The organism is Nocardia sp. NPDC050408, from assembly GCF_044458905.1.
Lineage (GTDB): Bacteria > Actinomycetota > Actinomycetes > Mycobacteriales > Mycobacteriaceae > Nocardia.
In genome coordinates this window covers 1-56,939 of sequence record NZ_JBITIL010000020.1, presented here as the reverse complement: position 1 = coordinate 56,939, position 56,939 = coordinate 1, and the positions used below count along the sequence as shown (strand labels likewise).

53 protein-coding genes and 1 pseudogene (1 of these 54 running past the window's edge) are annotated in these 56,939 nt (G+C 64.7%); 32 read left to right on the top strand and 22 right to left on the bottom strand.

From position 1 onward, the window contains the following. On the top strand, positions 1 to 11 hold the 3' end of the coding sequence (locus tag ACIBJI_RS35840) for a DUF488 domain-containing protein (RefSeq protein ID WP_364341986.1). The gene continues 475 nt to the left of window position 1, outside the view; 11 of the gene's 486 nt are visible here — the last part of the coding sequence; its start codon lies off the left edge, out of view; the stop codon is at positions 9 to 11. A gap of 182 nt (positions 12 to 193) precedes the next feature. Here ACIBJI_RS35840 and ACIBJI_RS35835 read toward each other — a convergent pair whose 3' ends face one another. Next, a complete protein-coding gene (locus ACIBJI_RS35835) occupies positions 194 to 1,117 on the bottom strand; it encodes an NADP-dependent oxidoreductase (RefSeq protein ID WP_397087742.1) in 924 nt (307 codons plus the stop codon). After that, positions 1,089 to 1,748, bottom strand: coding sequence for a TetR/AcrR family transcriptional regulator (locus ACIBJI_RS35830; protein WP_364341984.1), 660 nt, complete (start codon positions 1,746 to 1,748; stop codon positions 1,089 to 1,091). The genes ACIBJI_RS35835 and ACIBJI_RS35830 overlap by 29 nt, the downstream gene beginning before the upstream one ends. Positions 1,749 to 1,823: 75 nt before the next feature. Between ACIBJI_RS35830 and ACIBJI_RS35825 the strand changes: the two genes are divergently transcribed. Beyond that, positions 1,824 to 2,768 carry an aldo/keto reductase gene (locus tag ACIBJI_RS35825; protein WP_364341982.1) on the top strand — a complete coding sequence of 315 codons (945 nt, stop codon included), beginning with the start codon at positions 1,824 to 1,826 and terminating at the stop codon, positions 2,766 to 2,768. Positions 2,769 to 2,837: 69 nt separating this feature from the next. On the opposite strand, the gene ACIBJI_RS35820 is transcribed toward ACIBJI_RS35825, so the two are convergent. Next, positions 2,838 to 3,743, bottom strand: coding sequence for an aromatic prenyltransferase (locus ACIBJI_RS35820; protein ID WP_364341980.1), 906 nt, complete (start codon positions 3,741 to 3,743; stop codon positions 2,838 to 2,840). Between the two features lie 530 nt (positions 3,744 to 4,273). Here ACIBJI_RS35820 and ACIBJI_RS35815 point away from each other — a divergent pair. Then, a complete protein-coding gene (locus ACIBJI_RS35815) occupies positions 4,274 to 4,930 on the top strand; it encodes a hypothetical protein (RefSeq protein WP_364341978.1) in 657 nt (218 codons plus the stop codon). Between the two features lie 304 nt (positions 4,931 to 5,234). On the opposite strand, the gene ACIBJI_RS35810 is transcribed toward ACIBJI_RS35815, so the two are convergent. The 3 genes from ACIBJI_RS35810 to ACIBJI_RS35800 all read right to left on the bottom strand — a co-directional run bounded on the left by ACIBJI_RS35810 (position 5,235) and on the right by ACIBJI_RS35800 (position 8,161). After that, complete coding sequence (locus tag ACIBJI_RS35810; RefSeq protein WP_364341976.1) at positions 5,235 to 5,489, bottom strand: hypothetical protein; 255 nt, start codon at positions 5,487 to 5,489, stop codon at positions 5,235 to 5,237. Between the two features lie 197 nt (positions 5,490 to 5,686). Continuing rightward, positions 5,687 to 7,114 (bottom strand): rifampin monooxygenase, encoded by a 1,428-nt coding sequence (gene rox, locus ACIBJI_RS35805; protein ID WP_364341974.1) that lies wholly within the window; start codon positions 7,112 to 7,114, stop codon positions 5,687 to 5,689. A 177-nt stretch (positions 7,115 to 7,291) separates the two neighbouring features. Further along, positions 7,292 to 8,161 carry a hypothetical protein gene (locus tag ACIBJI_RS35800; RefSeq protein ID WP_364341972.1) on the bottom strand — a complete coding sequence of 290 codons (870 nt, stop codon included), beginning with the start codon at positions 8,159 to 8,161 and terminating at the stop codon, positions 7,292 to 7,294. Positions 8,162 to 8,308: 147 nt separating this feature from the next. On the opposite strand from ACIBJI_RS35800, the gene sigI reads away from it, so the two are divergent. Next, positions 8,309 to 9,178: an RNA polymerase sigma factor SigI gene (sigI, locus tag ACIBJI_RS35795; protein WP_364341970.1), complete on the top strand. Its 870-nt coding sequence runs from the start codon at positions 8,309 to 8,311 to the stop codon at positions 9,176 to 9,178. Positions 9,179 to 9,308: 130 nt separating this feature from the next. Here the strand turns inward: sigI and ACIBJI_RS35790 are convergent, their stop codons facing one another. Continuing rightward, positions 9,309 to 9,800: a YybH family protein gene (locus ACIBJI_RS35790; protein ID WP_396956241.1), complete on the bottom strand. Its 492-nt coding sequence runs from the start codon at positions 9,798 to 9,800 to the stop codon at positions 9,309 to 9,311. Further along, positions 9,766 to 10,401: an NAD(P)H-dependent oxidoreductase gene (locus ACIBJI_RS35785; protein ID WP_364341967.1), complete on the bottom strand. Its 636-nt coding sequence runs from the start codon at positions 10,399 to 10,401 to the stop codon at positions 9,766 to 9,768. The genes ACIBJI_RS35790 and ACIBJI_RS35785 overlap by 35 nt, the downstream gene beginning before the upstream one ends. 138 nt (positions 10,402 to 10,539) lie before the next feature. Here ACIBJI_RS35785 and sigJ point away from each other — a divergent pair, with 138 nt between their 5' ends. Then, a complete protein-coding gene (sigJ, locus tag ACIBJI_RS35780) occupies positions 10,540 to 11,430 on the top strand; it encodes an RNA polymerase sigma factor SigJ (protein ID WP_364341965.1) in 891 nt (296 codons plus the stop codon). 158 nt (positions 11,431 to 11,588) lie between these two features. Here the strand turns inward: sigJ and ACIBJI_RS35775 are convergent, their stop codons facing one another. Then, a complete protein-coding gene (locus ACIBJI_RS35775; RefSeq protein ID WP_364341963.1) occupies positions 11,589 to 11,804 on the bottom strand; it encodes an MFS transporter in 216 nt (71 codons plus the stop codon). Between the two features lie 689 nt (positions 11,805 to 12,493). Here ACIBJI_RS35775 and ACIBJI_RS35770 point away from each other — a divergent pair. Beyond that, a pseudogene (locus ACIBJI_RS35770) lies at positions 12,494 to 12,832 on the top strand (transglycosylase family protein); the annotation flags it as partial. 138 nt (positions 12,833 to 12,970) lie between these two features. On the opposite strand, the gene ACIBJI_RS35765 reads toward ACIBJI_RS35770, so the two are convergent. Continuing rightward, the gene (locus ACIBJI_RS35765) at positions 12,971 to 13,540 is read right to left on the bottom strand and encodes a hemerythrin domain-containing protein (RefSeq protein WP_364341961.1); all 570 of its coding nucleotides are present in this window, start codon (positions 13,538 to 13,540) and stop codon (positions 12,971 to 12,973) included. A 300-nt stretch (positions 13,541 to 13,840) separates the two neighbouring features. On the opposite strand from ACIBJI_RS35765, the gene ACIBJI_RS35760 reads away from it, so the two are divergent. Both ACIBJI_RS35760 and ACIBJI_RS35755 read left to right on the top strand, forming a co-directional pair. After that, on the top strand, positions 13,841 to 14,488 hold the full coding sequence (locus ACIBJI_RS35760) for a HEAT repeat domain-containing protein (protein ID WP_364341959.1): 648 nt from the start codon (positions 13,841 to 13,843) through the stop codon (positions 14,486 to 14,488). Beyond that, the gene (locus ACIBJI_RS35755; protein WP_364341957.1) at positions 14,482 to 15,507 is read left to right on the top strand and encodes a MerR family transcriptional regulator; all 1,026 of its coding nucleotides are present in this window, start codon (positions 14,482 to 14,484) and stop codon (positions 15,505 to 15,507) included. Before ACIBJI_RS35760 ends, ACIBJI_RS35755 begins: the two co-directional genes overlap by 7 nt. 237 nt (positions 15,508 to 15,744) lie before the next feature. Here ACIBJI_RS35755 and ACIBJI_RS35750 read toward each other — a convergent pair whose 3' ends face one another. After that, a complete protein-coding gene (locus ACIBJI_RS35750; protein ID WP_364341955.1) occupies positions 15,745 to 16,491 on the bottom strand; it encodes a Mut7-C RNAse domain-containing protein in 747 nt (248 codons plus the stop codon). Next, positions 16,488 to 17,642: an FIST N-terminal domain-containing protein gene (locus tag ACIBJI_RS35745; RefSeq protein ID WP_396956234.1), complete on the bottom strand. Its 1,155-nt coding sequence runs from the start codon at positions 17,640 to 17,642 to the stop codon at positions 16,488 to 16,490. Before ACIBJI_RS35745 ends, ACIBJI_RS35750 begins: the two co-directional genes overlap by 4 nt. Positions 17,643 to 17,999: 357 nt before the next feature. On the opposite strand from ACIBJI_RS35745, the gene hrpB reads away from it, so the two are divergent. The 3 genes from hrpB (at position 18,000) to ACIBJI_RS35730 (ending at position 22,314) form a co-directional block, all read left to right on the top strand. Continuing rightward, on the top strand, positions 18,000 to 20,417 hold the full coding sequence (hrpB, locus tag ACIBJI_RS35740; protein ID WP_397087737.1) for an ATP-dependent helicase HrpB: 2,418 nt from the start codon (positions 18,000 to 18,002) through the stop codon (positions 20,415 to 20,417). A 137-nt stretch (positions 20,418 to 20,554) separates the two neighbouring features. Beyond that, positions 20,555 to 21,157, top strand: a complete 603-nt coding sequence (locus ACIBJI_RS35735; protein ID WP_397087735.1) for a TetR family transcriptional regulator — start codon at positions 20,555 to 20,557, stop codon at positions 21,155 to 21,157. Next, positions 21,154 to 22,314: an NADH:flavin oxidoreductase gene (locus ACIBJI_RS35730; protein ID WP_364341946.1), complete on the top strand. Its 1,161-nt coding sequence runs from the start codon at positions 21,154 to 21,156 to the stop codon at positions 22,312 to 22,314. Before ACIBJI_RS35735 ends, ACIBJI_RS35730 begins: the two co-directional genes overlap by 4 nt. A 116-nt stretch (positions 22,315 to 22,430) precedes the next feature. Here the strand turns inward: ACIBJI_RS35730 and ACIBJI_RS35725 are convergent, their stop codons facing one another. Then, positions 22,431 to 22,913 carry an adenosine-specific kinase gene (locus ACIBJI_RS35725; RefSeq protein WP_397087733.1) on the bottom strand — a complete coding sequence of 161 codons (483 nt, stop codon included), beginning with the start codon at positions 22,911 to 22,913 and terminating at the stop codon, positions 22,431 to 22,433. Positions 22,914 to 23,280: 367 nt separating this feature from the next. Between ACIBJI_RS35725 and ACIBJI_RS35720 the strand changes: the two genes are divergently transcribed. The 6 genes from ACIBJI_RS35720 (at position 23,281) to gatB (ending at position 31,393) form a co-directional block, all read left to right on the top strand. Then, positions 23,281 to 24,162: a hypothetical protein gene (locus ACIBJI_RS35720; RefSeq protein WP_364341942.1), complete on the top strand. Its 882-nt coding sequence runs from the start codon at positions 23,281 to 23,283 to the stop codon at positions 24,160 to 24,162. A gap of 149 nt (positions 24,163 to 24,311) precedes the next feature. After that, on the top strand, positions 24,312 to 26,384 hold the full coding sequence (locus ACIBJI_RS35715; RefSeq protein WP_397087731.1) for a protein kinase: 2,073 nt from the start codon (positions 24,312 to 24,314) through the stop codon (positions 26,382 to 26,384). A 71-nt stretch (positions 26,385 to 26,455) separates the two neighbouring features. Further along, a complete protein-coding gene (locus ACIBJI_RS35710; protein ID WP_364341939.1) occupies positions 26,456 to 27,490 on the top strand; it encodes an ATP-dependent 6-phosphofructokinase in 1,035 nt (344 codons plus the stop codon). Positions 27,491 to 27,554: 64 nt separating this feature from the next. Then, positions 27,555 to 27,998, top strand: a complete 444-nt coding sequence (locus ACIBJI_RS35705) for a hypothetical protein (protein ID WP_364341937.1) — start codon at positions 27,555 to 27,557, stop codon at positions 27,996 to 27,998. A 326-nt stretch (positions 27,999 to 28,324) separates the two neighbouring features. Next, positions 28,325 to 29,704, top strand: coding sequence for an alpha/beta fold hydrolase (locus tag ACIBJI_RS35700; protein WP_364341935.1), 1,380 nt, complete (start codon positions 28,325 to 28,327; stop codon positions 29,702 to 29,704). 183 nt (positions 29,705 to 29,887) lie between these two features. Then, positions 29,888 to 31,393 carry an Asp-tRNA(Asn)/Glu-tRNA(Gln) amidotransferase subunit GatB gene (gene gatB / locus ACIBJI_RS35695; protein WP_364341933.1) on the top strand — a complete coding sequence of 502 codons (1,506 nt, stop codon included), beginning with the start codon at positions 29,888 to 29,890 and terminating at the stop codon, positions 31,391 to 31,393. Positions 31,394 to 31,476: 83 nt separating this feature from the next. Here the strand turns inward: gatB and ACIBJI_RS35690 are convergent, their stop codons facing one another. Next, on the bottom strand, positions 31,477 to 32,583 hold the full coding sequence (locus tag ACIBJI_RS35690; protein ID WP_364341931.1) for a PQQ-dependent sugar dehydrogenase: 1,107 nt from the start codon (positions 32,581 to 32,583) through the stop codon (positions 31,477 to 31,479). 111 nt (positions 32,584 to 32,694) lie between these two features. On the opposite strand from ACIBJI_RS35690, the gene ACIBJI_RS35685 reads away from it, so the two are divergent. Beyond that, on the top strand, positions 32,695 to 33,582 hold the full coding sequence (locus tag ACIBJI_RS35685) for a DoxX family protein (protein ID WP_364341929.1): 888 nt from the start codon (positions 32,695 to 32,697) through the stop codon (positions 33,580 to 33,582). A 211-nt stretch (positions 33,583 to 33,793) separates the two neighbouring features. On the opposite strand, the gene ilvD is transcribed toward ACIBJI_RS35685, so the two are convergent. Continuing rightward, positions 33,794 to 35,635 (bottom strand): dihydroxy-acid dehydratase, encoded by a 1,842-nt coding sequence (gene ilvD / locus ACIBJI_RS35680; RefSeq protein ID WP_364341927.1) that lies wholly within the window; start codon positions 35,633 to 35,635, stop codon positions 33,794 to 33,796. Between the two features lie 334 nt (positions 35,636 to 35,969). Continuing rightward, a complete protein-coding gene (locus ACIBJI_RS35675; protein WP_396956227.1) occupies positions 35,970 to 36,683 on the bottom strand; it encodes a PH domain-containing protein in 714 nt (237 codons plus the stop codon). Between the two features lie 331 nt (positions 36,684 to 37,014). Between ACIBJI_RS35675 and ACIBJI_RS35670 the strand changes: the two genes are divergently transcribed. From ACIBJI_RS35670 to ACIBJI_RS35645, 6 genes are all read left to right on the top strand, one after another. Beyond that, complete coding sequence (locus ACIBJI_RS35670) at positions 37,015 to 38,943, top strand: acetolactate synthase large subunit (RefSeq protein ID WP_397087730.1); 1,929 nt, start codon at positions 37,015 to 37,017, stop codon at positions 38,941 to 38,943. Beyond that, positions 38,940 to 39,443 (top strand): acetolactate synthase small subunit, encoded by a 504-nt coding sequence (gene ilvN, locus ACIBJI_RS35665; protein ID WP_062984804.1) that lies wholly within the window; start codon positions 38,940 to 38,942, stop codon positions 39,441 to 39,443. Before ACIBJI_RS35670 ends, ilvN begins: the two co-directional genes overlap by 4 nt. A gap of 183 nt (positions 39,444 to 39,626) precedes the next feature. After that, complete coding sequence (ilvC, locus tag ACIBJI_RS35660) at positions 39,627 to 40,628, top strand: ketol-acid reductoisomerase (protein WP_174566238.1); 1,002 nt, start codon at positions 39,627 to 39,629, stop codon at positions 40,626 to 40,628. A gap of 308 nt (positions 40,629 to 40,936) precedes the next feature. Beyond that, entirely contained in the window at positions 40,937 to 42,262 is a 1,326-nt protein-coding gene (locus ACIBJI_RS35655) for a lipase family protein (RefSeq protein WP_364341920.1), read from the top strand. A 267-nt stretch (positions 42,263 to 42,529) separates the two neighbouring features. Continuing rightward, positions 42,530 to 43,735 carry an alkane 1-monooxygenase gene (locus ACIBJI_RS35650; protein WP_397087728.1) on the top strand — a complete coding sequence of 402 codons (1,206 nt, stop codon included), beginning with the start codon at positions 42,530 to 42,532 and terminating at the stop codon, positions 43,733 to 43,735. Between the two features lie 142 nt (positions 43,736 to 43,877). Then, complete coding sequence (locus ACIBJI_RS35645; protein WP_396956491.1) at positions 43,878 to 44,849, top strand: acyl-CoA thioesterase; 972 nt, start codon at positions 43,878 to 43,880, stop codon at positions 44,847 to 44,849. A gap of 123 nt (positions 44,850 to 44,972) precedes the next feature. Here ACIBJI_RS35645 and ACIBJI_RS35640 read toward each other — a convergent pair whose 3' ends face one another. Together ACIBJI_RS35640 and ACIBJI_RS35635 are read right to left on the bottom strand one after the other, a co-directional pair. Continuing rightward, positions 44,973 to 45,404: a hypothetical protein gene (locus ACIBJI_RS35640; protein ID WP_397087726.1), complete on the bottom strand. Its 432-nt coding sequence runs from the start codon at positions 45,402 to 45,404 to the stop codon at positions 44,973 to 44,975. A 196-nt stretch (positions 45,405 to 45,600) separates the two neighbouring features. Then, complete coding sequence (locus ACIBJI_RS35635; protein WP_364341912.1) at positions 45,601 to 45,900, bottom strand: hypothetical protein; 300 nt, start codon at positions 45,898 to 45,900, stop codon at positions 45,601 to 45,603. Between the two features lie 224 nt (positions 45,901 to 46,124). Between ACIBJI_RS35635 and ACIBJI_RS35630 the strand changes: the two genes are divergently transcribed. Both ACIBJI_RS35630 and ACIBJI_RS35625 read left to right on the top strand, forming a co-directional pair. Further along, the gene (locus ACIBJI_RS35630; protein WP_397087724.1) at positions 46,125 to 47,015 is read left to right on the top strand and encodes an AAA family ATPase; all 891 of its coding nucleotides are present in this window, start codon (positions 46,125 to 46,127) and stop codon (positions 47,013 to 47,015) included. A gap of 364 nt (positions 47,016 to 47,379) precedes the next feature. Continuing rightward, positions 47,380 to 48,783: a VWA domain-containing protein gene (locus tag ACIBJI_RS35625; RefSeq protein ID WP_397087722.1), complete on the top strand. Its 1,404-nt coding sequence runs from the start codon at positions 47,380 to 47,382 to the stop codon at positions 48,781 to 48,783. A 143-nt stretch (positions 48,784 to 48,926) separates the two neighbouring features. On the opposite strand, the gene ACIBJI_RS35620 is transcribed toward ACIBJI_RS35625, so the two are convergent. Further along, a complete protein-coding gene (locus ACIBJI_RS35620) occupies positions 48,927 to 49,547 on the bottom strand; it encodes a TetR/AcrR family transcriptional regulator (protein WP_364341906.1) in 621 nt (206 codons plus the stop codon). Between the two features lie 103 nt (positions 49,548 to 49,650). Between ACIBJI_RS35620 and ACIBJI_RS35615 the strand changes: the two genes are divergently transcribed. The 3 genes from ACIBJI_RS35615 (at position 49,651) to ACIBJI_RS35605 (ending at position 52,890) form a co-directional block, all read left to right on the top strand. Beyond that, entirely contained in the window at positions 49,651 to 50,112 is a 462-nt protein-coding gene (locus ACIBJI_RS35615; RefSeq protein ID WP_364341904.1) for a nitroreductase/quinone reductase family protein, read from the top strand. Between the two features lie 412 nt (positions 50,113 to 50,524). Then, a complete protein-coding gene (locus ACIBJI_RS35610; RefSeq protein WP_364341902.1) occupies positions 50,525 to 51,715 on the top strand; it encodes an AAA family ATPase in 1,191 nt (396 codons plus the stop codon). After that, the gene (locus ACIBJI_RS35605) at positions 51,712 to 52,890 is read left to right on the top strand and encodes an McrC family protein (RefSeq protein WP_397087719.1); all 1,179 of its coding nucleotides are present in this window, start codon (positions 51,712 to 51,714) and stop codon (positions 52,888 to 52,890) included. The genes ACIBJI_RS35610 and ACIBJI_RS35605 overlap by 4 nt, the downstream gene beginning before the upstream one ends. Positions 52,891 to 53,036: 146 nt before the next feature. On the opposite strand, the gene ACIBJI_RS35600 is transcribed toward ACIBJI_RS35605, so the two are convergent. Both ACIBJI_RS35600 and ACIBJI_RS35595 read right to left on the bottom strand, forming a co-directional pair. Then, positions 53,037 to 53,369 carry a hypothetical protein gene (locus ACIBJI_RS35600; protein ID WP_364341898.1) on the bottom strand — a complete coding sequence of 111 codons (333 nt, stop codon included), beginning with the start codon at positions 53,367 to 53,369 and terminating at the stop codon, positions 53,037 to 53,039. Positions 53,370 to 53,664: 295 nt separating this feature from the next. Next, positions 53,665 to 53,979, bottom strand: coding sequence for a hypothetical protein (locus ACIBJI_RS35595; protein WP_364341896.1), 315 nt, complete (start codon positions 53,977 to 53,979; stop codon positions 53,665 to 53,667). Positions 53,980 to 54,374: 395 nt separating this feature from the next. Between ACIBJI_RS35595 and ACIBJI_RS35590 the strand changes: the two genes are divergently transcribed. Together ACIBJI_RS35590 and ACIBJI_RS35585 are read left to right on the top strand one after the other, a co-directional pair. Further along, positions 54,375 to 55,136 (top strand): DUF5919 domain-containing protein, encoded by a 762-nt coding sequence (locus tag ACIBJI_RS35590; protein ID WP_397087716.1) that lies wholly within the window; start codon positions 54,375 to 54,377, stop codon positions 55,134 to 55,136. Then, positions 55,123 to 55,590, top strand: a complete 468-nt coding sequence (locus tag ACIBJI_RS35585; RefSeq protein ID WP_364341892.1) for an NUDIX domain-containing protein — start codon at positions 55,123 to 55,125, stop codon at positions 55,588 to 55,590. Before ACIBJI_RS35590 ends, ACIBJI_RS35585 begins: the two co-directional genes overlap by 14 nt. Before the next feature lie 433 nt (positions 55,591 to 56,023). Here the strand turns inward: ACIBJI_RS35585 and ACIBJI_RS35580 are convergent, their stop codons facing one another. Then, entirely contained in the window at positions 56,024 to 56,314 is a 291-nt protein-coding gene (locus ACIBJI_RS35580; protein ID WP_364341890.1) for a hypothetical protein, read from the bottom strand. Positions 56,315 to 56,434: 120 nt separating this feature from the next. On the opposite strand from ACIBJI_RS35580, the gene ACIBJI_RS35575 reads away from it, so the two are divergent. Then, positions 56,435 to 56,836 (top strand): hypothetical protein, encoded by a 402-nt coding sequence (locus ACIBJI_RS35575; protein WP_396956202.1) that lies wholly within the window; start codon positions 56,435 to 56,437, stop codon positions 56,834 to 56,836. Positions 56,837 to 56,939 lie beyond the last annotated feature (103 nt).

Genomic DNA, 56,939 nt, shown 5'->3' with positions numbered 1-56,939 from the left:
GCCCGTGCTGAGCCATGCCTATCACCGGCGGTGTTCGTGGAGTGGCTAATGGTCGCGCAAGAGGCGAGGAGGCCTCTGGAGGGAAACGGAGTGGTGTTGTGGTTCAACGCCGTGTTTTTTGCGGTCGGTGGGATTCGAGCCCAGGCGTCCGACTCGGCGACCGACCGCAGTCAGGGGGAACGGCGGTGTGTGTTCATTCGTCGCTGACGCGGATGATCGTCTTGCCGGGGCTGTGCCTCCCGGGATTGAAGGCGTGGGGTGCTTCGGCGAGAGGGTGGACGGCACCGACGGCCGGCTTGATGCGGCCGTCGCGCAGGCGCGTGGCGAGCTCGGTGAGTTGGGTCCGGTCGGGTTCGACGACGAAGAAGACGGCGCGTCCGTTGTCGGGCTGGATCGTAGGTGGCGTGGCGATGGTGACAAGTGTTCCGCCGGCGCGTACCAGGCTGGTCGAGCGATCCAGGATGTCTCCGCCGATCACGTCGAATACCACATCGACTTCGCCCACCTGTTCCAGCGGCTCGGTGTCCAGGGCCAGGAAGGTGTGCACGCCGAAGGTGAGCGCGCGGTCGCGGTCGCGGGCTCGGCCGGTGCCGATGACTCGGGCCCCGGCCTCGCGGGCGAGTTGCACCGCGATCGAGCCGACACCGCCGGCGGCGCCGTGGATCAGGACGGTCTGACCGCTGGTGACGCGGGCGTGGTCGAATAGACCCTGCCAGGCGGTCAATCCCGAGATCGGCAGCGCGGCGGCCACGATGTGGTCTATATCCGCGGGCAGGGGAGCGAGATTGCGGGCTTCCACCGCGGTGTATTCGGCGAGTGTGCCGTTGCGGGTCCAGTCGGTCAGACCGAAGACCCGCTGGCCGACGGTCAGACCCGTGGTGCCGTACCCCAGCTCGACGATCACTCCCGACAACTCGTGGCCAGGCACGCTCGGGGTCCGGTCCCGGCCGGCGCGGTCGGTCCAGGTGCTTGGCCAGTCCAGCTCGCCGGTGGTGAACCCCGCGGCGTGTACTTTCACGATCACGTCGTTCTCGGCGGCGTGGGGGTAAGGCAGGTCGTGCGTCAGGGTCATCCCGGCGACGCCGGCGTCACGATTCCCAACGATGATGGCTTGCATGCTTGCTCCTTCGTTGTCGTGCATTGCCGCTGGTTGTTTTCAGCCGTAGGGCATCGAGCATGAGGTCGAGTAGTCGCTCCGTTTGCTGGGAGGAACCGCCTGTTGTGGTGAGAAGAATTCCGAGGAGCATCACCGTGATGTCCTCCGGTTCGACATCGCCACGCAGTGAGCCGGTTTCGGCTCCGTGGGCCAGCATTGTGGCTATGGCAGCGGTGATGCGTTCCCGGGTTGCCGGTACCGCGATGCGGCCCGAGGCCCAACCGGCACGAAGCGTGTCGGCCATGCCGCGCTTGGTCGCGACGAAGGCGGCGTATTTCCCCATCCACGCACGCAGCGCCGCATCCGGGGGGTGCTGCTGCAGCAGGACCGCGACGCTGTCGGTGACATCGTCGAGTTCCGCGGCGTACACGGCTTCGGCCAGAGCTTCACGGGTCGGGAAATGGCGATACAGGGTGCCGATGCCGACACCGGCGTCGGCAGCGATGCCCTCCAATGTCGCGGTGTCGCCGGCATCGGCGAACGCGGCTCTGGCGACCTCGACGAGTTTGTTGCGATTGCGCTGTGCGTCGGCACGGGGGGCGCGAGCACCGCGGGGCTTGTTCTCGGGGGACGTCGGATCGACAGCACTCAATTCGGAGGCACCTCCGGTATAGTTGGTGAAGCGGAGCATCCTCCGCTTCACCTATCGTCTCATGTGGGAGAACCCATGACCGCGAAGATCACGTCCCTCACCAAGCTCGCTCCCTCGGGCGTGCCGCGCCCCGGCGGGGCCGGGACGCTGGGCGACCACACGGTGTCGCGCATCGGATACGGCGCGATGCAACTCGAACGCCTGCATGCCGACCGCGCCGCCGCGATCGCGCTGCTGCGCCGGGCGTGGGAACTCGGGGTCGACCACGTCGATACCGCCCAGTTCTACGGTGACGGCTTCGTCAACGGGCTCATCCGGGACGCATTCGGCCCCGAGGACGGCGTCGTGGTCGTCAGTAAGGTCGGCGCCGACCCCGCGCCGGGTGCCGACATCCCGCTGCGGCCGGCTCAGCGACCCGAGCAACTGCGGGCCAGCGTCGAGGACAATCTCGCCTCCCTCGGCCTCGATCGGATCCCGGTGGTGAACCTGCGCCGCCTCGACGCCGGGCCGGGCCTGCGGGCCTCCGGCGACCAAATCGTCGAACTCGACGATCAACTCGCGACCCTGATCACGCTGCGCGAGGAGGGCAAGATCGGCGCGATCGGGCTCAGCGGCATCACCCTCGACGGCCTGCGCCGGGCCCTTCCCGCAAGGATCGCGTGCGTCCAGAACGCCTACAGTCTCGTCTCCCGCGCCGACGAGGGCATGTTGGAACTCTGCGCGGCCGAACAGATCGCCTGGGTCCCGTTCTTCCCGCTCGGCAGCGCCTTCCCGACCATGCCGAAGGTCACCGACGATCCGGTCGTCGCCGCCGCGGCGCAATCCCTCGACTGCACCCCCGCCCAGGTCGGCCTCGCGTGGCTGCTGCACCACGCACCGAACATCATGCTTATCCCCGGCACCGCCCGCATCCGCCATCTCGAAGCCAATATCGCCGCCGCGACGATCGCCCTGCAAGACACCGTCATGGCCGCACTCGACGCGATCCCGTCGACCTCCGCCGATATTCCGCTCGGTTGAGCACACCTGTTGGGATGTAACCGGCCCGGCCGCACAGGTACTTCTACGGAGAACGCCCTATTGACAGTTCTATGAATCGGACGTCTTCATCTTGTCCAGTATTCGGGGTTGCCATTGGTAAAACCAACTGAATTTGTAGGACTCTCCACGGGGCGACGAGGTCGCGGCATAGGTGAATCGACGGTCGGTCGTGCTGAACGGAACTTTGTCGACGAGTTGCTCGAAGTGCGGGTCGATCGGGACTGGGAGCGTTGTCGGGTCCGGGGTTATCACAGGGAAACAGAGGCGCTCGATCCGAGGAGATTCCCAGCTGATGGTTGCGTATATATCGAATGCTTTCTCGGTGAGTGCGAGGAATTGATCGCTCGGATCCGGAAGTCCGGCTTCTCGGTGCAGCGCCACGATCGCGCGGGGTCCGAAGTAGTCGGCCGGCAGTCCGGGGAAATACACGTTCATCGTCTTGTCGTGGTAGTCGATGCCGAGCAAGCCGACTCTGTCCTCCAAGCCGTGACGTGCGAACATGCGGGCGTGGTCGGCGAGACTGGGCGGCATGGAGGGAAGCGCGGCAAGCTCCGATACCTTTTGCACGCCATCGGCAGGAAAGAACGGCCAGATTTTTTTGAAGCCGCCGGCTACGCCGATATCGATTCCGTAGCTGTCGATGGGGCACTGTTTCTGGACCTGGTCCAGCAGAGCGCCAATCGGATGCTCGGTCTCGGGAAGCAGTTTGTTGGAAAGGGCGATGTTGTAAGGGTCGACGTCTCTCGGCAACGTCAAGAAACGGTAGTCGAGGTCTCCCGAGCGGCGGGCGTCGGTGACCACTCTGAAAGAGATCACGGACTGCGTGAGCATCGTGCCGTATGCGGTCAGGGTGGGCCAGACAGTGTCTCGCGCGCAGGGGACGTTCACTAGCCGCGCGGATTTCTCAATGGCCGCATAGAGATCGTCCAGCTCGGATTCGGTTGTGGTGAACATGCGTCCTTCCAGAGAGGGGTGCTACGAACAACATCGCGGTCTCGCCAATCCCGGTCGACCAGACAGCAAGTCATGTCCGGCTGAGCGAATGGGGTACGCAGACAACACTTTACGCTGCGACGTAGTCGTTGGCTTTCAGTCGACGGTCTTGCAGCGTGGGAGTCGAATCTCCATGTCGTGCCGATAGATCGCGCCGATCGGGCGGCTGCCTCAGCGTGTCTGGAATGCCAACCCGGCGTTCCGGTAGCACCCGTTTCTATTGCTCCCGAAGCACGAAGATGCCACCTCATGGACTGTTTGCTCTCGGCCGGTGGGGATACGGGGCATCGCATTCCGCCGAGCGCGCCGGAATTACGTGAGCGAATATTCTGTGCTACAGCGCATCTCGCACGCTCACCGCGCCGTAAGCGGCAGGCGCGAATATGCCCGCCAAGAGACCCGAGCAGTCGGCCGGTCCGGCTACGCGGGCGCAGGCACCGCGTGTGACGCGAACTGCGATGTGCCCCTTCGATTGTGGGTATGGTTCGGTGATGTCCCGATCAGCTGAGAGTGGCGCTCCCCGGCCCCGGGTCACTGCCGAGGACCTCCACCTTGCCGTTCAGTTGGCCGTGGCGGCGCTTCGCGAGGCGCCTGCAGCGGCGTGGGACGGTAAGGCCGGTTCGCTCGAATGGGACTGCTGGGAGACCGTCGAGCATCTCAGCGACGATCTGTTCGCGTACGCCGTTCAACTGGCCCCCGCAACGCCGCCCTTGGAAAGCGAGGTGCCGTTTCTCTGGGAGAGTCGACGACCCGGCGGCCCAGCGAACGCAGTGCACGCGGATCGTGCGGCTGGACCCAACGGCCTGCTGCAAGTGCTGGAGGCGAGCGGGACGCTGCTGGTTTCTATGGTGCGCACGACGCCGCCGCAGACCCGCGCCTACCACGTCTTCGGTATCTCGGATCCCGAGGGCTTCGCGGCGATGGGAGTTGTAGAGACCCTGGTGCATACCCACGACCTTGCGCAGGGGCTCGGATTCGCCTGGCACCCACCCGCGGTTTTGTGCACGCGGGTGCTTGCCCGACTGTTTCCGGACGCACCGGAATCCACCGATCCGTGGACCACTCTGTTGTGGGCCACCGGACGCGCGGAACTACCCGCGCACCGTCGGCTCGCGACATGGCGTTGGGACGGGACACCCCGTGAGTGAGCAGTCAACTCGGACAACATCTTTGAATCGCCGGGTCTGCCTGCGCCGCTGCACATGTCGTGGAATCTGCCGACAGTACCCAGGTCGGCCGGGCCGGCACCTACAGCTGGCACGTCCTGGCCGGCCCAGAGGGCAACGAATTCTGCCTCCTGCACGCCCGGCTCCAGCCCCTCTGACCACGTGCGTCCTGGCGCCGATCTACTCACCAGGCTCGACCGCCACGAACTCGAACAGGACCAGCCGAGCGAGACGACCGCTCGAGCCCGCGCCGCTTGACCTCCAAGGGAATTACGGGCGCGATCACTTAGCTGTTGGGCGTGCGACTGGTGAAATCGAAGGAGCCGCCGTCGATGCCCCACGAGATGATCCGTTCGGGATGGATCCGAATGATCGAGCGTTCCTGGGGAGGGAACGGCGGCTCCTGGTCGTCGAGCGCCTCGGCCGTGCCGCGCACTTCGATGCCGCGAATAACGTACGGCTCCAACGAGACCTGTTGGTCGACGACGAACGACACCCGACTGCCCGCCTCGACGTTGCGGTACTTACGGCTGGCGTGCATGCGCACACCTGGCCGCCGGGGCCGACCACGTCACCCTGCTGCTCCCGATCGGCACCGAATTCGCTCCTGGCATCGACCATCTCGTCCACCTCGCTCCGGCCCTGACAGCCCTCGGCTGACGACCCGGCACGCCCACGGTCGAAATATCCAGCGTGGCCGCCCCGCTGGGACTCCGTAGCGCACCAGTACGAATGCACTTAGGTTGCCGGGCGGCCGAACCACCTAGCCAGATGGGTATTCAACTCCGACTGCGCGTCCCCGACCCATGCCACATGGCCGTCTGGACGAAGCAGCACGGCGGGAGCGTCGAATTCGGTACTGGTGTCGACGATGTGGTCGACGCGATCGTTCCATCGATCGACCGACAGTTGTCCGGTCTGGTCGAGCAGCATTCCGCGGCCGGCGTGCATCAGGTCGTAGAGGTTGCCGCGGGTCAATGTGATGTTCCGCAGCCGCCGGCCCAGTAGGTCATGGCCGTCGCCGAAGTCGTAGCGGACCGAGATCGCGGTGATCTTCTCGATCAGGTAGCGGGTGACATCGTCGAAGTCCATCAGCTCAGAGATCAAGCGCCGCACCGCTTGCGGCCCCGCTTCGGTGGAAATCAACTCCGCCTGTGCACGCGTGTTGTCCAGCACGTCGGCGGCCACCGGACGCCGCTCGGATTCGTAGCTGTCGAGCAGGTTGTGCGGTGCCCAGCCGTTGATCGCGGCGGCGAGCTTCCAGCCGAGGTTGAACGCGTCCTGGACGCCGAGGTTGAGACCCTGCCCTCCCATCGGCGGGTGGATGTGTGCGGCGTCGCCGGCGAGCAGCACCCGGCCGCGACGGTAATGCTCGGCCAAACGGGTGGCGTCACCGAAGCGCGATAGCCAACGCGGTGAGTGCACGCCGAAGTCGGTGCCGGCGATGACCCGCAGCTGTTGCTTGATGTCGTCGAGGGTGGGCGCGACGGTGCTACCGTCGGCGACATCGGCTGCGGGCACCACGACGCGGTGCGCGCCATTTCCGGATGGTCCGATTCCGAATCGCTTCTGCGTTTCGCGGATTTCGGTGACTTTGGCGGCGAGTTCGTCCGCCGGCATGGTCACCTCCATTTCGCCGATCAGCGTGTCGGCCGTCGACGGCTCGCCGGGGAAGCCGACATCGATCAGCTTGCGCACGGTGCTGCGCCCGCCGTCGCAGCCGACGAGGTAGCGTGCGTGAAGCGTTGTGCCGTCGGACAATTCGGCGGTGACGCCGTCGTCGTCTCGATGGACCGCGACGACGCGCTTGCCGCGCCGAATGTCCGCGCCGACTTCGGTGGCATGTTCGGCGAGAATCCGGTCGATGTCGGGCTGGGGGATGCCCAGCACGTAACCGTGTGCGGTGTCCAGGTAAGGGGGTGCGGGTTTGGCGATGCCCGCGAAGAATCCGCGGAGCGGATACTTTCGGCCGTGCGCGAGAAATCTGCCCAGCAGGCCGCGCTGCTCCATGATCTCGATCGTGCGCACGTGGATGCCGAGGGCACGAACGAACGGAGCCGGCTGCTCGTCCTTGTCCAGCACCACGACCTCGACGCCCTGTAGCCGGAGCTCACCGGCCAGCATCAATCCGGTTGGGCCGGCGCCGACAACGATGACATCACTCATCCGAACCCTCCTCCGGGCAAGGCGTGCGCCTGCTCGCAGCGGACGAGTCTGCAGCATCACCAGGGTCTTGCCGCAAGCCCCGGGGTACGCGATATGGTGAAAGTGGCGGGAGGCGGACGAGCCTGCCCGCCTCTGGCATAGAACCTGTCGAGCCCCCAGAGGCGGGCAGTGGTGGCCTCAGGAGGTCTTGGTGAGCGATCCGATGCTCAGCAGGTAGCCGGTCCCTTGCGCGTCGATGCCGTTCACGACGGCGAATTCATGATGGCCGTCGCTGGCGATCGACCAGAAATTCACTGTCTGGGAGCCACACTGCTGTGGCGTGGAAGCGAGTTCGGCAGTGTTGCCGTCGGCTGCCAACATCCACACACATCCGTCGTCGGTTCGGGCCTCGACCTGGCCGCGATCACCGGGAGTGAAGGTCACCGATCCCGTTTTCGGGGCTCGCTGCGGGTTCAGGAGATTGATCCCCCGCGCAGGATCGGCCGGGTCGAAGGTCCACGTCCCGATGAAGTGTTCGAGTGTTTCGTGGGGCTTCTCGATTCCGGCTCTGGTACGACTGGCGTTGTCGAGTACGAACGGATACTGGCCGCCATTGAAATCGCTTGTCGCATGGACAGTTTCCCTTTCCCGTCTGCCGCGGACGGTGACGTGCCAGGTGTCGACGTTGTAGCCGGAGCCGATCACCTTGTTGAAGCAGTACTGGTCCTTGGAGGTCAGGTCGAGACCGTCGGACCCGAGCGCGAAGTGCCAGGTGCAACCCTGATCGCTACGGCCGACCACACCGCCGGGCTCTCGTTCGAAGACGACCGTTCCGATCTGTGGGATCTTGTATTCCGAGGCCGGCAGCTGCATCACCGCTATGTTGGTTCCGCTGGAGAAGTCGGGCTGATCGTAATTCCAGGTGCCGAGATACTGATCGACATCGTGGTTGTCCGCATCCGCGGTCGCTGCCCCCGGCGAGAGGGCCAAAGCCGTACCGACGGCTGCCGCCATGGCGGCCAGCAGCCGAGTGAACGCGTGTGGACGGTGTGTCGTGATGAGTGTCATTGCCTCTCCTGGTTCCCGAATCGGATCCGCTGATGCGGATCGGTGTACGCGAGCAATAGGACGAGGCGGCGATCGGGAAAGTTACAACAGCTCCAGGGCGCCTGCGCGTAACTTTTATCGAGGTCATTTCGTCCTCGAGGTATGGAAATGACCCCGCACGACCGTGGCACCGCGTTCGATCAGGCCTGGCAGGGCAATCGGGCGTACCTGGTCGATCTGGCGTTCCGGATGCTGGGCGACATCGGTGACGCGGAAGACGTTGTGCAGGAAGCCTTCACGCGGCTCGGTAACATTGATATCGGCGTGCTGGCGGACGTGCGCGGATGGCTCACCGTCGTCACCAGCAGGATATGCCTGGACATGCTGCGGTCGGCGCGAGTCCGCCATGAATGGCCAGGCGACCCGATGCGGATGGAAGCACTCGACTCGCCTTACCGAGCCGCCGCGGCCGATCCGGCCGATCGGATCACTCTCGACGAGGACGTCCAATTTGCACTGCTGGTGGTGCTGCAGCGGTTACGCCCCGCCGAGCGGGTCGCATTCGTCCTGCACGATGTCTTCGCCATGCCGTTCGACACCATCGCCGAGACGCTCGGGCAACCGATCGGAACCTGCCGCCAACTGGCTCGTCGCGCGCGGCTCAAACTAGCCGGCACCCGGCCCGACACCGCCGCGCTCGCCCCCGAATACCGAACAGTCACAGCGAAATTCATCGATGCGTGCGCGAACGGCGACCTCACCACGTTGCTCACCGTTCTGCACCCCGAGGCGTGGGGCATCGCCACATTCCTCGGCGGCTCGATCGGTCCCCAGATCTCCCACGGACGGACCGAGGTCGGCCAGAATCTACTGACCTACTACACCAACCGGGCAGTCCTCGTGTCCCATTCGGTACTCGACCAGCCGGCCATCCTCGCCTTCATCGATCACCGCTTCTTCGCACTGCTCGTACTCACCGTCGAAGACGGCCTCGTCCGCAAGATCGAAGCGACGGTCAACCCCACCACCCGTCGATGAGGCGATACATCGGGGACTCGCGAGTACGGATATTCCTGCCGCCGCCGCGATTGAGTCTGTGGCGCTTGGTCTATGCCGCACGAAAGCCCCCGTCCAGCGGGGGGCTTTCGTCAAACCGTTGGAGACGGCCCTAGATTTTCGTCACCGGCTCGAGGTCGACCACTCCTTTCCCGCTCGGGATGTCGAGCGGCACCGAGACCTGATCGTGCGCGATCAACCAGGTGTCGTCGATTTTCCGCAGACCGTAGGTGACCCTGACCCACATACCGCTCGTCGCCGTCCCGTTTTTCAATGTGCCACTGAGGCGCACGAAGGCGTGCCCGAATGCCACCTCGTCGCCTACGGTGAACGTCAGGTCGCGAACCTCATAGGTCACATTCTCGAAGAACAGGAACACTTTCGCCCAGTTCTCGAGTTTCGCCGTTATCCCGACATGCTGGAGTGGCGGCTCGACATCGAAGGACACGACGTCGGTTGTGTACACCTGCTTCAGTGCCTCGAGGTCCTTGGCTCGCAGTCCTTCGACTACCTTGTCGATTTGCCGGCGAATCTCGGCTTCATCCAACTCGCGTTGCGTTTCGATTCGGTCAGCGTGTGACTGAAAGTCGTTCGGCGTCGTCATGATTGGCCCTACCTTCGGAGTTGATGTGCGGGGTATCGGTGGCGGGCCGCCGTAGCGGCGCCAGGGCGGTGCTCCAGGCGATGAGCTGATCCAGCAAGGTGTTCAGCGCTGTGGTGTGGCGCTCGCGCGGTGTGAAGGTGGTGTAGTTCTCGAAATCGGTGAGCACCGAGATCTCCACCGGACGGCTCACATCGGCCATGCCCAGCGTGCTGCAGACCACCCGCAGCTGCGCCACCGCGCGGGCGCCGCCGCTCACCCCGTAGGAGACGAATCCGACGGCCTTGTCGGTCCATTCCCCGCACAGGTGGTCGATGGCGTTTTTCAGCACCCCGGGAACCCCGCCGTTGTACTCCGGGGTCACCATCACGAAGCCGTCGAACGGGGCGATCCGCTCGGCCCAGGCGCGGGTGTGTTCGTGGACCGACGGGCCGAACATGGGCGCCACGGGCTCGTCCAGATGCGGTAGCGGGTGGTCGCGCAGGTCGATGAGTTCGAACTCGGCGTCGCCGCGCTGCGATGCCGTGTCCAGAACCCACTGGGCGACCTGCGGGCCGTTGCGGTTGGGTCGGGTACTGCCGAGGATGATGCCGATTTTGGTCATTTCCGGAACTCCTGCTTTGCTGAAAGTGTCACGGCCTTCCGACGACACAGCCGTCCGGAATGTCAGGTCGCCTGACAAATCGGGTCGCTGATTCGTCGATTTCGGTGAGGGACGCATCGACCGAAGGAGCCGAACACCATGACCGATCCGCAACTGAGCTCGGTGATCAGTGAACGCCGTCAGCTGATCAATCTCGCCTATCGGCTGCTCGGCTCGCTCGCTGAGGCCGAGGATGTGGTGCAGGAGACCTATGTGCGCTGGTACGCGCTGTCGGAGCGGCAGCGCCGCGATGTGGCGGTGCCCGGTGCTTGGTTGACGACTGTCGCCGGCCGGATCTGTCTCGATCTGCTCGGCTCGGCGCGAGCCAGGCGGGAACGGTATGTGGGCGAATGGATTCCGGAGCCGATTCCCGGCCATTCGGAATGGTTCGGTGGTCCCGCCCCCGCCGATCCGGCCGACCGCGTCACCCTCGACGAGTCGATCAGTATGGCCTTCCTCGTCGTGCTCGATTCCATGACACCGGCCGAGCGGGTGGCGTTCGTCCTGCACGATGTCTTTCGCTACTCCTTCGCCGAGGTCGCCGATGTCGTTGGGCGCACTCCCGCGGCCTGCCGCCAGCTCGCCTCCAGCGCCCGCCGCCGCATCGACACCTCGCGGGGCTCGGCGAGCCCCCAGCGCTCCGAGGTGGTCAGGGACTTCAAACGGGCCTGGGAGACGAGTGATATCGAGGCCCTGATCGGTTTGCTCGATCCGACCGCGACCGCGACCGCCGACAGCGGTGGCCTGGCCCCGGCCTTCCGCCATCCGATCATCGGCGGCGAGCAGATTGCGCGCGCCTGGATCGAAATCGCCGCCCGAGGCCCCGAGGTAATGCTGCTCGAGCGCACGGTAAACGGCCAACCCGGGCTGGTGGCGCAGCTCGCCGACACCATCGTGTCGGTCTACGCCTTCGACATCGTCGACGGCCGGATCACTCGCATCTGGGCGATTCGGAATCCGGAGAAACTGCGGTCCTGGACAGTCGGCTGAACCGCTGGAATGCTCCAACGCTGAGGACAGCGATCATGGCGCTAGATATAGAGCGGCTGCCTCCTCGACCGTAGTCCGGCTCCTGTACCAGCCCAAGCAATCCGAGCGCCGCGTTGCCGCCACCGAATGTACGTTGCGCGTGCGTACGCCGCCCATATCTAGGACCCGGCGAAGAACACCAATCCCGTTACGAGCACTGTGCGGTGACCGAAGCGATCACCCAATGCGCCTGCGGTGAAGATCAAGCTGGCGAAGGCCAGCGTGTAAGAGCCTGTGGCCCACTGAAGTTCGGCCGGGCCGGCGTCCAGTCCACGTACCGGGTCTGCGAGTGTCTCGAAGTTAGTACTCAGGACGGTGTTGTCCAGCCAGATCAACAGCGTTGGCGGACGTGGTAATGAACACCTTCGAATGCGGTCGGTGAGAATTGACCGTTGGACCGTAGTCAATCGTCACACCCCTTTCAGTTTCCGACTTTTTGTCCAACCTATTGCGGCTGAACGGATTTCATGGCCTGCTGTGGGTGTCCGGTAATTCCTGAACTTGTTGTTCGACCACTTGCCATTGCAGGGATTTTATGGCCTATGCGGGTTTCCGACATCGCGAGTTGCGGGGCGAGCCGGTTTCTGGGCTGGTATACATCCGGAGCTGCGGCGTCGGGTTCGATACTTCAGCTGGTAGAAGGGTTCTCGGCAGTCGATCGACCACATGCAGCGCTTCAGCGATACCGGGCGGGCGGAACTCTGGAAACGTGAACAAGGCAGCCATTGGCATGGATTCATGCAGCCTCATGTGATCAAACGCCACCATTCATGGCCTGTAATCGGCATTACCGAGCGTGCGCACCGTCATTCATCTGTTCGGTCGCCGCAGCTTTTCGATCCACCAACGGCTGCCAATAGGTTCGCGCGCGACACAGGTTTTTATTTCGATGTGGACACGATATCGAGAACTGTCACTTGAGCTCTCCGCGTCCAGCACAGACTCGAACGGCTCCAAAGATCCAGTGATCACCTTTCATGCTTGGGCGCCTGTATAGGTTTGCTGACTCGAAAGGAACTGTGATATGAGCGTTCTGGGCACCCCACTCAAGAAGATCGTCGCTACCAGCGCGATCATCGGCGGGGCCGGCATGGCATATGTTGGCCAAGCTTCCGCCGCTACCGATCAGGAATGGGACAGCCTCGCCGCGTGTGAGTCCGGCGGTAATTGGAGTATCAACACTGGCAACGGGTTTCAGGGCGGCCTGCAGTTCGCGCCGGGCACATGGGCTGCATATGGCGGTGCCGCGTATGGGCAGACTGCCGATAAGGCCACCCGTGAGCAGCAGATCGCCGTCGCCGAGCGAGTGCTCGCCGTTCAGGGCTGGGGCCCTTGGGCAGGATGTTCGGCAGCGCTCGGCCTTCGGTGAGACAGTAGGGCTCTGCAGCCCGAGATGGCCTCGGCGCGTTGCGCTTCGGACGTCCCGCGCTCGCCGGTTCGGTCGGCGCGGAATGCGGCACGAGGGGATGTTGCGTGCTGACTGCCGCGGCCGGTCTGCCGGTCAGTTCCGCTTCAGGGTGCCGACACTCAGCGATCCGCTCGCAGCGGTCCGCAGCTTCTTCTCTGCCTCGCGGACGTAGCTGACGGGATCCTTGTCCACGGGCTGGACGCCGGCGTAGTTGCGCGCCTCGTAAGCGGCGAACGCGACAGCCAGCTGATGGCGGCGCGCCAGCCCGGCCAAGCGGCGAAAGTCGGTGAGGCCCTCGCGTTCTTCCTCGGCCATGTGATCGCTGTTGGCCGAGTTCGCTGCCGCGACGGCCGCATACCAGCCATCGGTGCCGACCTGATGACGCGCCACTTCGGCGATCGCGTCCCTGATCTGGTTGTGGTCGTGGATGGCGTCGAGTGTCTCGTCCTCCACCCCGCCCGCGCGCCGGGCCGTGATGCCCGCCTGCAGCAGCGCGGGGTAGAAGATCTCCTCCTCCGCCTGCGCGTGCAGCTCGAGGAAGGCGGCCAGCCTGTCCCAGATCGCGGAAAGCACCCCGGTCTCCGCACGATCAATCTGTTCCAGGATTGCGAACAGCCGCCGCTGCTCATGGTGGTCATCCAGGATCAACTCGGTAATGTCCATAATTCCTCCCTGATACCGCACTTCAGGTCAGCATTGAACGCCAGGGCAGACTGCCCCTGCGGGCATATCCCTTAGGGAGCCGACGATAACGCAACCCCGAGACGCCCCGCTGCCAACGCACCAGCCGCCCACGTCCGCTTCACCGGCCAGGGGATCGAGCGCCAGACGAGTGCAGTCGACGGGTCGGCCACCAATGCGATGGTGGTGTCGCCCGTGCGCTTGACATTGTCACTGTGTGAAGGCCTTCACTGGCTGTCGGAGGTGGTACCCATTAATTCGACACACACGAATCCACAGGACATGCGACTGCTCGACGCATTGGCGGCTGGGAACTCGTCGACGCGACTCGAGGCGGCTCTGGCGATCGGCACGCATCCCGAGCCCGGTTTCGTAGACGCGCTGGTAGGACGGTGCGCGATCGAGCCGGACTTCTTTGTGCGCGACATGCTCACGTGGGCGCTGACCCGTCTCCCGTCGGAGATCACGGTTCCGAAACTCCGCGCGGAACTCCGTTCCGAACGCGCACAAGCCCGCAGCCAAGCGCTGCACACGCTGTCCAAGATCGGGGACAGGGACACATGGCCTGCGATCACGCGGTCATTGCTGCACGACGCCGACGACGAGGTCGCGCGGAGTGCGTGGCGCGCTGCTGTCGTTCTCGTGCCCGACGAGGAGAAGCAAGCGCTGGCCGCGGAGCTGGCCACGCAATTCGGCCGCGGTGACCGGGAGGTACGACTGAGTCTGAGCCGTGCCCTCGTCGCACTCGGCGACGCGGTCGAGCCGGTCCTCCGGAAGGCGATGGCAAGTCACGACCCGACGGTGCGTGCGCACGCGAGCGCTACGGAGCGGCTTCTGCGTGACCCGGATGCCGGATTCGATCTCGCCGTCGGTGAGGCGAGACGGGTGGTCGCGCTCGGTCCAGAACGGGAGGAGACAACTGCGTGCTGATCGGCGAGGTGGCGCGCCGCTCGGGAGTGAGCGCCCGGATGCTCAGGCACTACGACTCCCTCGGGCTGGTACGGCCGACCGGGCGCACCGTGGGTGGCTACCGGGAATACTCTCTCGAAGACCTCCGGCGCATCTTCCATGTGGAGGGGCTGCGGTCCCTGGGACTGTCACTGAGCCAGATCGGACGCGCGCTCGACGGTCCCGGATTCACTCCGTCCGGACTGGTCGGCGACCTCATCCGAACAGCCGAAGAACGACTGAACCGGGAGCGAGAACTCCTCGAGCGGCTGCGTACGGTCGATGCAGCCGAGCCCTCCGACTGGCAGGACGTCTTGCGCCTCGTCGAGCTCCTGCACGGACTCGGTTCGCAAAGTGCCACCCGGCGGCAGCAAGCCGTCCTGGCCTCGGCCGAGGATGTGTCGGTGCCCGCCGAGCTGCTGGCCGAGGCGGTTCTCACCGAATCGGATCCGAACGTTGCCGGGGCCCTGCGGTGGGCCCTCACACGGGCCGGCGGTGACGGTGTGGCGAGCGTGGCAACCGGCATGGTCTCGGAGGATGTGGACGTCCGGCGGCGCGCGGTCCTGGCGCTCGCCGAGCTACCGGGCGGTGAGGCGACCGCAGTGCTCACGGACGCGCTCGGGGACGCGGACGCGACGGTCCGTAGACATGCTGCTCTCGCATTGGGTGCGCGGGGCGTGACCCGGGCCGTGCCGGAACTTGTCGGCACGGTGGTCGAGGGTCCGAGCGACGTCGAGGCGGCCGAGCTCTTGGGAACGTTGGCGCGGGACGCGGAGTGGGCAGGCCGGATCATGAGAGCGCTGGTCGACGAGTTCACCGCCCACACAGCGGACTCGGCGGTGCGGATACGGCTGACCCAGGCTCTCGCCGAGATGCCGGGAACGATCGCGCTGGAAACCCTGCAGCAACTAGCCCACGACGATGATCGAGCCGTGGCCCTCATCGCCTCGGCTCTGGTGGAAACGCTCGAAAAGCGGGACGACGAGCTCGGGCAGCCCTAGAGACGTTCGCTCATCAGCATTTCCGTGCGTTCTTTGCCAGCCGGCCGGTGAGCGCTCCTTCCGCCGATCCGAGCTCGCTCCCGAGGCCGACCTGGCCTCCTGACACGGCGGGTGACGGCGGGTAGTCAGTAGTCGAGCTCGCGCTTGCCGCGTAACAGGGACAACGCCCGCGCGTCGTGAGAACCGGCCAGGTATCCGGGCTATTCGGGGCCGTGCTCGCGTCGGGTCGAGGTGGGGTCAGGACTGCAGGCTGGTGCGGATCGCGTCCACCGTGGCGTTGAGCCGGATCTGGTGCGAGCCCTGCCAGTAGATCCGCCCGCAGCCGCGGCACTGGCGAAACGTGTCGTAATGGCGGCGGGTGAGCGGCTGCAGCCGATCTTCGACCTCGGCTTTGGCGACCGCGACGATGGCGCCACCGCAGCGCAGGCAGCGGGTGAACGGCGCTAAGCGCTCGACGAGGTCCAACCGTCGGATCAGCTCGACGATCTGATCGATCGGCTGGTCCGACCGGATGTATACGCCGTGAGTTACATTGCGCCGCTTCAGCAGTCCACGGTCGCGGGTGAGCAGGATACGGTGCTCGGCCGCCGACAGCTCGGCGAGTGCGGCATCGTTTACGTCCCACCGACAGTGCACGTCCAGGCCTATCAGCCGCATCAGCTTGGCGAGGCCGCCGAGATTGACATCGGCGATGAAGCGCGGCTCGCGCAGTGGGTGTGGGCGCACCCTGGTGACCCGGCCGATGTCGAGAGTCTCGAATACGGGATAGGCGGTGATCCGATCGTCGTTGCGTGGGTGCTGGGCAAAGGTCACCGGTTGCCCGTTGACCAGCACCAGGTCGACCTCGGTGTGCGGGATGCCGGCCGCCTCGATGACGTCCTTCACGGTCTGATGCGGACGGAAAGGTCGACGCAGTACTGTGTACCGCTCGTCGGGCCGTAGGAAATCGTTCAGCTCGGCGTAGACCCGCAGGTCGACGCTCATTCGACGAAGACCGCCATCGATGCAGTGAATCCGTGCAAGGCATTTCGGCCGGCGATGGGGCCGATCTCGCCCGCCGCGAAGATACCCGCCAGTGGTATGCCGTCGAGCAGGTCCTCGATCGCGGCGGCGTCGTGGTTGGCGACCCCGAACATCCGGCGACCCCGCCCGTTGCAGGTGAACAGCAACGCCCCCGCGGGGCGTCCTGGCAGGTCCGAACCCACTCGGACGAGGGCAGCACGCAGATCTTCATCTGCCCCGACCGCGTCGCGGACCTGGAACTGCACGGTCGTGCCGACCTCGATGAGTTCGCCGATCTCGATCGCGCCGCTCGATGGGTCGGCACCGAGGAGGCCGCGGATCAGGAAATCGCCCTGCCCGGGTACTGCCAGATGCTCGTCGACCACGATGCCGATCTGCAAGCCCTGCGTCACCAGCTCCTGCTGGTCGGGCGGCATCACCTCGACGATCTCACGTAACCGCTGGATCGGCGATCGGCCGCCCAACTCGGTGATCAGCGCGCCACGCGCGCCGGTGATGATATACGGATAGCCGATCGGTCGGCAGCCCTGCGACACGATGGGAACACCGTGCAGTCCGGGAATTCGCACGCCGACCGCGCCGGAGGTCAGCACATCGCGGTCGTGGAAAAGCCTGCAGCCGCCCGGCCCCTGCGCGCCGCTCACCAGCCCGCCCATCACGGTGGTGCCGGGTAGATCGGTGTTCAGGTGCTCGAGCAGAATATCGGCGGGGAAGGAGAACGGGTCCGGTAGCAGCAGATGGAAGTCGCGTGCGGCCTGGTCGAAGCGGTAGCCCGCGAGTAGCCCTCCGGTCGCCGTGCGGACGAAGTCGAGCTCGAATGTCTCGGCGGCGGGCAATCCGGATGCCAGCCATACCACCACCGCGGGCTCGTTCTCGATCTCGCGGCGGCCGGCCACGATCGCCTGTGCCACACATCCGACGAGTGCGGGCACCCGCACCGTCTGGTGGACTGCGGCGAGTACGGCCGCGGCATCGTCGGTATGTGCTCGTGATGCCAGCAGCACAGCAAGCGACGGCGTCTCGCCCGCGATCTGATCGCGTGCGTGCGCTGCGGCTTCCGCTCCTGCCTGCCACGCTCCCGGGGCGGTGGAGAGCCCTACTCCTATCCGCACATCTCCATCGTAGCCACCCGGGCCGGGTGTGCGGGTAGTGTTGCTGCACAAGGTATTTCAGCAGAATCGGACCAAAACACGCCGTCGGAGCGTCGGGTATGGGCATCGGTAGGGGATCCAGCTCGGCCTCATGTGTGGTCGTCTGGATGCTGAGGGCGCCGTAATCCCGGCACAACACGCTGTAGGCGCGTACTTGGTCGGCGGGTCCTGGTTAGCGCAGGTGCTCACGTTGAGAATTCCCGGTTCTCGACCGGGGGCGTCCTGCGCCGATATCAGCGCGGCGCCGCTCGCGTGCCGGAGATTGCCATCACGGGGTGAGGTTCAGGTCCTTCGTGCGGGGCTGCAGACTGGTTGGCAATGAAACTGCCCGAGCTTCCTGATCTGCCCGTGCGTGCCGCGCTCGACCGCATTGTCGCGACATTGACCGAGCGTGGCACCGCCGTATTGGTCGCGCCGCCCGGAACCGGGAAGACGACATTGGTGCCGCTGGCGTTGGCGACTCTCGGGCGGGTGGTGGTGGCCGAGCCTCGCCGTTTGGCGGCGCGAGCCGCGGCCGGACGGATGGCCGCGTTGTTGGGTGAGTCGGTAGGGGAGACGGTCGGGTATTCGGTCCGGGGAGATCGGCGGGTCAGTGCCCGGACCCGGATCGAGGTTGTCACGTCCGGGTTGCTGGTGCGGCGGTTGCAGGGCGATCCGGAGTTGGCGGGCGCGGATGTCGTTGTCCTCGACGAATGTCATGAGCGGCATCTCGACGCGGACCTGCTCTTGGCCCTGCTGCTGGATGCGCGGGCCGGATTGCGGCCGGATCTGCGAGTGCTCGCTACATCGGCAACTGTTGCGGCCGGACGTCTTTCGGTGCTACTGGGTGATGCGCCGGTGGTGGAAGTGCAGGGGCGGGCCTATCCGGTGGACACGGCGTATGTTCCGTCGTTGCCGAGGGAGCGCAGCGAAGCGCAGGTGGCCCGTGCTACACGGGCGGCGCTGGTCGGGGGCGACGGGGATGTGCTGGTCTTCCTACCCGGAGCAGCCGAAATCCGCCGGACCATGGATCTTTTGGCTGATGCAGACGTGGATCTGGTTCCATTGCACGGCAGGCTTTCCACTGCCGGGCAGGATATTGCGTTGCGGCCGGGCCCTCGGCGACGCGTCGTGTTGTCTACCGCGGTGGCCGAATCGAGTTTGACGGTGCCGGGGGTACGCGCCGTGGTGGATTCGGGGCTGGCTCGCGTGCCGCGTATCGATCGGGGACGTGGGTTGTCCGGCCTTGCGACAGTTCGCGTTTCGGCTGCGGTCGCCGAGCAACGGGCTGGGCGCGCGGGACGCGAGGCTCCGGGGAAGGTATGGCGCTGCTGGCCGGAGTACGAGAACGGCACCCTGTCCGCCTATCCGGAGCCGGAGATTCGCACGGCGGATCTGACGCGTCTCGCATTGGAGCTCGCGTGTTGGGGAACACCCGATGGCCATGGCCTCGCGTGGTGGGACGCACCGCCGCAGGGCGGATTGGCCGCTGGCCGAGATGTGTTGCGCGCGTTGGGAGCCGTGACCGAAGCGGGGGAGGTCACTGAGCGCGGTCGACACATGGCACGAGTCGGATTGCATCCCCGATTGGCTCGAGCGCTGCTCGACGGTGCCGCCGAGGTCGGCACCCGGGCGGCGGCGGAAGTTGTCGCGGTCCTCGACGATGACACCCTCGTGTCCGGCGTCGATCTCGTGGCCGGTCTGCGCGCGTTGCGGCGTGAGCGGCCACCGCGCTGGCGGCGGGAGGTCGAGCGTCTGTCCCGGCTGGTCGACGCGACGGATGGTGACGACGATCCGGCTTTCGTTATCGCACTGGCACATCCGGAGCGGCTGGCACGGCGACGTAGTCCTGGCTCGGCGAGCTATCTGATGGCCGGAGGCACGGCGGTGACCCTGCCTCCGGGTTCCGGATTGAGTGACGCGGAGTGGCTGGCGGTCGCGGTGGCGACACGCGATCCGGGTCGTTCCGACGGGCAGATCCGGTCGGCCGCGGTGGCCGACGAAAAGCTCGCGCGCCGTGCGGCATCGAATCTTTTGGAGCTCGCGGACGAGGTGGATTGGATCGACGGTGACGTGGTTGCCCGCCGGGTCGAACGTCTGGGCGCGATCATGTTGTCGGAGCGACAAATTCGTGATCCAGATCTCCAACTGCTCAGTGCGGCAGTGCGAAGCGGGCTGAGCTCGATCGGACTTGCTCTGCTGCACTGGGATTCCGACGCGGTCGCCCTCCGTCAACGCCTTGACTTCCTATACCGCACACTCGATGCGCCCTGGCCGCCGGTCGACGACGAATCACTGCTTACCGATGCCGACTCCTGGCTCGGCCCCGAACTCGCCGCCGCACGCCGCCGCGCCGACCTCGAACGCATCGACGCGGGGCAGGCATTGCGTCGCCTGCTGCCGTGGCCCGATGCCGCGCGCATGGACGAACTCGCGCCGGAACGCCTGCCAGTGCCATCCGGCAGTCGCGTCCGTCTCGATTACTCGACCGATCCGCCGGTGCTCGCGATCAAGGTGCAGGAAGTGTTCGGCTGGACGCAGACACCGTCGCTGGCCGATGGGCGAGTCCCGATCGTGCTGCACCTGCTCTCACCCGCCCAACGCCCCGTCGCGATCACTGCGGATCTGGCGTCGTTCTGGCGCACCGGATGGCCGCAGGTCCGCAGCGACCTGCGCGGTCGCTACCCCAAGCACGCGTGGCCGGAGGACCCCACCAGCGTGCCCGCTCACCGCGGCACCGCCCGTAACGCCGGCTAGGTCCCGACGCATCAGTCCGGCGAATTCGCGTCTGCCGCAATGCAGCTCGCGAGGACGGCGGCCTGGCTGTGGTCGACGTCGCGGGTGGCGGTCAACAGCACAGTCGGCGATCATCGATTCAATCAATGATTGAATCGATGATGGGAACGTGGTTGACTACGGTCATGGTGGAACAGGCAGCCACGGCGGGCACACGCGAGCGGCTATTGCTGGCCGCCGAGCGACTCTTGCTGACCGAGCGGTACGACGATGTCTCGGTGCGGGCGATCTGCGCGGCGGCCGGGGCCAATCCCGCCGCGGTGCACTATCACTTCGGCTCGAAGGAAGCGCTGGTCGCGGCGTTGCTGGAGGATCGGCTCGGGTCATTGTGGGCCGAACGGCTAACCGAGGTGACGGTCGCACACGGTTCGGTGTCGACGCTGGTGGACGCGGTGATCGAGCCGTTCATCGGATTGGCGGCCGATCCGGTCGGGCGGCTGCACCTGCGGCTGCTGGCCCAATTCGTACTCGGTCGGCACCCGACGATGTGGCATCGGCACTGGTTCCGCATGGACACCTGGGTCGGTTTGTTGCCGCAGCTGAGCGAACGCGAGAGTCGGCGGCGCTGGGGATTGGCATTCGACCTGATCATCGTGCAGTTCGGCGGCATCGGCACTGGGGAGCGTGAACTGTCGGACGAGGCGGTGCGCACATTGCGCGATTTCGTGGTCGCCGGACTGACCGCGGCAGGAGAGAAATGACGAACGACGTATTCGCACCGACGACGCTCGGCCCGATCACCTTGCGCAACAGGGTGATCAAGGCCGCCACCTTCGAGGGACGAACACCGGAGGCACTGGTCACCGACGATCTGATCGACTTCCATCGGGAAATCGCGGCTGGCGGAGTGGGTATGACGACGGTCGCCTACTGCGCGATATCGCCGGGCGGTCGCACCGACCGGCACCAGATCTGGATGCGCCCGGAAGCCGTCGCGGGACTGCGCAAGCTCACTGATGCCGTACACGCCGAAGGTGCCGCCGCCAGCGCCCAGATCGGCCATGCGGGGCCGGTGGCCAATGCCGCATCCAATCGTGCACCCGCGCTGGCGCCGAGCCGAATGTTCAGCCCACTCGGTATGCGTCCCATGCATGTTCCGGACTTATCCGAAATCGCCACGGTCATAGCCGACTACGCGAATGCCGCGCGACTGGCCGAGCAGGCAGGCTTCGATGCGGTCGAAATCCATTTCGGCCACAACTATTTGGTGAGTTCGTTCCTGAGTCCGCTGCTGAATCGGCGCAAGGATCGATACGGCGGATCCCCGGTCAACCGCGCCCGCCTCGCTCGTGAGGTCGCACTTGCGGTGCGCGAGGCCGTCGGCGACCGCCTGGCCGTAACCGCGAAGCTGAATATGGAAGACGGTGTGCGCGGCGGACTTTCGCTCCCGGCGTCATTGCAGGTGGCCGCCTGGCTGGAATCGGACGGCGCACTGGACGCCTTGGAACTCACCGCAGGCAGCTCCCTGCTCAACCCGATGCTCCTGTTCCACGGCAGCGCCCCACGCAAGGAATTCGCGAAAGTCCTTCCCGCACCGGCACGCTGGGGCTTTCGCCTGATGGGCCGCGTTTTCCTTCGCGAATACCCGTACCACGACGCCTACCTACTGGATCGCGCCCGCCAGTTCCGCAGCGAACTATCGATGCCACTGATCCTATTGGGCGGCATAACCGACCTCGACACGATGCGCACGGCAATGGCCGAGGGCTTCGAATTCGTAGCCATGGGCCGCGCCCTCCTCCGCGAACCAGACCTCCTGCTCCGAATCCGAGCCGATCAAGCCACCCGATCAGCCTGCATCCACTGCAACGAATGCATGCCCACCATCTACACCCGCACCCACTGCCCCCTCGTCTGACAACTGGCCGAGAATGTATTGGTGGCGGGCCGAGTCGAGATTTGCCGCCACCGATACATGGTGATCGGGTGTCCAGGTTCCAGGACCGAGTCGCGGCCTGAATTAACGTAGCGGTGCTACAGCTTGTAGCCGATTTGGCGCAGTAGTTGTTTGCGGGCTTCTTTGTCGCTGGGGCCTTCGACGCCGAGTGGCGCACCGCCGTCGACAACTCCGATGATTCCGCGTCCCAATTCGGTCTCGGCAATCAAGACTTCGACCGGGTTTGCCGTGGCACAGAAGATTCCACAAACTTCGGGAACCTGTCGTACCGCATTGAGGACATTTACCGGATAACCCTCACGTAGGAAAACAATGAACGAATGTCCCGCGCCGACCGCGACGGCGTTCTTGGTGGCGAGCTCGGTCAGATCGTCGTCATTGCCGGAGGTCCGGATCAGCCGCGGCCCGGACGCCTCCGCGAAGGCCAACCCGAAACGCAGATGCGGACTGGTCCCGACCAGCGCCTCGTGCAGGTCCTCGACCGCCTTGATGAAGTGGGCCTGCCCGATGATGACGTTGAGATCGTCCGGTTTATCGATGTGTACCGAAGTCAGCTCCATCGAACTATCCTGCGCCGCATTCGAGTCTGTGCGCCAGGGCGACACGCCCGTCCCTTCCAGGCGCGCAGTACCCCTGGTACCAGGAAAAGTGGGCTATGTCGGATTTGTCGAGTACGTTGCGAGGCGATGAACACAAGGAGTTCGCGGATGAGGGCGGCAGCGCGCGGTCACGCACGACCAGCGGCACCGAGCGGGCACATTACGGTGTACATGCCGGTTGACCACGCTGTAAGCCGTTGTCGCTGTTCGGGGTTCGGCGGCGTGGGCGCGGTTGCGGTGGGCGGTCGGTGTCGATGCCAAGTACGGTGTCGGGATGCCGTGTTGATATCGAAACGCGGGGGAGTTCGAAACGAGAATGTGTCGAAGTATGTATTTTGAGCTATCCCGTGGCCTGCGAAAAGCGGTCGGCGGTACCGCGCTGGCCGGACTCCTTATGGTGGCCGGATGCGGCACGGACACCGACAAACACTCTGCGGAGCCCAGCATCACCGCGGCCGCCGCGCACACCGACCAGCAGCACCTATCCGTCACTGTGCCGGGCACGCTGGCAGCCGGTTTCCAGGAACTGCAGTTGAGTGTGCACGGCAAGCTGGGCATGGCGATCATGCCGGTCGGCGGCGAGAAGATGGTGACCTTCGGCGACTGGACCACCGGACCCGCCTGGTCGACGATGAAGGTGCCGCTGGTCATCGCTTCGCAGCGCAAGAGTTCGGCGAGCTCGAGCTACGCGGCGAAGGCGGCGATCACCCAGTCCGATAACGCCGCGGCCGATACCCTCTGGCAGTCGCTCGGCACCGGCCAGGAGGCGGCCAAGGCGGTCGAGGCAGTGCTGCGCGAGGGCGGCGATACCAAGACCACGGTGCCCGCCACCAAGACACGCTCCGATGCCTCCGCATTCGGACAGGCGGATTGGGCGCTCACCGAACAGGTTCGGTTCGCGTCCCGGCTGCCATGCCTATCGCAGAGCTCGGACGTGATCGATCTGATGGAACAGATCACCTCGAGTCAGCGCTGGGGCCTCGGCGAACTCGAGGGCGCGGAATTCAAAGGTGGTTGGGGGCCCGACACCTCGGGCTCCTATCTGGTCCGCCAATTCGGTCTGATCCAGGGACCGGCCGGTCAGATCGCGGTCGCTATTGCCATCCAACCCGATTCGGGCAGCTTCTCCGAGGGAACGAACATCCTGGACCGGCTCGCCACAGTGATCTCCCAACACCTCGACGAATTCTCCGGCGGCAGCTGTTCCTGATCCCGTCGAGTCGGCACCCTCAGGTTCGCGCGGCGGCCCAGTGGGCGCGCACACTTGATCGGGTAACGGTGGCACCCGAGAATCCCGACTAATGGGTGAGATCGCCGGACCACGACCGTAGGGCGGTTCGGCGAGGTGGAGGTAACGGGGTGGACGAAACGCAGTCGCGGGCCGGTACGCGATTCGGACCCTACGAATTGCGTGCGCTACTGGGCCGCGGCGGGATGGGGGAGGTCTACGAGGCGTACGACACGGTCAAGGACCGCCTGGTCGCGGTCAAACTGCTGCCCATGGCGCTGGCCGACGATCCGCGGTTCCAGCAGCGATTTCGGCACGAGTCGCGGGTCGCCGCGCGGCTGGCCGAACCGCACGTCATTCCGATCCACGACTGGGGCGAGCTCGACGGTGTGCTCTATATCGACATGCGGCTGGTCCGTGGCAGCGATCTGCGCTCGGTGCTGCGCGAGAAGGGGCCGCTGAGCCCCACCCGCGCGGTCGGCATCATCGAACAGGTCGCGGCCGCATTGGATGCCGCGCATGCCGGGGGTTTGGTGCATCGCGACGTCAAACCCGCCAATATCCTGGTCACTCCTTCGGATTTCGCGTACCTCGCGGACTTCGGCATCGCCCGTTCCGAGCGCGACCCCAGCGTCACCGCGACCGGCCAAGCCATCGGCTCCTACAGCTATATCGCGCCGGAACGATTCGACACCGCACCGATCGGCGGCACCGCCGATGTTTACTCCCTGGCCTGCGTACTGTTCGAATGCCTCACCGGCACACAGCCTTTCCCAGTCGACGGGATGAGTTCGCTGATCCGAGCCCACCTCTCGACACCGCCGCCCCGCCCGACCACCAAACGAGCCGGACTGCCGGGCGCACTGGACGAGGTCATCTCCCGCGGCATGGCCAAGGAACCAGCCGATCGCTATCCATCGGCCGGTGCACTTGCCTCAGCAGCCAGAGCCGCAGTCTCGGGCACGTCGTCCGTGCCGAACTCGGACTTGCCCACCAGCCAGATCTCGAAGCACACCCCCGCCCCAGCGACCATCATCTTCCCGACCTTCGGACCGGAATCGCCAGTCGCGCGCCAATCGCCGAGCTGGCCGCAACAGTCGGGCGGGTCACAGTCAGCAGGAGACCAACAGCAATCTGGTGGATCGCACCAGTCGGGCGGCCCGCTGCAGGCAGGTGCTCCGCAGCAGTCGGGTCGGTCGCAGCAGTCGAGCAGGTCGCCGTCAGCAGGTGATCTGCAGCAAGCAGGCGGTTCGCCGCAGTTGGTTCCGTCGCCTTCGACAGATGGGGCACAGCAGTCCGCTGGATCGCCACAGTTGGGTGGGCCGCAGCAGGCAGGTGGCCCGCCACCGGCGGTTGGTCCACGGCAGCTAGCTGGTTCGCAGTCGGCAGGTGGTCTGCAGCCTTCGGGAAATTCGCAGCAATTAGGTGACCAGCAGCAGTCAGTGGCGTGGCGGGCGGGCGGTGCGGCGTCGGCGCCTGGGCCACAGCGAGCAGGCGTGCAGCAGTCGGCAGGTGGTCCGTGGGCGGGTGGCCAGCAGCAGGCGAGTGGCCAGCCGCTAGGGAGCGGTTCGCAATTATCGAACAGGTCTCGATCGCATATCGGGCAACAGTCCACCAGCAGACCGGAGCAGACAACCGGGCTGGAGCCGACGCTCGTGCCCGAGTATCCATGGGATCCGACGCGCCGCGACATTCCACCGCACGACGCGACGACCGAGGCGTTGTCGAGAACCGTCGGCATGCCGATGCCGCAATCCGAAGCACCGGATCCGTCGGATCCGTCGGATCCGACACCCGTGCCTGCGCGTCGATCGATGCGCATCGTCTGGATCGGCGCGGTGCTCGTTGTTCTGGCGATCGGGGGCGTTGTCGGCTGGCAGGTGCGCAACAGCGCCGAGCATTCTGGCCAACCGACCACCACGACCATGCCCGCGCACCTGCCAGCCGGTGCGAAACCGTGTGCCCAGCTGTATCCGGCGCTGGGCCGCTTCACTTCGTCCGCGATCGGCACCACCGTCACCAGTTGCGCCTTCGCCGAGGAGGTGCGCAAGGCGTATGCCAATGGCGGTGACAGCGCCATTACCGACCGATCGGTAATGGCGCACAGCCCGATCAACAATCGGGATTACAAGATGAATTGCACGGCCGGTGATCAGTTCGCGACCTGTAGCGGTGGGGAGAACGCCATCGTCTATGTGTATTGAGTCGTAGCCGTTACCCGGTGTTCACGGGGGTGCGGCCGCGTCATCGCGCGAAGCGGGGCAAGATATTCGCCATGCGCATCGGAGTGTTGACCGGAGGCGGCGACTGTCCAGGACTGAACGCGGTCATCCGTGCCGTCGTTCGCACCGCGAACGGACGCTACGGCGACGCGATCATCGGCTTCCAGGACGGTTGGCGCGGACTACTCGAAGACCGAAAAATCACCATTCAGAACGACGATCGCACCGACCGCCTGCTCACCAAGGGCGGCACGATGCTCGGCACCGCACGCACCAACCCCGACAAACTGCTTGCCGGACTCGACCAGATCAAACGCACCCTCGACGACAACGGGATCGAGGCACTGATCCCGATCGGCGGCGAGGGCACGCTCACCGCCGCGAGCTGGCTGTCCGATGAGGGCGTCCCGGTGGTCGGTGTCCCGAAGACCATCGATAACGACATCGACTGCACCGACGTCACTTTCGGCCACGACACGGCGCTGTCCATCGCCTCCGAGGCCATCGACCGGCTGCACACCACCGCGGAATCGCACCAGCGCGTCATGCTGGTCGAGGTGATGGGCCGCCACGCGGGCTGGATCGCAATCAACTCGGGTGTGGCGGCGGGCGCGCACCTCACACTGGTCCCCGAGGTGCCCTTCGATGTGGACGAGGTGTGCTCGATGATCAAACGCCGCTTCCAGCGCGGCGATAAGCACTTCATCTGCGTGGTCGCCGAGGGTGCGCACCCCGCACCCGATTCCGGATTCGCACTGCGCGAGGGTGGCATCGACGAATTCGGCCACGAACGGTTCACCGGCGTCGCGCAGCAGCTCGGCACCGAAATCGAGCGACGCATCGGCAAAGAGGTCCGCACCACGGTGCTCGGCCACGTGCAACGCGGCGGCAGTCCGACCCCGTACGACCGGGTGCTGGCCACCCGCTTCGGTCTGCACGCCGCCGAGGCGGTACATGCCGGACAATTCGGCCAAATGGTTGCTCTGCACGGCACTTCCATCGAATTGGTTCCGTTGTCCGAGGCCACCAAGCAGCTCAAGCGGGTGCCCGCCGAGCGCTACCGCGAAGCGGAGGCATTTTTCGGTTGATTCCGGCGGTTGTTGCACAATCGAGACCTGCCGAATTACTTGTCGCACAGCTACTCTGGTCGTCGTGGCTCAACTCCAGGTATCCGACCTGCCCACCGATGCTGTTGCCGTATTCCGCCGCCGTGCTCGCGTCGCGGGCATATCGATCGAAGCTCAGCTCCGTCAGGAACTGATCGCGATGGCGCGCAGGCGAACTTCCGTGGACACGATCGTGGAATTCCTGGAAGCCCAGGGCCGCGATCTGACCCCGGAATTCGACTCCGACGCCGTAACCCTCATCCAGGTCTACGATCTGCCCGCCGACGCCCTCGGCATGTTCGGCCGCCGCGCCCGCGCCGCCGAACTTCCCCTGGGCGCCTACGTCCGCCGTGAACTCCTCGCCATTGCCCGCCGCGGCGGCATCTCCGACGCGATGCTGGAATTCCAAGAGGCGCAAGAAGACGACCCCACCCTCGAACTCGACATGGACGCAATCGCCGCCGCAGTCCGGTACGCCCGCGGCGCCTGACCGTCAGCGATCCGCTGGAATCTTTGGGCCGCCGAAACGGCGATTGCCTGGAATGGAAGCGATTGTCGCGTCGGTTCGACTCGCGTGATGGGTATCAGCATTGCCCCGCATTCCGTCCGTGCGGGCTGCCCGTTGTCGGTCGAGGTGGTCGAACGGTCGGTGGTCAAGATCAGAGAACGACTATATGACTACCGTCGGCGGACGGGCGACTGCGCGGGCGGGGCGACAGTGGTGCCGGGAAGTGGCGGGAATGCTGGTGTGGACCGGACCGTTGTGCGCGCCCGAGTTTCGTCCGAATTGTCGGCGCGGATCGGTAGTGTTGCGGCATGCGCACTGGGCGATGGCTCGTCTCGGTTCTGGTCCTGATCGTCGCGTTGGTTGCGGGGTGTTCGTCGGATAAAGACGAGACACGCTCGCTCACAGGGGATTGGCACGGGTCCATCGAGGTGCCCGGTGCGCCGTTGGCGGTCGGGGTGAGTTTCGCCGATAACGGCAGCGCCACCATCGACATCCCGTCCCAAGGTGTGAGCGGCGCACAGCTGAAAGATGTTTCCGCCGAACCGGATAGGGTGGCCTTCGCGATTCCGAACACTCCGGGCGATCCCGTGTTCGAGGGCAAGTTCGACAAGGGTGCCGACCGGATCAGCGGTGAGTTCCGACAAGCGGGCCAGAGCCTGCCGTTGTCGCTCGAGCCCGGCAAGATCGGGGCGTCCGCACATCCGCAGGAGCCGAAACCGCCGTACCCCTATCGCTCCGAAGACGTCACCTACCGCAACGGTGATATCACCATCGCGGGCACGCTGACCCTGCCCGAGGGCAACGGTCCCTTCCCGGCGATTCTGATGATCTCCGGCAGCGGCCCGCAGGACCGCGACGAAGAACTCATGGGCCACAAGCCTTTCCTGCTGCTGGCCGACACCTTTACCCGCGCGGGCTATGCCGTACTGCGCACCGATGACCGCGGCGTCGGCGGCACCAGTGGCAAACTCGACGACGCCACCTACAACGGTCTCGCCGATGACGCGACGGCCGGCGTGCGCTTCCTACACGCCCGCCCGGATATCGACCCGGCCCGCGTCGGACTTTTCGGCCACAGCGAGGGCGGCTACCTCGCGCCCCTGGTGGCATCGCGTCCCGACAGCGGCGTCGCTTTCGCGATCCTGATGGCTGGTCCCTCGGTACCGGGTTGGGAGGTGCTGATCGAGCAGAACCGCGCACTGCTCAGCGCGGCCGGCGCACCGCAGTCCCGAATCGATGATCAGGTCACCTACATCACCGACTGGACCAACCTGATCCGCTCCGGTGACCTGGCCGCCGCCAAGGATCTCGCGAACCGCCACAACGAATCGCTCCCTCCGGACCAGCGCGCCTCCGCGGAAACCCTCGACGCCTACAACACCACCTATATGGCGTCCTTCATCACCTACGATCCGGCCCCCGCGCTCTCCGCCCTGCGTATCCCGGTCCTCGCCTTCTTCGGCACCAAGGACAAGCAGGTCCTCGCCACCCAGAACGAACAACCGATGCGCGAGCGCCTGGCCGCCGACCCGGACGCCACCGTCCACGTCTTCCCTGACCTCAACCACCTCATGCAACCCGCCGACTCCGGCCTCCCCAGCGAATACACCGGCATCGAAACCACCATCGCCCCCGACGTCCTCACCTACACCACCACCTGGCTCGCCCAACACACCCAACCCCGCTGACCGAACCGTCCGTCCAGAGCGCTACCGCACATCCAGTGCGCGCCTTGCAGAAGTTCCAACTTCTGCGAGGCGCGCACTGCTTATGCGCCAGCTCAGCAGTCACCAGGCCGATGCGGTCGCGAGAGGCACGGCGGGTGCTGACCGCTTGGCGGGAGCGGCGGGCGGGTCAATAGACTGATCGCTATGAGTGCACCCACCGTCGACTTGATGGACTATGCCGATGTCATCGACCGGTTCGAGCCGGTGCTCGGCATGGAGGTTCACGTCGAGCTGAACACGGCCACCAAGATGTTCTGCGGTTGCCCGACCGAGTTCGGCGCGGAGCCGAACACCCAGGTGTGCCCGGTGTGCCTCGGTCTGCCGGGTTCGCTGCCAGTGGTGAACGAGCAGGCCGTGGAGTCGGCGATCCGGATCGGGCTGGCCCTGAATTGCGCGATCACCCCGTGGGGCCGGTTCGCGCGCAAGAACTACTTCTACCCGGACCAGCCGAAGAACTACCAGATCAGCCAGTACGACGAGCCGATCGCCACCAACGGCCACCTCGACGTGGTACTCGACGACGGCAGCATCTTCCGCGTCGAGATCGAGCGCGCCCATATGGAGGAGGACACCGGCAAGTCCACCCACATCGGTGGCTCCACCGGCCGCATCCACGGCGCGAGTCATTCGCTGCTGGACTACAACCGGGCGGGCGTGCCGCTCATCGAGATCGTCACCAAGCCGATCACCGGCGCGGGGGAGCGGGCGCCGGAGGTGGCGCGCGCCTACGTGACCGCGCTGCGTGAGGTTCTGAAATCACTGCAGGTCTCCGACGTCAAAATGGAGCAGGGCTCGCTGCGCTGCGATGCCAACGTTTCGCTGATGCCTATCGGCGCAACGGAATTCGGCACCCGCACCGAGACCAAGAACGTCAACTCGCTCAAGAGCGTCGAGGTCGCCGTTCGCTTCGAAATGCGCCGCCAGGCCGCTATTCTCGCCGACGGCGGTTCGATCGTGCAGGAGACCAGGCACTTTCACGAGAGTGACGGCACCACCTCGCCCGGTCGCCGCAAGGAGACCGCCGAGGACTACCGCTACTTCCCCGAGCCGGACCTGGAACCCGTTGCGCCCGCTGAGGATTGGGTTGAGGAGCTGCGCGGCACCATTCCGGAATACCCGTGGCTGCGCCGCGCGCGCATCCAGTCCGACTGGGGCCTGTCCGCCGAGGTCATGCGCGACCTGGTGAACGCGGGCGCACTGGACCTGATCATCGCGACCGTCGATGCGGGTGCCCCGGCCAACGAGGCCCGCTCGTGGTGGGTCGCCTACCTCACCGAAAAGGCCAAGGAACGCGAGGCTTCCCTGGAGGAGCTGCCGATCACGCCCGCCCAGGTGGCCGAGGTGATCAAGCTCGTGGAATCGAAGACGGTCAATAACAAGGTCGCCAAGCAGGTCGTCGACTTCGTGCTGGCGGGTGAGGGTGATCCGGCGAAGATCGTGGAGACCAAGGGCCTCGGCATGGTCAGCGACGAGACCGCGCTGCAGGCGGAGGTGCGCAAGGCGCTCGAGGCCAATCCCGACATCGCCGAGAAGATCCGCTCGGGGAAGGTGCAGGCCGCGGGCAAGATCGTCGGTGATGTCATGAAGGCGACGCGGGGACAAGCCGACGCGGCCCGGGTGCGCGAACTCGTGCTCGAAGCCTGCGCCTGAGTTCGGTCCGCACCGGCGAAGCCCAACTACCGAACTGAAGTGGGCGGGTCCCTGAGGACCCGCCCACTTTGTTATCGGCGCGGTTAGTCCGGCCCGGTGCCCTGCGACGGCGGCGGGATCTTGATCACCCGATCGTCGAATGGCCCGTGATTATCGTCATTATTGACGGTGGTCGCCCAGATGGTGCCGTCCGCACCGGCCGCCGCACCGCCGAGCCTGCCGTATTTGTCCTGCACGGTGAACGTCGGCGCCGCGGTGATCGCATGGGTATTCGCATCCGGGTTCGCGATCGCCAGCGCCTTCGCCCCCGACATCGCGATCGCCACCACATCGGGTCCGGCCGCACAGCCACCGACGCCGGGTCGATCCGGCCAGGTCCACGCGGTGATGATCGATCCGTCCCGGCCCAGGCGCTGCAGACGATCCTCGGTCGGGGTGCGATCGGTGATCCAGACGCTGTCCTTACCGTCGTCACACAGATCGCCCGCCGTGCCGAGGCCCGACACCACGACCTCCGGACTGGCTCCCGGCGACGGTGAATTGATCCGCAGCACCTTGCCCGCCAGTGACGAGGGCGCACTGGCCAAGCCGGGATTGCCCGCATCGCCGGTCAGCACCAACAGCTCGGTCGGCGAAATGAATTCCAGTGCACCGTGATTGCCGATCGCCCCCTTCGGAATTCCGGTCAGAATGGCCTTAGGCGGTCCGTTCTCCGCGATGCGCACCACCCGGTTATCGGATCCGGTGGTGATGTAGGCGTAGATGAGTCCGTCCTCGCGATAGGTCGGCGAGAGGGCGATGTCGGAGATGCCCCCGTCACCGGAGCCGTCCACATCCACCTGCCCGACCAGTATCGGCGGCGACTGCGGATCGCTCGGATCCACCGCGACCGTCTTGTAGATGCGTCCGGTGCGTCGCTCGGTGACCAGCGCGTCCTCGCCGAGCGAGATGATGCCCGCAGTGGAATCCAGGCAGGTCGTAATCACATTCGGGTCCGGATCGATGCACGGTCCGGTCGGGCGCGGGCGCTGCGAGGGGCTCTGCTGCGGCGGTTTGGGTTCGGCGGGGTTGAAGGTCGGTTCGGGTGTGAACGGGCTGGAGGCGGAATCGTCGAACCGAGCGCAGCCGACCAGCGCGACGGTGCTGAGCGCCAAGCTCAGGGCGATACGCCCCGCGACAACCAAACTCATGGTTCAGACGTTACGGAAACCGCGGCCGATGTGCTGCTCCGGGTCGATTAACGGACACGCCGTCGCGTCGAGACCGCACACGCGCATGCGCGGCCGCATAGGGTATCGACCGTGACCGAAGAGCCCAAAGACACGTCCGTGCCCAAAACCGAGGGCACGGCAACGCCCACGGAGGAGCAGTCGGCGGCGTCGTCCACCGGTCGTGGCGTGACCAGTCCCTATGATTCGCCCACCGGCGTGCTGCCCAGAATGTCCTCCGATACCGCGCCGAGCCGCCCCGATTCAACCAAGGATGTGCCGCGCACCGAGGAGGAACTCGGCCTCGATCCGGAGATCCCCTCGGTCGGTGAACAGACCAGGGCGAATGAATCCGCGGCCTACGCCTACGCCAGCATCCCGCCTGCCGCGGGCGCTTCCGGTGAACCGAGCCGCCCCCTGCGCCGCCGCAATGGCGACACCCGCCGCGGCACCCTCGATCTCGGCCTGTTCGTGCTGCGCCTCGTCGTCGGCGGCACCTTCATCTACCACGGCCTGCAGAAACTAACCGGCTGGTTTCAGGGACCGGGGCTGGACGGCACGCGCGACATGATGGCGTCGGGCGGCTGGAACCACGCGACCCTCTCGACCATCCTGGTCATCGCCGGTGAAGTCGGTGGCGGCGCGCTGCTGGTGCTCGGCCTGGCCACTCCGCTCGCCGCGGGTGCGGTGCTCGCGGTGATCATCGACGCGTGGTTGTGGAAGCAGGGCATGATCCCCGGTTTCCAGTACAAGTCCTCGGTCAAGAGCGGTGTGGAACTGGAGTCCATCCTGGCGGGCACTGCCGTGGTCCTGCTCCTGACCGGCCCCGGCCGCCTGTCCTTCGACCGCAACCGCGGCTGGGCCACCCGCCCCGCCTACGGCTCCTTCGTAGTCCTCATTCTGGCCATAGCCGCCGCCATCGGCACCTGGTACTGGCTCCACGGCGGCAATCCGCTAACCGGTATCGGGCCCTTCAACTAACCTGCCCCCAAAACAACCGGCGCCCTTCAGTATCGGAGGGCGCCGTTCGTCTTTCGGGTCAAAGTTTGGTGAGGCACAAGGCATGCCACGTCTGGCGCACCGGCGCCGTCACACCGTCCGCCAGTTATCCACCGGCGCGCAGAGGTGCGGTGGAACGGAAACGGCGTCCCTCATGTGGTCACGAGGGACGCCGTTGGTGTTCATGACGGGACTAGGGCACCTGGCGAACGGCGCCCTTATCGGCTGAGGTGGCCAGTGCGGCATACGCGCGCAGGGCCGTGGTGACCGGGCGGACGCGATCGAGCGGCTGCCAGGGCCGTTCGGAGGCATCCATTTTCGCGCGACGCTCGGCCAGGATCGCGTCGTCGACCAGCACCTCGAGGGTTCGGGTTCCGACGTCGATGCGGATCTGATCGCCGTCTTCGATGAGTCCGACGGCACCGCCCGCTGCGGCCTCGGGCGACATGTGGCCGATCGACAGGCCGGAGGTGCCGCCGGAGAAGCGGCCGTCGGTGATCAGCGCGCACTCCTTGCCGAGTCCCGCGCCCTTCAGAAATGCGGTGGGGTGCAACATTTCCTGCATACCTGGCCCGCCCTTGGGGCCCTCGTAGCGGACCACGATCACATCGCCCGGCTTGATCTTTTTGCCGAGGATCGCCGAGACCGCCGCCTCCTGGGATTCGACCACGACGGCCGGGCCCTGGAAGGAGAACAGCTCCTCATCGATGCCCGCGGTCTTCAGGATCGCGCCGTCGGGGGCGATGTTGCCACGCAAGACAACCAGGCCGCCCTCGACCGTGTAGGCATGCGCCTTATCGCGGATGCAGCCGCCCTCGGCGTCGGTATCGAGTTCGGACCAGCGGTTGTTCGTGGAGAAGGGCTCGGTGGTGCGCACGCCACCGGGCGCGGCGTGGAACAGCTCCAGCGCCTCATCGGATGCCTTGCCTGAGCGGATATCCCAGGTGTCGAGCCATTCGTCGAAGCTCTCGGTGTGCACCGTGGTGACGTCGGTCTCGAGCAGTCCGGCGCGGCGCAGTTCGCCGAGGATCGCCGGAATGCCACCGGCGCGGTGCACATCCTCCATGTGGTAGTCGGAGTTGGGGGAGACCTTCGACAGGCACGGCACTGTGCGAGAAATCTCGTCGATGGTGCTCAGCTCGAAGTCGATCTCACCCTCCTGCGCGGCGGCCAGGGTGTGCAGCACGGTATTGGTGGAGCCGCCCATCGCGACGTCCAGCGCCATCGCATTGCGGAAGGCCTTGGCATTGGCCACATTCCGCGGCAGCACCGACGCATCGTCCTCGCGGTACCAGCGATTCGCGATATCGACGATCACCGTGCCCGCCCTCTCGAACAAGGCGTGGCGGGCGGCGTGGGTGGCCAGCGTGGATCCGTTGCCGGGCAAGGCGAGGCCGAGCGCCTCGGTGAGGCAGTTCATCGAATTCGCGGTGAACATGCCCGAGCAGGAACCACAGGTCGGACAGGCGCTGCGCTCGACCTCGGCAAGACCGTCCTCGCTGACATTCATATTGGCGCTGGCCGCGATCGCGGTGATCAGATCGGTCGGCGCCTGTGCCACACCGCCGACGACCACGGCCTTACCGGCCTCCATCGGCCCGCCGGAAACGAAGACGGCCGGGATGTTCAGGCGCATAGCGGCATTGAGCATGCCGGGTGTGATCTTGTCGCAGTTCGAAATGCACACCAGCGCGTCGGCGGTGTGCGCGTTCGCCATGTATTCGACCGAATCGGCGATGATTTCGCGCGAGGGCAGCGAGTAGAGCATGCCACCGTGGCCCATCGCGATGCCGTCGTCGACCGCGATGGTGTGGAATTCCCGTGGCACACCGCCCGCGGCGCGCACCGCATCGGCGACGATTTCACCGACATTCTTCAGATGCACGTGGCCAGGTACGAACTGCGTATAGGAGTTCGCGATGGCGACGATCGGCTTACCGAAGTCGGTGTCGGTCATACCGGTGGCGCGCCAGAGTGCGCGCGCGCCCGCGGCATTGCGGCCGATGGTGGTTGTGCGTGAACGAAGCGGTGGCATGTGGATCCTCAGGAGGTCGCGGGGGCTGATGTGCGACTGCGCGGAGTTCGCTCAATGAGCGAATTCAGCGACCGACCACGTTACTCCTGCGTGCGGGCGGGACTTTCGTGGCGGTCGACGGCGCTGATCGCCATCGGTCTGTGGTTCGGGATGTGTCGCCGCGAGGGTGGTCGTCGGCGCGGACGGTGTCATCGGTCGTGTCGGTTCCGGCACCGTCGGTATCCACTGGTCCGGTGCGTTCGGGCGGGGATTGTCCGTCCGACGCGGTCACCGGATCGCGCATCCGGCGGCGAGCCTACCGGCGGCGGTCGCTATCCCCAGCGCCGGTGAACCGCTACGAGTCGGAGTCGCGCGTGTCGGTGGCAGGTACCTCGGCATCGGCGCTGGTCCCCTCCGCACCGGCATCGGCTTTGCGCGCATGTGCTTCGGGTCCGGTCTCGGCCGTTTCCGCCTCGGCTTCGGGTTTGGTTGATTCCGCCTCGGCTTCGGCCTCGGGCGCTTCCGCTCCGGCCTTGGTCGCCTGCGCCTCGTCCCCGCCCTTGCGCGCCGCGTACTCCGCGTCCCGCGCCGCCGCCTCCGCCGCGAAAAGATCCGGAATCCGACCGTTCGACGCGCGGATCAGATCACGCAACCGGTCATAGCTCACCGCGGGCAGTTTCACCTCGGTGTCGTCGCTGAGATGCGCACGCACGAATCCGCGCTTCGGAATACTGACCCCAGCGACCTGCCCCCAGTCCAGGTGCCGAGAACCGAAAACAGTGCGCAGATCCAGCCCGTCCTCGGCCACCGTGGTACGCGTGCGTTCGATCCATACCGCCGCCGCGACCGGGAGCAGCAGTAGCCACCACAGTCCGATCGGCCAGCCGACGAAGGCAAAGAAGACACAGAACAGCAGTACGACCACACCGAGGTAGGCCATCTGCGTAATGCGGATGACCTGCACCGCCCGCTTCGGCTCGGACGGTTGCGGCGAACTACCCGTCTCCGATCCCGCCTCGGGCGTGTGGGACGATTTAGCCGGTGGCACGGACTGATGCGGTGATGACACACCACCATCCTCGCATCATGGTGAACGGACTCGAGCACCCGCTCGGTCTCACATAATGAGACCTGTTTGACTGATCGACTCGCGCACACATACCGTCATGCGCGTGAATCGAAACGAGTTGCTCGTAATCGGCCGGCGCGTCCAGCGTTGAGCCTGACTGCCTGAGTCGAATACGTCAGCTCGCGTTGCGACGCGCCACCCTCGAACAGCCATGGCTGTCGGGGGCTTTTTTGTGTTCGGGACAAAAGTCCTGGCATGTGGCCGCTTCGCAAGGCACCACGTGCAAGCACAGTTGTCCGGGGTCTAGTACGAGCAGTTAGGAACGAAGACGGTGAGTGCACCAACCGCACGGCCCGGGCCCTCGGCCCGCAGGCCGGCGCCTTCGGCGAATCAGCAGGCCGCGCCCGCTGGCGGTCCGGCGAACGCGGCGAACCGCCGCCAGGTCCCGCCCGAGCGGGTCACCGGCGCGCAGTCCGTCGTCCGCTCCCTCGAGGAGCTCGGCGTCGACACGGTATTCGGCATTCCCGGCGGCGCGATTCTCCCGGTCTACGACCCGCTCTTCGATTCCACCAAGGTCCGTCACGTCCTCGTCCGGCACGAGCAGGGCGCGGGGCACGCGGCCACCGGCTATGCGCAGGCCACCGGCAAGGTCGGCGTCTGCATGGCAACCTCGGGTCCGGGCGCGACCAACCTGGTCACCCCGATCGCCGACGCGCAGATGGACTCGGTTCCGATCGTCGCCATCACCGGCCAGGTCGGGCGCAGCCTGATCGGCACCGACGCATTCCAGGAAGCCGATATCTCCGGCATCACCATGCCGATCACCAAGCACAACTTCCTCATCACCGAGGGCATCGACATCCCGCGCATGATCGCGGAGGCCTTCTACCTGGCCTCGTCCGGGCGTCCGGGCGCGGTGCTCGTCGATATCCCGAAGGATGTGCTGCAGGCGCAGACCACCTTCAGCTGGCCGCCGGAGATGCGGCTGCCCGGCTACCGCCCGGTGACCAAACCGCACGGTAAGCAGGTGCGCGAGGCCGCGCGGATGATCCTGGAGTCCAAGCAGCCTGTGCTTTACGTCGGTGGCGGCGTGATCAAGGCCGACGCCTCGCCCCAGCTGCTGGAACTGGCCGAGCTGACCGGCATTCCGGTGGTCACCACCCTGATGGCGCGGGGTGCGTTCCCCGACAGCCACCAGCTCAACATGGGTATGCCGGGCATGCACGGCACCGTGGGTGCGGTCGCCGCCCTGCAGAAGTCCGATCTGCTGATCACCCTCGGCGCGCGTTTCGACGACCGGGTCACCGGTCAGCTGGACTCCTTCGCGCCCGACGCCAAGATCATCCACGCCGATATCGACCCGGCCGAGATCGGTAAGAACCGGCACGCCGACGTCCCGATCGTCGGCGATTGCCGCGAGGTGATCGTCGAATTGATCGAAACGCTGAAGGCCGACCCCTCCGGTGTGCCGAAGCTGAACCTCACCGACTGGTGGCAGTACCTCGACGGCATCCGCAAGAGCTACCCGCTCGGCTGGACGACGCCGAGCGACGGCTCACTGTCGCCGGAATTCGTCATCGAGGCGCTGGGCCGCCTCGCCGGACCCGATGCCATCTACTGTGCGGGCGTCGGCCAGCATCAGATGTGGGCCGCGCAGTTCATCAAGTACGAAAAGCCGCGCACCTGGCTGAATTCCGGTGGTCTCGGCACCATGGGCTACGCCGTTCCGGCGGCCATGGGCGCCAAGATGGGCGCGCCCGAGAAAGAGGTGTGGGCGGTCGACGGTGACGGCTGCTTCCAGATGACAAATCAGGAGCTGGCCACCTGCGCCGTCGAGGGCGTGCCGATCAAGGTCGCGCTGATCAACAACGGCAACCTCGGCATGGTCCGCCAGTGGCAGACCCTGTTCTACGAGGAGCGCTACTCCAATACCGATCTGGGCACGCACACGCTGCGCATCCCCGATTTCGTCAAACTCGCCGAAGCCCTCGGCTGCCACGGCATCCGGGTCGAGCGCGAGGAGGACGTAGAGGCCGCGATCCGCGAGGCGCAGTCCATCAACGACCGTCCCGTGGTGATCGACTTCATCGTCGGCAAGGACGCCCAGGTGTGGCCGATGGTCGCAGCGGGCACCAGCAATGACGAGATCATGGCCGCGCGCGGCATCCGCCCACTCTTCGACGAGGACGAGCAGGCCGCCGAGCCCGCCGTCATCCATGAGGCGATGTCGCACGACAAGAACAAGGGGACCGAACAGTGAGCACGACTCACACCCTCAGCGTGTTGGTCGAGGATAAGCCGGGCGTGCTGGCACGGGTCGCGGCGCTGTTCTCCCGCCGCGGCTTCAATATCGAATCGTTGGCGGTCGGCGGCACCGAGATCCCGGAGATCTCGCGCATGACCATTGTCGTCACGGTCGAGGATCTGCCGCTCGAGCAGGTCACCAAGCAGCTCAACAAGCTGATCAACGTCATCAAGATCGTCGAGCAGGACGCCGACACCTCGGTCGCCCGCGAACTGATCCTGGTGAAAGTGCGTGCGGACGCCAGCGTGCGGACCCAGGTCATCGAGGCGGTTACGCTCTTCCGGGCGAAGGTGATCGACGTCTCGCCGGACGCGCTCACCGTCGAGGCGACCGGAACCCGGTCCAAGCTCGACGCGCTGCTGCGGATGCTCGAGCCGTATGGCATCCGGGAGATCGTGCAGTCCGGTGTGGTGGCCGTGGGCCGTGGGCCGAAATCCATCACAGCGACGCGCTAGCGCCTGATCCGTCGATCATCACGACCAGCTAGTCTTGCTGCGATCGACGGTCGGCGTGCCGCGCTCCCCGCGCACGCGGGGGACCCGATTCGATCCGAATTTTGCAAACTCATCACCTGTGCCGAACAGGTGTTCCCCGCCGAGGCGGGGATGATCCGAAGGGAACCTACAGTGGCAGTCGAGATGTTCTACGACGACGACGCCGACCTGTCGATCATCCAGGGCCGCAAGGTCGCTGTCATCGGCTACGGCAGCCAGGGGCACGCGCACTCGCTGAGCCTGCGCGACTCCGGCGTCGAGGTCCGCGTCGGCCTCGCTGAGGGTTCGAAGTCGCGGCCGAAGGCCGAAGAGGCGGGCCTGACCGTCGGCACCCCGGCGGAGGTTTCCGCGTGGGCCGACGTGATCATGGTGCTGGCCCCCGACACAGCCCAGGCGTCGATCTTCACCAACGACATCGAGCCCAACCTGAAGGATGGCGACGCGCTGTTCTTCGGCCACGGCCTCAACATTCACTTCGGCCTGATCAAGCCCCCGGCCAACGTGACCATCGGTATGGTCGCGCCGAAGGGCCCCGGCCACCTGGTGCGTCGCCAGTTCGTCGACGGCAAGGGCGTTCCGGCGCTGATCGCGGTCGAGCAGGACCCGAAGGGCGAGGGCCAGGCGCTGGCGCTGTCCTACGCCAAGGGCATCGGCGGCACCCGCGCCGGCGTCATCAAGACCACCTTCAAGGAGGAGACCGAGACCGACCTGTTCGGTGAGCAGGCCGTGCTCTGCGGTGGTACCGAAGAGCTGGTCAAGACCGGTTTCGAGGTCATGGTCGAGGCGGGCTACGCGCCGGAGATGGCGTACTTCGAGGTGCTGCACGAGCTCAAGCTCATCGTCGACCTGATGTACGAGGGCGGCATCGCGCGCATGAACTACTCGGTCTCCGACACCGCCGAATTCGGTGGCTACTTGTCGGGTCCGCGGGTCATCGACGCCGACACCAAGAAGCGCATGCAGGACATCCTGCGCGACATCCAGGACGGCACCTTCGTCAAGCGCCTCGTCGCGAACGTCGAGGGCGGCAACAAGGAGCTCGAGGCGCTGCGCAAGGCCAATGCCGAGCACCCGATCGAGGTCACCGGCGCCAAGCTGCGCGGCCTGATGAGCTGGGTCGACCGCCCGATCACCGAAACCGCGTAATACGCGCTGACGCCACAGTGGCCCATCCCGATCGTTCGGGGTGGGCCACTGTGTTTTGGCGGCTCGCCATTCCGCGGCCACGCAACTGCCGGTTCCGCGGTACCTGAGGAATATCGGCCTCGACCGAAGACCGAAATCGAGGAGTCTCGAACCAACGCTTAATTGACCTCGGTGTTTGCGGGGTTCGAGGCCGTCGCGGATCTGTCTTTCTCGGCGGGATTCACGTAAAACCGATCCGTCTCCAGATAATCTCACTATCCGATTCAAGATGCCATGGGTACTTCCAAAATCGCAGGAAGGATCGAATCATGCGCAGCCGAGTATTTGGATTGACAGCAGCTTTAGCGGGAACCCTCATTGGGGTCGGGGGTGGGACGGTCACCGCACCACACGCATGGACGCAACCGCCCGGGGAGCAACCGGTCGCGGAGGCCGGTGATTTCTATCTTCCACCGCCATCACTGCCGGACGGGCGGGGCACCATCGTTCGCGCCGAACCGGCGCAGATGGCAATGTCGGCGCCCGGACAGCCGGGAATGGTCCCCGCAGCGGCTACGCGCATCATGTACGTCAGCAGTGATACCCACGATGCGCCTACGGCGGTTGTCGGTACGTATCTGCAGCCGAACGTGCCATGGACCGGCCCCGGCGAGCGGCCGCTGATCGCGTACGCGGGCGGTACCAAGGGACAGGGCGATCAATGCGCGCCCTCGAAGTTGATGTCGCAGGTCGTCCAGCTCCAGCCTCCGTTGGACATAATCTTCGAATACGATCTGGTTGCAATCGAAGCACTGCTCAACCGCGGTATGGCGGTAATGGTGACCGACTACCACGGTCTCGGTACGCCCGATGTGCACGACTTTCTCAACCGGAAATCACAAGCCCACGCGGTACTGGACTCCGCGCGCGCCGCGCTGCAGTTACCCGGCACCGGCCTCCATCCCGGCACGCCGGTCATTCTCTACGGGTATTCGCAGGGCGGTATGGCCTCCGCCGGTGCGGCCGAGCTGCAATCGAGCTACGCCCCCGATCTGAATGTGCGCGGCGCCTACATCGGTGGGCCGGTCGTGGACGATGAATACTTCATCGGATACAACGACGGTCGCGCCGCTATGGCACCGGCATTCGCCTGGGTACTCAACGGCATTGCCGCCGACTACCCGGAAACCCGCCCGGTGCTCGACGCCGAACTCAACGATATCGGCAAGGCGATCCTGAACGAATCCCTTGGCAAATGCGCGGTTCCGTTCGGACTGGCCCAGCAACATCAGCGCACGTCCGATTGGACCATCAGTGGAGAACCGCTGACCGCTGTTATCGATCGGTCTCCGGCGTTGCAACAGGCATTCGCCGAGCAGCGTATCGGCACACGTGCCCCGGCCATTCCGGTACTTGCCGCGTCAGCCCTGAACGACGAGGGAGCGCCATTTGCGCCGGTGCGCGAAATGGCCGCTGGTTGGTGTGGTGGCGGCGTGCCCGTTCAGCTGGAAGCGAACACCGAAATTCCTCCCGTATCCGGACTCGCGGGCACCCACGTGATGGCGTTCTTCCCGTCGCTGGCGGCCTCGCAGCAGTGGTTGACCGATCGGCTCGCGGGCATGCCCGCCCCATCCAACTGCGCGGCGCTGCCGTAGCACGGTGATTTTCGTGCGTAATACGCGGCGGCGGGCCGGTTTCGAGGCCGAAACCCGCCGCCGGGCACCGATTACGCGTTCGATCTCCGGCCGCGGCAACCACGGGCGCGGCGATGATGCGCTACTCGGCTGCGGAAAGCCGCCAGGTCAGAATGTCGATTTCGACAGATTGCCGGCAGCCCGCACGGACGCAGCTATTCTGTAGCGACAAGTTCTACGGCAACGGATTCCCGCGGCCGGACCCCTCTGTCGGTGTTGTTCTGTTGGATGCCCGAGGCGGATATGTCAATCTTCGAGAATACGGAAAGACGCGACCCCAAGCGGTATCTGTGGATACTGGGGTTGATCGCTCCGACTTGCTCGGTACTTCCTTCACAACTGGTGGTCCATACGGGCCTCGAAATATTCTGGTGGATCGGCCCGATCATTGTGCTCATGGTGATCCCGCTGCTGGACTGGGCGATAGGGAATGACGGGAGCAATCCGCGCGACGAGGACTACGAGTCCTTGTCCAACGATCGCTACTACCGTTGGTGCACTTACCTTTTCCTGCCGCTACAGTTCATCGGCCTGTTGATCGCGGGATATCTCTGGGCCAGACCGGCGCTGAGCGTATCGGACAAGCTGGGTTTGGCCGTGACGCTCGGGTTCGTGTCAGGCATCGGCATCAACGCTGCCCACGAACTCGGCCATCGAGTCGAGCACCTCGAACGCTGGCTTGCGAAAGTCGCTCTGGCGCAATCGGGCTACGGGCACTTCTTCGTCGAGCACAACCGTGGCCATCACGTGCGCGTCGCGACGCCGGAAGATCCGGCAAGTGCCCGATTCGGCGAATCGCTGTGGGAGTTCCTGCCGCGCAGTATGTTCGGCGGCTTCCGCTCGGCCATCGTTTTGGAGCGTGAACGCCTGTCCCGTAAGGGAAAGCGCTGGTTCAGCCGAGAGAATCATCTGCTGCAGGCCTGGTCGATGAGTGCCGTGCTGTTCGGCTCGCTGATATTGCTCTTCGGGCCTGCGGTGATCCCATTTCTGGCACTGCAGGCGCTGATCGGCGCGGGGCTGCTCGAGACGGTGAACTACGTCGAGCACTACGGTCTGCTCCGCCAGCGCGGTCGCAATGGCAATTACGTGCGCTGCTCCCCGCGTGACAGCTGGAACAGTGACCGTCTGGTCACGAACGTCTTCCTGTTCCATCTACAACGGCACAGCGACCACCACGCGAATCCGGGCCGCCGCTACCAGACCCTGCGCAGCTCTGAACAGGCGCCACAGCTACCTGCTGGCTACGCAAGCATGATCCTGTTCGCGATCGTCCCACCTATCTGGCGCGCGGTCATGGATCGTCGTGTGCTGGCCCACTACGGCGGCGATATCAACCTCGTCAACACCAAACCCCGAAACAGACGATATCTCCTCTCGCTCCGCCGGATACGTCCACGGGCCGCCGCACCGGAGCGGGTGACTACTCGCCCGTAGCGGCGCGGTTGCCTATTGTCTGGCGAGGACAGCGGAGTCGAATTGTCAACCGAACAGATCGTGAGTCGTGAGCATCTCATCCAGCACCCTTGTCCCCGGATCCGTTCCGAGTCCGGCTGCGGCCGGTCGCCGAGCCGAGGCTATCCACCGCTTTCTCGTCAAACCGGCCGATGCGGGCATCGCCGGTTCGGTCGACGGCGGCAAGCTACTCGAATGGATCGACAAGGTCGCCTATGCGGCGGCGGCTCAGTGGAGCGGTTGCTACTGCGTCACCGCCTACGTCGGCAATATTCATCTCGACCGCCCGATCGCGGTCGGTGAGCTGGTCGAACTGCATGCGAATCTCGTGCACACCGGGCGCACCAGCATGCATATTCTCGTCAGCGTCTATTCGACCGACCCCACGCGACGCAAGCCGGTGCAGACGGCGCAGTGCCTGACGATCTTCGTCGCGATCGATGACAATCGGCGGACTGTCGAAGTGCCGCAATGGAATCCGACGTCGATTCTGGAACTGGAGCGGCATCGGCAAGCGCGGGCACGGGTTTCGGTTCGCAAGCGAATCGAGGAGGCGATGGCCGCGCAGCAGTACACGGCGGCGGGCACAGCGCCGAGGTCGATTTTGCGATTCCTGGCCGCGCCTTCGGATATCAACTGGGGCGGCAAGGTGCACGGCGGCCGCACTATGCAGTGGATCGACGAGGCGGCGTATATCTGTGGTGCCGATTGGGTTGGGCAGCACGTGATTACGTCGTATTTCGGCGGGATCCGATTCTACCGGCCGATTGTCATCGGACATATTGTCGAGGTGAGTGCGCGGCTGATTCACACCGGGCCGCGGAGTATGCACGTCAGCGTGCATGTGACGTCGACGGATACGCACTCCGATGAACCGGCGCTCGCCGCGCACGGTCTCGCGGTTGTCGTCGCCGTCGATGAGAGCGGTAAGGCACGGCCGGTGCGCCAATGGGTTCCGGCTTCTGCGGAAGATGAGGCGCTCGATGCGCATGCGCGGCATCTCATCGAATTGCGTGCCGAGGTGGAGCGGTTCACGCAGGCCAGTGATGTGCCCGCGGATGCCGAGCCCAACCATTTCCGGGTGCCGATGCCGTGACATTCCGTGGTGGCTGCCTGGTGTGCGGATCCGCCGTGGTCACGTGTGGCTGAGGTCGGACCACCCTGGTGCGCGGATCCGCGGTGGTCCGGCTCGGTTCAGGCCGGACCACTGCGGCACGGCCTAGCTGTTATCGGGTCTGTGCTGGTTGCGGGGGTTCATCGGGCTGTTCGGGTTGGCCGGATTGTTGGGGTTCAGCGGGCTCATCGGGTTCGCCGGGTTATTGAGGCTGTGCTCCCACTGGTATTGCGGGTTGGCCGGGCTGTTGGGGTTGGCCGGGTTGTTCGGGTTCAAGGGGCTCATGGGGTTGGCCGGATTGTTCAGATTGTGCGCCCAGTCGCGAGCCTCCCTGTCCCGCCGGGCCTGCTCGTCCCGCCACGCCTGCTCGCACTCGTCCCGGTGCTCGGCGCTTTCGCAGTCATCCGTCTGCCCTGATCCTGCGGACCCCGTTGCTGGTGCGGCCGCCGCCGGAATTGCCGAGGTGGTCAAGGGAACAGTGATGAGAGCGGCGGCCACGGCCACCTGGGCCAGCATCCGGCGAGGCGTCATTGTCATGCTTTCACTCTTGCGTGTGCACGCCGAAAAATCTCCTGCCACAGTGGGATTCAGGGAAATTTCAGTCGAAAGTATGAGTGGCGATGGGACTGGCGTAGGGGTGTCCCCCGAGTCGAATCGATCCTAAGTCGGTTGCTTCTCAGGGGTCCGGGCGACAACGACCCGGCACCTGTGGTGCCGGGCCGGTTGCTCTCGATCAGCTGCTGCCGAAGGTCCCACGGGGGAACAGGTGGCGGGGGAATCGCCACGGGTCGTTCCAGCGGCCGGGAAGATCGCAGTCGTCCCAGCGGCCGGGACTGTGGTTCCAGTCGTCGAAGAAGCCGGGGCGGTCGCAATCCCAATCGTTATTGTGCGGGTGCCGCACTTCGGTCACACCGGGGTCGCTGGCGGCAGGGTCGGCCGAGGCGGGAACGGCCAGTGCGGTCAACGGGACTGCCGCGAGGGCGCCGGCCATGGCCACCCGGGTCAATCGGCGGGAAGTCGTTCTCGAGAACACCGTGGATCCTTTCTATCTGCGCGTCCGCGAAGACGCCGTCGTCGCTCGTCGGATAGCCCGGCGACGCAACGATTTGCACGTTCACACTCGGCCGCGCCCGGTCGAATGGCAATGGTGTGAGCACGATTTCAGGAAGATTCATCCTTTGGTATGACGAGTCCCCGAGACGGTGGGTTTCGGCCTCAGGGATGGAGTGGAAACCCGCTGGTTCTAGACTGTTACCGATGAGTAAGTTCTTTGGCTCGGTCGACGAGGTGACGCGGCGGCTCACCGACGCCGGATACCTGCCCTCCACCGACATCGCCACCGCGGTGTTCCTCGCCGGTCACCTGGGCAAGCCCCTGCTGATCGAGGGTCCGGCCGGTGTCGGCAAGACCGAGTTGGCCAAGGCGATCGCCACCGCCACCACCTCCGACCTGGTGCGCCTGCAGTGCTACGAGGGCATCGACGAGGCCCGCGCGCTCTACGAGTGGAACCATGCCAAGCAATTGCTGCGCATCACCGCCACGGACAACGAGAGCTGGGACAGCACCCGCGACCACGTCTTCACCGAAGAATTCCTGCTGCAGCGTCCGCTACTGGCCGCGATCCGGAATCCGCATCCGACCGTGCTGCTCATCGACGAACTCGACAAGGCCGATATCGAACTCGAAGGACTGCTACTCGAGGTTCTCGGCGACTACCAGGTCAGCATCCCCGAACTCGGCACCGTAACCGCCGTGCGCAAGCCCTTCGTCATCGTCACCTCGAACGCCAACCGCGACCTCTCCGAAGCGTTGAAACGCCGCTGCCTCTACCTCCACATCGACTATCCGACAGCGGAGTTGGAGCGCGCGATCGTCCGCATGAAGGTGCCCGAGCTCGACGAAACCCTGGGTGAGCCGGTAGTGCGAACCGTCGCCGCCCTGCGCGAACTCACCCTCCGCAAACCTCCCTCGATCGCCGAAACCGTCGACTGGGCAAGGACTCTCGTAGCCTTGGGCGCCCGAAACCTCACCGGCGCCATCGTCCAATCCACCCTCGGCGTACTACTCAAATACCAAGCCGACCACCGCATCGCCATCGATCGCCTCGAACTCCCGGGACCCGATTCCCGCGAACGCAGACCATCATGACCGCCGCTGTTCCAATTCGGATCGAACCCCCGCGCCCCGCACGCGGATACCGACGGGGTATGCGATGCGCCGAACAGGCACGCGTCGGCCATCAACTGCCGCAGGACTTCTCGGATCCATTGGCGGGAACCCGCGGCGCTTGCGGAACCCGGCAAGCGGTACAGCTGGTAGGCAAGGCGGTTCGGAGCGCCGATAGTGTTGGTTCGGCGGTCGCAGTGGGGAAGCGTTGTGCGCATCGAACATTCGGTGCGGCGGTATGTCAACTGTCGCACCGCTTCTCGGGATCGGTACTCCGTGAGGCCACTCAAAACGAGGGTGGAACGCCAACAAAGACCGCAGCCGTCGATGGCGGGGGTGACGAGTGGTGACGTCATCTGGGCGGCGCAGCCCTGAGCAGGGCATCGACACGATGACCGATCGCCTGGTCCAGTTCGTCGGATTGCTGCGCGACCACGGAATCTCTGCGGGACCAAGCGAAACCATCGACGCCGCCGAGGCAATGCTCGCGCTCGGCCTACACGACCGGAACCGCCTGCGCTCCGGCATGGCCGCCTGCCTCCTGCGCCGCAATGGTCAGCGCGCCGTCTTCGACCAGCTCTTCGATCTCTACTTCCTGACCGCGGAGCAACCGACAACCCCGGCGCCTCTCGAATCCACCGATGACCTTCGCGACCGCTTGGTGGAAGCACTCGCCCGAGATGACCGCACCGCCGTCGCCGAACTCGCCCGTCAGGCCCTTACCGCACTGGGCGGCTACGGAGGAGTCGGGACGGGCGAGCCGTCGAGTCCGGTCACCACCGCATCGGGTGCTGGGTGGTCTTCCTATCTGACCATGAAATCCCTACGGCCAGAAGAACTTATCGATCGCGTCGGCGAGCGCATGAGCGGCGATCTCGACCCCACCGTCCGCACCATCGAAGCCGACCGCCGCGTCCGCGAATTCCGCACCGCCGTCCAAACCGAGGCGCGCCTGCGCTCCGCCCAACTCCGCGGCACCGAATACATCGCCCGCCGCGGCGTCGAATCCAGCACCGACCAGGTCGACTTCCTCGGCGCCCGCGCCCAAGACCTCGCCGAAATGCGCCGCCTGGTGAACCCTTTGGCGCGCAAGCTCGCCACCCGCCTCGCCGCCCGTCGCCGCAAAGCAGTCCGGGGCCAGATCGATATGCGCCGAACCCTTCGCCGCTCCATGGCCACGGGGGGTGTGCCGATCGATCCGGTCCTGCGCGCCCGCAAACATAGTCGCCCCGACCTTGTCGTGCTCGCCGACTTATCCGGCTCCGTAACGGGTTTCGCCGAATTCACCCTGCAACTAGTCCAGGCGCTGCAAGACCAATTCAGTAAGGTCCGCAGCTTCGGCTTCATCGACACCTGCGACGAAATCACCGCCCACTTCATCCCTGGCGAACCACCCACCCCCGACCTTGCCGCACGAATCGTCCGCCATACCAACGTCGCTCGCTTCGGCAGCAGCAACTACGGCGAGGCATTCCAAAGCTTCGTCGACAACTACCTCGACGCCCTGGGCCCGCGCACGTCCCTCCTCATCCTCGGTGACGCCCGCACCAATCGCACCGACCCGAATCTCCCCGCTCTACAAACAATGTCGGACCGAGCCAAACACGCCTACTGGCTCAACCCCGAGCCCGCCCGCTCCTGGTCGACCGGCGACTCCGCCGCACACATATATGCCGACCTCATCACCATGCACGAATGCCGCAATGTGAAACAGCTCGCCGAGGTAATCGGTCGGTTGCTGCCTGCTTGACCTGTCCGTTCGATGAGCGGACCACGCGATCCACCGCCCGGTAACCCCCCGCCGCGTCGGATGCAGCGGACTGGGACACACTGCGCCGTGCCCTGCTCAACATCCCTGAGCCGACCGCGCCATTAGCTGGCGCGATGACGGTGTCAGCGGAAGATCGGCATAACCGTGTCGACGACGGATTCCGGCGTCGGCAGGGCCGCGACTATGTCGGGTGGGCTCAGCTGACGTTGCAGCGCTCGTTGATGCGCCGCACCAACCAACAGCACAGCGACAGCTCGTAGATCCACCGAGGCGGACACGAGCTGGTCGGCATGCGGCATCGACAGATGCGCGACAACCGCGTCGACCGCACGATGCGGCCCGATATCCAGCTCCCGGCTGCGCTGCGCGAACTTCGCGCGCAATTCCACATCCGACTGCACCGCGGCCATCACCGGAATGGCATCCAGGAAGAACTCCTCCAAAGCCTCGACAAGCGCTACCAGCCCCGCCCGCAACTCAGGCAGCTGCTCGACCTCCCCGAGCACATCCTTCACCGGCCGCAAATGCCGCTGAATCACCGCCTGCAACAACCCCATTCGATCCCCGAAGTGGTAGAAGATGCTCGACTCGGCCACCCCCGCCCGCTTCGCAACTTCCTTCGTGGACAACCGAGCCACCCCCGCCTCCACCAAGATCTCCTGCGCCGCGACCACAACCGACTCCCGCACCCCCGTCGAAGGCCGGCCCCGCCGCCCCCGCGCACCATCCGCAGCCGCCACCACCGCAACCTCCTCTCCGTGCCGATCAATCCCTTGCAGTATGCCCCACACGGACGTATTTTCTGAGTATCAACTCAGTAATTATCCGATCACCGGAGCCACCCCCATGACCAGCACCAAAACCCCCACCACCCAATCCCGCATCCAACGCATCGGCGACGCCGTCGTCCGCTTCATCCTCCGCTCCCCACTACACCCCCTACTCAGCAAAAAGCTCCTCATCATCACCGTCTCCGGCCGCAAAACCGGCCGCGAATACGCCAACCCCGTCGGCTACGCCGAACACGAAGGCCACCTCCTCATCGGCACGGCCGCCAGCTGGCGCCAAAACCTCATCCCCAACACCCCCGTCCGAATCCTCCTGCGCGGCACGAACATCCAAGCGACCCACGAAGTCATCACCGACGAACCCCGAGCCGTCACTCTCTACCGCGAAATCCTCACCCAAAACCCAACCCACGGCCGCTTCGCCAAAATCCACCTCGACCCCGACGGCACCGTAAACCTCCCCTCCCTCCGCGCAGCCCTATCCCGAGGCACCGCCATAGTCCGCCTCCACCCCTTGTGACCTGCCATGGTCTTCAGCGCCTCCCCACAACTGCTCGGCCAACTAGTCCGAATCCATAGTCTTCGCGCCGACCGCGATCGCCCGAGCCCTCAGGCTGGCATCCGATCCACTGGCCGCGAAGACCTGCCGCGCAGCTTTGGCGAGACGTACGTCAGCCGTCCACTATGAGCGTGCCCCAGCCGAGTCGAGTGTCGGATGCCACGATGGCCGACAGCACGAATCGCTTCCCGCGTCTTCCCAGGAATTGTGTGTGAGTCGAACGCTATTCTGACTCGGGTGCTACCCGCATCACCTGACCGGTGTGTTGCGCGGATCTTGTGAGCGGGAGATTCAGCGGTTTGGTGCACGCACGCTTTGCTCCGACCGCGGCAATGATCGGCGTTCGGCAAGGTAGTTAGGGGAGAGCTGACAGATGGCCCGTATTCGCGAGATTGTTCCCAGTACCCAGAACGTTCGGGCGCACAAGCTCGAGGACGCCGTCAGCTGTCAGTACAAGGTGATCGAGGATCCTGACGGTGCAACCCTGGTCCACCTGTCGACGTTCGGATCCGAACAGCGCGAGTCTGCACCCAAGAGCAGTCAGTCGATTCAGCTCAACCGCCAGAATGCGGCAGAGCTGATCTCCATATTGAGCGCAGCGTTCGGGTTCGCTTGGCGGCCTAGGCACGCTGCCGTCGTGGAGGATCAGCCTGCAATCGATGCCGAGGCCCACGTCGAGCCTGAGTTCCTCGATGCCACCGACGAGCTCGCCGCGCAGTTGTACATGCCGAAAGAGTGGCTGCAGGAGTGCATCGACCTACTGCGGGACCGATCGCAACTGATCTTCTATGGTCCGCCGGGCACCGGAAAGACCTATCTCGCAAAGGCTATCGCGAAGCATCTGGCCGGTGCAGAGCACGTCAAGATGGTGCAGTTCCATCCTTCGTATTCGTACGAAGACTTCTTCGAGGGGTTCCGTCCGGTCGAAACGGAGAACGGTCAGATCGCGTACGACATCCACCGGGGTCCGCTGCGCCAACTGGCTGCTACTGCGCGGAAAGATCCAGAGAATCTGTACGTCCTCATCATCGACGAGGTCAACCGAGGGAATCTATCGAAGATCTTCGGCGAACTCTACTATCTGCTGGAATATCGGGATGAGAGCATAAATCTGCTTTACTCCGACAAGGTAGAAATGTTCAGCCTGCCGAAGAACGTGCTTATCATCGGAACGATGAACCGAGCCGATCGCTCTGTCGCGCTGGTCGATTCGGCGATGAGACGGCGTTTCGCTTTTGTGCATTTGCATCCATCGAAGGAACCGATAAGGAGCGTGCTGCGGAACTGGCTGAAGTACCATGGGGAAAACGAAGTGATTGCCGACATCGTGGATGAGCTGAACGAATCCATCGCCGATGAAGACTTCAAGATCGGCCCTTCGTACTTCATGCGCCGAGGCGCCACTTCCAAGATCGGGATGGACGTTGCGTGGCGCACCACCGTTCTGCCGCTCATGGAGGAGTATCACTTCAACACCGACATCGACGTTCACGATAAATATGCTTTGGCCAAGATCGAACAGCGTGTGGCTTCCCAAGACGCTGAACCGGATACCCAACTGTGACACTAACAGTCGATCTTGTCGAGCATGGTCGGCCAGGAACGATCGATCTTTCGGACGATCAGTGTGAAGCCCTCCACCGCGTCAAAATCGCTGGGATAAGTCCTATCTCGCGAGGCAGGTACCGAATCAAACCCGGACAAAAGGTTGGTTCGGTTCGGCTGGGCGGTGTGCAGATCAACGTACGTCCGAAGATCGCCGAGCTGAATCGAATTCTGTTCTTCATCGGATACAGTTCGAACCCTACGATCTGGCGCGACGAGTTCGTCCGACTCGCTAAGGCTGACGGACTCTTTCCAGCGGTCGCGGAATCATTTGTCCGCCGGGCATCCGATGCTTTTGGGCGTGGGTTGTTGCGTGGTTACCGCTCTACTGCCGATTCTCTGTCGGTGGTACGTGGGCGGGTTCGATTCCAGGAGCAGATCACCAGAAACTATGGGTTGCCGGTCCCGATCGCCGTCGAGTACGACGACTTCACGGCGGATATTCCGGAGAATCGGGTCATCCTGCTTGCCGCGTTACGCCTGCTCAGCATGCCGGATATCGGCACCGGCGCGCGGCAGCAGCTCAGTCGAATACGAGCGGTCCTGGACGAGATAACGATCGTTTCACCTCGTGAACGAAGACCGCCGTACGGATTGAACCGACTCAACCTGCGTTACCACGATATTCTCCGGCTGTCCGAAGTGATCCTCGACAACAGTTCGTTCGGCCAGCAGCACGGGCCTCTCGCTGTCTCGGGCTTCGTATTCGATATGTGGAAGATCTACGAGGACTTCGTCACCGGCGCGATCAGCATGGCGATGCAGCAGTTCGGAGGATTTCCGAAGACCCAAAAAGATCATTACATGGACGCGGCGTCGAGGATCAAGTTCATCCCGGACCTCGTCTGGTGCAACGCTGATGGCGACCCGCTGGCGGTCCTGGACGCGAAGTACAAGGCCGAGAAGCCGAAGGGATTTCCTGAAGCCGATCTCTACCAGATGCTGGCTTACTGCTCGGTTCTCGGTTTGAAAGAGGGCCACCTGATCTACGCCAAAGGCAACGAGCCCGCAGTCGAACACGCCATCAAGACCTGCAACATCACTATCCATTGCCACGCACTCGATCTCTCCCTGCCTCCGAACGCTCTGCTGAAGACCATTGACACGTTGGCACGCACAGTCCTCCATAAGTAGTTGCGAGGAATTCCGCTGGTCCTGTGTGGCTCAATCCGGAGCCAGCTCGCCCCTGGTCCGCGACTCCATTTAGGCCCAAGCAACCTCCTGTCGATCCTGTCTGATTTCACCACAAGATTGGTCGGCATTCATCTGCGGGAAAGTGCCTATCGCAAGAAATTTGGAGGGTGATCGTCAAGCCAGTCGATATCGTTGTCGCGCTCGACGTAATGGCCGCCGGGCGGATTTTCGTACGCGGTCAGCAAGATCGCTCGAGTACTCGGCGACGCAGCCGAGAGGTTTGAGTCTCTGATGTCCTTCCAGTCGCTCCAATCCCATCCGGCACCTGCGTCGATGTTGAATATGGTTGCTTCGTGCTCGACTCCATTGACGAATACCTGTGCTTCGGTTGGCCCATCGGGATCTCGGACAATGACCACCTCGACATGCGGCATCATGTGACGCCGGGGCAACCAGTTCATCAAAGCGGCAGCAATCATTGGATCGGTCCTTCAGGTGGGCGTAGGGCGTCGATGTCGAGGTGTACGAAGTCTGCCCGCAGTGGTTCTGAGTGGCAGGATGGCGATTAGTTGTCTTCGTCCGCGTCGCCGCTGTAGGTCGGCCAGCCATCCTCGCCGACCTCACACCGCGAACCGTCCGCCCGATGGAGTACCGGCCGGCTGTCCGAGGGTGCCTGTTGCAGCTTCTCGACGGTGTCCTCGTGGAACGTGGCAAGCAATGCCTTTACAGAGGGCGCGATTACGTTTGGTGGACAAGGAAACTCGGGCATTGGATCTAAGCTCCCGACGTCCCGCGGCCGATGTCGGCCGGATTCAGCAGCGCCGCCCAGTAGTCGTGCTGCAGGGCGTCCCACAGATCGCTGTGTTTTGGAAGCATCTGTCGCGCGTCGGTCAGGTCGGGGTAGGCATCGAACAGGATCGTTCCTGGTTGCACGGCTGGGAGCGGGGTCTTGGATGGCAGTCGATGTGCTGTGAACGATTCGGGAATCAGCTGCACCCGCAGGATGCGGGTAGTAAGCCCGATTAGCTGCCACATCGCGACTTTGCGTCCGTCGCGGGTTTGCGAGGTACGCAACGCGGTTCGCTGCATGATCAGGCCTTACATTCCTGGTGTTCGGTGCCAGAACTCACTGCAGCTCGACACTGAGCTGATTGGGCCGCCCATCGTTCGACGGCGGCGGCGACACGCGTGACGAGTTCGACTGGAGGCAGGTCGATCAATCGTGGCGGTATGCAGTATTGACCCCGAACGCGTTGCGGCAGTTCTTTACTCATCGCAGCCTCCCCTTCTGGCATCTGTTGTCGTGTGGTGCAGAGGCGACGACAGCAGTCTTGGCTCACTGCCAGGGGAACTGCTGTCGGCGCGACTCTCGGGCGTGACTTCAGCGTCGATCAGTTGCCGGGGCGTTCCTACTGCGTTTCGGGGACGTTTGGGACGGTTCACGATAAAGTCCCTGCTGTCCCGAGGGCGGAGGGAGGCGTACCGTGAACCATGCTTTGCGGCAGGCCATGGCGAAGGCCAAGATCACCGAACAACAGCTCGCCGAAAGATGTGAAGTCGACGCCAAAACGGTTAATCGGTGGTTGGCAAACCCCACGCGCGTACCGCATGCCCGTCACCGTTGGGCGGTATGCGAAGTTCTAGAAGCTGAGGAGGCAGTCTTGTGGCCTTCGGCTGTGCGCCTAACCCTGAAGACCGGGCCGGATCGCGAAGTCGTTCAAGTCTTTCCCTACCGATCCGCCGCACCGGCCTCGCTGTGGCGATCGTTGATCACCAAAGCCAGCCGTGAGCTGACGTTTGCGGGCTACACCAAGTACTTCTTGTGGCTGGAACAAGCGAAGCTGGCCGACATCCTTCGCCGCAAGGCCGCGAACGGTTGCCGCATTCGATTCCTGATCGGCGATCCGAATGATGACGTAACCCGAGCCCGCGAGCGCGAAGAGGATGTCCCACTTACATTGTCGACACGTATTGCGGTGACCATCGGCGAACTGCACAAGCTGCGCGGTGTGGACAGCATCGAGGGCCGTTTCACGAACGGGCATGTCAACCTGTCGGTCTTTCGGTTCGACAACGACATGATCGTGACACCGATTCTCGCGAGACGAGTGGGCCATGACTCGCCGATGTTCCATCTCAGACGTGAGCAGGACGACGGTATGTTCGACCGATTCTCCGATCATGTCGAAGACTTGTGGTCTCGAGGCCGCAATATTTGGGAGGCGATCGAGCATGGCACGACGTGATTACGAGAACGATCCGAATGCGCCCAAAGCGAACAGCCTGGTTCCGGCGGCTTCGGTGGTCGTAGTCGACGAAACCGGGCAGATCCTGTTGCAGCGTCGGGTGGACAACGAGATGTGGGCATTGCCCGGGGGGAAGATGGAACTCGGCGAATCGCTCGCGGAGTGCGGTATCCGGGAGACCAAGGAAGAAACTGGCATCGATATCGAAATCACCGGGATCGTCGGCACCTACACGAACCCCGGCCACGTGTTTGCCTACGATAACGGTGAAGTGCGACAAGAGTTTTCGATATGTCTCCTGGGGCGGCCACTCAGCGGAACCATCCGCGTGTCCGATGAATCTACGGAAGTGGCCTGGTTCGATACATGTGAAATCGACACGCTCCCTATGGTGGCGAGTATTCGTAGACGGATTGATGACTGGCGATCTGGAAAGGCTCCCATCGTCAGGTAGTGTCGCAATTCAGGACCTTGATCAGAGTGTTTCAGTTGATCGGCAGGACTGCTAGGCGGTCGATCGGTGATCGTCGCCCGGGTCAGCGGCGGACTTATTCGACCGCCACACTTCGGCGCTAATGCAGCGAAAGTTTGCACGCCTCAGCGACATAGAACGCCTGCAGTGCACATCGGCTGGGAGCAGGAGTGAACTTTGCCGGCCGCTGTGGAGAGGAACGCGGCGAACTCGTCGGCATACGCCTGACGGAAGCGTTCCATGAAAGAGGATTACGTCCATCTGTATTCCGAGATAGGCGCAGGCAAAACGAGTTCTACGAGTGCGCGATTGGATCTCGGGGTCAGAAGCGGTACGCTGCCGCCCGGTGACCGGCCTTGGTTGCTGCCGACGAACTCGATCGAAACCGTGCCTACTACTGCATGACTGGGAGGGCTCAGCGGCCGGCGTGTTTATGCATCCAGGCGGCCAGAGCGAGGGAGGCTACTTCTAGTAGTAAGAGGAGGACGCCGGAAGTCATCAGGCAGGTGGAGATTTGGGAGAGGCGGGTGGAGCGGGAGCGGGTGGTGAAGTAAGCGTCGGTGGGGAGGTTGTCGCCGATGAAGCAGGACTTGGCGGCTTGGGTGGCTTTAGTGGCGAGGGAGTCGGTGGCTACGGATGCGGTCAAGGCGGTGACTGCGGCGGTGATGCAGAGGATCGAGATAGTGATGAGTGCGGCGAATAGCATCAGACCCCCGAGGATTTCGGCTTCTAGAGGTCAGCGGATGGTCGTGCTGACTACAAGAAGTGTTGCAGCAGGGTGTGACATCTTTTGCGGTACAACAGATTCGTGAGCGAGCGTCGGTTTGTGCGGTTCGAAGCTGCGGAAGCGAACCGGCATGGGCGGCATCCGGGTGTGTTCGGGCTGGTCAATGGGTTGGCGTGGGCGGGGGTGTTGACAGGGGAGCAGGAGCGGTTTCGGCGGGTCAACAACGATTGGTACAACGCGAATCTTGTTGATCCGAGTGAGGTGGATCCTGGGATCTACGACCGTGCGGTTCATCCAGGAGCGGCGTCGTGGTTCAATGCGGCGGCTGTGGGGATGATCGGGCGGGTGGAGGGGTATCTCGCGATCCTTGACGCACATGGCGTGGGGTGGGTGCGGTTGGATTCCGGTGCGCCAGGGGAGATCCTGTACGAGGATTCGAATCAGGTGGTCGCGGTTCAGCGTGCCGGGGGCGAAGCGGATGCCGCCAAGGATTCCCGGTGATCGTCCGTCCAGCTAGGTCGTGTTTCGAAAGTCGGGTCACCGTAGCCACAGGTCGATGGCGGCGATGTGGACGGTAGCCAGGAAGCGGACGGCGAGTTTGTCG

Excerpts from the sequence above, each read along its gene's own strand:
- ACIBJI_RS35815 (WP_364341978.1), top strand. The coding sequence starts at position 4,274 with ATGTCCCGATCAGCTGAGAGTGGCGCTCCCCGGCCCCGGGTCACTGCC.
- ACIBJI_RS35595 (WP_364341896.1), bottom strand. The coding sequence starts at position 53,979 with ATGCAGCGAACCGCGTTGCGTACCTCGCAAACCCGCGACGGACGCAAA.
- ACIBJI_RS35630 (WP_397087724.1), top strand. The coding sequence starts at position 46,125 with ATGAGTAAGTTCTTTGGCTCGGTCGACGAGGTGACGCGGCGGCTCACC.
- ACIBJI_RS35800 (WP_364341972.1), bottom strand. The coding sequence starts at position 8,161 with ATGACACTCATCACGACACACCGTCCACACGCGTTCACTCGGCTGCTG.
- ACIBJI_RS35820 (WP_364341980.1), bottom strand. The coding sequence starts at position 3,743 with ATGTTCACCACAACCGAATCCGAGCTGGACGATCTCTATGCGGCCATT.
- ACIBJI_RS35650 (WP_397087728.1), top strand. The coding sequence starts at position 42,530 with ATGCCCGAGGCGGATATGTCAATCTTCGAGAATACGGAAAGACGCGAC.
- ACIBJI_RS35835 (WP_397087742.1), bottom strand. The coding sequence starts at position 1,117 with ATGCAAGCCATCATCGTTGGGAATCGTGACGCCGGCGTCGCCGGGATG.
- ACIBJI_RS35610 (WP_364341902.1), top strand. The coding sequence starts at position 50,525 with ATGGCCCGTATTCGCGAGATTGTTCCCAGTACCCAGAACGTTCGGGCG.
- ACIBJI_RS35750 (WP_364341955.1), bottom strand. The coding sequence starts at position 16,491 with ATGAGCGTCGACCTGCGGGTCTACGCCGAGCTGAACGATTTCCTACGG.
- ACIBJI_RS35765 (WP_364341961.1), bottom strand. The coding sequence starts at position 13,540 with ATGGACATTACCGAGTTGATCCTGGATGACCACCATGAGCAGCGGCGG.
- ACIBJI_RS35585 (WP_364341892.1), top strand. The coding sequence starts at position 55,123 with ATGGCACGACGTGATTACGAGAACGATCCGAATGCGCCCAAAGCGAAC.
- rox (WP_364341974.1), bottom strand. The coding sequence starts at position 7,114 with ATGAGTGATGTCATCGTTGTCGGCGCCGGCCCAACCGGATTGATGCTG.
- ACIBJI_RS35700 (WP_364341935.1), top strand. The coding sequence starts at position 28,325 with ATGCGCACTGGGCGATGGCTCGTCTCGGTTCTGGTCCTGATCGTCGCG.
- sigI (WP_364341970.1), top strand. The coding sequence starts at position 8,309 with ATGACCCCGCACGACCGTGGCACCGCGTTCGATCAGGCCTGGCAGGGC.
- ACIBJI_RS35615 (WP_364341904.1), top strand. The coding sequence starts at position 49,651 with ATGACCAGCACCAAAACCCCCACCACCCAATCCCGCATCCAACGCATC.
- ACIBJI_RS35730 (WP_364341946.1), top strand. The coding sequence starts at position 21,154 with ATGACGAACGACGTATTCGCACCGACGACGCTCGGCCCGATCACCTTG.
- ACIBJI_RS35825 (WP_364341982.1), top strand. The coding sequence starts at position 1,824 with ATGACCGCGAAGATCACGTCCCTCACCAAGCTCGCTCCCTCGGGCGTG.
- ACIBJI_RS35640 (WP_397087726.1), bottom strand. The coding sequence starts at position 45,404 with ATGACAATGACGCCTCGCCGGATGCTGGCCCAGGTGGCCGTGGCCGCC.
- ACIBJI_RS35690 (WP_364341931.1), bottom strand. The coding sequence starts at position 32,583 with ATGAGTTTGGTTGTCGCGGGGCGTATCGCCCTGAGCTTGGCGCTCAGC.
- hrpB (WP_397087737.1), top strand. The coding sequence starts at position 18,000 with ATGAAACTGCCCGAGCTTCCTGATCTGCCCGTGCGTGCCGCGCTCGAC.
- ACIBJI_RS35720 (WP_364341942.1), top strand. The coding sequence starts at position 23,281 with ATGTATTTTGAGCTATCCCGTGGCCTGCGAAAAGCGGTCGGCGGTACC.
- ACIBJI_RS35735 (WP_397087735.1), top strand. The coding sequence starts at position 20,555 with ATGATGGGAACGTGGTTGACTACGGTCATGGTGGAACAGGCAGCCACG.
- gatB (WP_364341933.1), top strand. The coding sequence starts at position 29,888 with ATGAGTGCACCCACCGTCGACTTGATGGACTATGCCGATGTCATCGAC.
- ACIBJI_RS35790 (WP_396956241.1), bottom strand. The coding sequence starts at position 9,800 with ATGACGACGCCGAACGACTTTCAGTCACACGCTGACCGAATCGAAACG.
- ACIBJI_RS35710 (WP_364341939.1), top strand. The coding sequence starts at position 26,456 with ATGCGCATCGGAGTGTTGACCGGAGGCGGCGACTGTCCAGGACTGAAC.
- ilvD (WP_364341927.1), bottom strand. The coding sequence starts at position 35,635 with ATGCCACCGCTTCGTTCACGCACAACCACCATCGGCCGCAATGCCGCG.
- ACIBJI_RS35785 (WP_364341967.1), bottom strand. The coding sequence starts at position 10,401 with ATGACCAAAATCGGCATCATCCTCGGCAGTACCCGACCCAACCGCAAC.
- ACIBJI_RS35760 (WP_364341959.1), top strand. The coding sequence starts at position 13,841 with ATGCGACTGCTCGACGCATTGGCGGCTGGGAACTCGTCGACGCGACTC.
- ACIBJI_RS35810 (WP_364341976.1), bottom strand. The coding sequence starts at position 5,489 with ATGCACGCCAGCCGTAAGTACCGCAACGTCGAGGCGGGCAGTCGGGTG.
- ACIBJI_RS35580 (WP_364341890.1), bottom strand. The coding sequence starts at position 56,314 with ATGCTATTCGCCGCACTCATCACTATCTCGATCCTCTGCATCACCGCC.
- sigJ (WP_364341965.1), top strand. The coding sequence starts at position 10,540 with ATGACCGATCCGCAACTGAGCTCGGTGATCAGTGAACGCCGTCAGCTG.
- ACIBJI_RS35655 (WP_364341920.1), top strand. The coding sequence starts at position 40,937 with ATGCGCAGCCGAGTATTTGGATTGACAGCAGCTTTAGCGGGAACCCTC.
- ACIBJI_RS35600 (WP_364341898.1), bottom strand. The coding sequence starts at position 53,369 with ATGATTGCTGCCGCTTTGATGAACTGGTTGCCCCGGCGTCACATGATG.
- ilvC (WP_174566238.1), top strand. The coding sequence starts at position 39,627 with ATGTTCTACGACGACGACGCCGACCTGTCGATCATCCAGGGCCGCAAG.
- ACIBJI_RS35725 (WP_397087733.1), bottom strand. The coding sequence starts at position 22,913 with ATGGAGCTGACTTCGGTACACATCGATAAACCGGACGATCTCAACGTC.